General features: G+C 65.8%; 37 protein-coding genes and 1 tRNA gene (1 of these 38 only partly in view). 10 read left to right on the forward strand and 28 right to left on the reverse strand.

Annotated features, from left to right (window positions below; all coding sequences use genetic code 11):
* From KF688_19310 to KF688_19340, 7 genes are all read right to left on the reverse strand, one after another.
* Nucleotides 1-975, reverse strand: partial view of an arylsulfatase gene (locus KF688_19310; GenBank protein MBX3427837.1) — the 5' portion only. The gene continues 576 nt to the left of window position 1, outside the view; the window shows 975 of its 1,551 coding nt (coding positions 1-975); the start codon lies at nucleotides 973-975; the stop codon falls past the left edge of the window.
* Nucleotides 976-1,103: 128 nt separating this feature from the next.
* Nucleotides 1,104-3,953, reverse strand: coding sequence for a BNR-4 repeat-containing protein (locus KF688_19315; GenBank protein MBX3427838.1), 2,850 nt, complete (start codon nucleotides 3,951-3,953; stop codon nucleotides 1,104-1,106).
* Between the two features lie 637 nt (nucleotides 3,954-4,590).
* Nucleotides 4,591-5,565 (reverse strand): alpha/beta hydrolase, encoded by a 975-nt coding sequence (locus KF688_19320; protein ID MBX3427839.1) that lies wholly within the window; start codon nucleotides 5,563-5,565, stop codon nucleotides 4,591-4,593.
* Between the two features lie 341 nt (nucleotides 5,566-5,906).
* The gene (locus tag KF688_19325; GenBank protein ID MBX3427840.1) at nucleotides 5,907-6,605 is read right to left on the reverse strand and encodes a PEP-CTERM sorting domain-containing protein; all 699 of its coding nucleotides are present in this window, start codon (nucleotides 6,603-6,605) and stop codon (nucleotides 5,907-5,909) included.
* 383 nt (nucleotides 6,606-6,988) lie between these two features.
* The gene (locus KF688_19330) at nucleotides 6,989-11,383 is read right to left on the reverse strand and encodes a CotH kinase family protein (protein MBX3427841.1); all 4,395 of its coding nucleotides are present in this window, start codon (nucleotides 11,381-11,383) and stop codon (nucleotides 6,989-6,991) included.
* A gap of 198 nt (nucleotides 11,384-11,581) precedes the next feature.
* Nucleotides 11,582-13,066 carry a hypothetical protein gene (locus tag KF688_19335; protein MBX3427842.1) on the reverse strand — a complete coding sequence of 495 codons (1,485 nt, stop codon included), beginning with the start codon at nucleotides 13,064-13,066 and terminating at the stop codon, nucleotides 11,582-11,584.
* 84 nt (nucleotides 13,067-13,150) lie between these two features.
* On the reverse strand, nucleotides 13,151-13,795 hold the full coding sequence (locus KF688_19340; GenBank protein MBX3427843.1) for a sigma-70 family RNA polymerase sigma factor: 645 nt from the start codon (nucleotides 13,793-13,795) through the stop codon (nucleotides 13,151-13,153).
* A 514-nt stretch (nucleotides 13,796-14,309) separates the two neighbouring features.
* On the opposite strand from KF688_19340, the gene KF688_19345 reads away from it, so the two are divergent.
* The 8 genes from KF688_19345 to KF688_19380 all read left to right on the forward strand — a co-directional run bounded on the left by KF688_19345 (nucleotide 14,310) and on the right by KF688_19380 (nucleotide 26,497).
* Nucleotides 14,310-15,353: a DUF1559 domain-containing protein gene (locus KF688_19345; GenBank protein ID MBX3427844.1), complete on the forward strand. Its 1,044-nt coding sequence runs from the start codon at nucleotides 14,310-14,312 to the stop codon at nucleotides 15,351-15,353.
* A 100-nt stretch (nucleotides 15,354-15,453) separates the two neighbouring features.
* A complete protein-coding gene (locus tag KF688_19350) occupies nucleotides 15,454-16,917 on the forward strand; it encodes a LamG domain-containing protein (protein MBX3427845.1) in 1,464 nt (487 codons plus the stop codon).
* 95 nt (nucleotides 16,918-17,012) lie between these two features.
* On the forward strand, nucleotides 17,013-18,878 hold the full coding sequence (locus tag KF688_19355; protein MBX3427846.1) for a hypothetical protein: 1,866 nt from the start codon (nucleotides 17,013-17,015) through the stop codon (nucleotides 18,876-18,878).
* A 345-nt stretch (nucleotides 18,879-19,223) separates the two neighbouring features.
* Nucleotides 19,224-20,381, forward strand: coding sequence for an MFS transporter (locus KF688_19360; GenBank protein MBX3427847.1), 1,158 nt, complete (start codon nucleotides 19,224-19,226; stop codon nucleotides 20,379-20,381).
* Between the two features lie 46 nt (nucleotides 20,382-20,427).
* On the forward strand, nucleotides 20,428-21,537 hold the full coding sequence (locus KF688_19365; GenBank protein MBX3427848.1) for an ROK family protein: 1,110 nt from the start codon (nucleotides 20,428-20,430) through the stop codon (nucleotides 21,535-21,537).
* A 34-nt stretch (nucleotides 21,538-21,571) separates the two neighbouring features.
* The gene (locus KF688_19370) at nucleotides 21,572-23,020 is read left to right on the forward strand and encodes a glycoside hydrolase family 125 protein (GenBank protein ID MBX3427849.1); all 1,449 of its coding nucleotides are present in this window, start codon (nucleotides 21,572-21,574) and stop codon (nucleotides 23,018-23,020) included.
* Nucleotides 23,021-23,083: 63 nt separating this feature from the next.
* Nucleotides 23,084-25,369: a GH92 family glycosyl hydrolase gene (locus KF688_19375; GenBank protein ID MBX3427850.1), complete on the forward strand. Its 2,286-nt coding sequence runs from the start codon at nucleotides 23,084-23,086 to the stop codon at nucleotides 25,367-25,369.
* Between the two features lie 360 nt (nucleotides 25,370-25,729).
* A complete protein-coding gene (locus KF688_19380) occupies nucleotides 25,730-26,497 on the forward strand; it encodes an LssY C-terminal domain-containing protein (GenBank protein MBX3427851.1) in 768 nt (255 codons plus the stop codon).
* Between the two features lie 82 nt (nucleotides 26,498-26,579).
* Here the strand turns inward: KF688_19380 and KF688_19385 are convergent, their stop codons facing one another.
* The 7 genes from KF688_19385 to KF688_19415 all read right to left on the reverse strand — a co-directional run bounded on the left by KF688_19385 (nucleotide 26,580) and on the right by KF688_19415 (nucleotide 36,072).
* Nucleotides 26,580-28,427 (reverse strand): autotransporter-associated beta strand repeat-containing protein, encoded by a 1,848-nt coding sequence (locus tag KF688_19385; GenBank protein MBX3427852.1) that lies wholly within the window; start codon nucleotides 28,425-28,427, stop codon nucleotides 26,580-26,582.
* Between the two features lie 558 nt (nucleotides 28,428-28,985).
* Entirely contained in the window at nucleotides 28,986-32,480 is a 3,495-nt protein-coding gene (locus KF688_19390) for a CotH kinase family protein (GenBank protein MBX3427853.1), read from the reverse strand.
* Between the two features lie 715 nt (nucleotides 32,481-33,195).
* The gene (locus KF688_19395; GenBank protein ID MBX3427854.1) at nucleotides 33,196-33,339 is read right to left on the reverse strand and encodes a hypothetical protein; all 144 of its coding nucleotides are present in this window, start codon (nucleotides 33,337-33,339) and stop codon (nucleotides 33,196-33,198) included.
* Nucleotides 33,340-33,643: 304 nt separating this feature from the next.
* Nucleotides 33,644-33,717: transfer RNA gene (locus KF688_19400), tRNA-Arg, on the reverse strand.
* A gap of 287 nt (nucleotides 33,718-34,004) precedes the next feature.
* Complete coding sequence (locus KF688_19405) at nucleotides 34,005-34,220, reverse strand: hypothetical protein (GenBank protein MBX3427855.1); 216 nt, start codon at nucleotides 34,218-34,220, stop codon at nucleotides 34,005-34,007.
* 31 nt (nucleotides 34,221-34,251) lie between these two features.
* Nucleotides 34,252-34,866: a hypothetical protein gene (locus KF688_19410; GenBank protein MBX3427856.1), complete on the reverse strand. Its 615-nt coding sequence runs from the start codon at nucleotides 34,864-34,866 to the stop codon at nucleotides 34,252-34,254.
* Between the two features lie 180 nt (nucleotides 34,867-35,046).
* Nucleotides 35,047-36,072, reverse strand: coding sequence for a serine/threonine protein kinase (locus tag KF688_19415; protein ID MBX3427857.1), 1,026 nt, complete (start codon nucleotides 36,070-36,072; stop codon nucleotides 35,047-35,049).
* 554 nt (nucleotides 36,073-36,626) lie between these two features.
* Between KF688_19415 and KF688_19420 the strand changes: the two genes are divergently transcribed.
* Together KF688_19420 and KF688_19425 are read left to right on the forward strand one after the other, a co-directional pair.
* Complete coding sequence (locus tag KF688_19420) at nucleotides 36,627-37,910, forward strand: Gfo/Idh/MocA family oxidoreductase (GenBank protein MBX3427858.1); 1,284 nt, start codon at nucleotides 36,627-36,629, stop codon at nucleotides 37,908-37,910.
* A gap of 72 nt (nucleotides 37,911-37,982) precedes the next feature.
* Nucleotides 37,983-38,906 (forward strand): N-acetylglucosamine-6-phosphate deacetylase, encoded by a 924-nt coding sequence (locus tag KF688_19425; protein ID MBX3427859.1) that lies wholly within the window; start codon nucleotides 37,983-37,985, stop codon nucleotides 38,904-38,906.
* Between the two features lie 30 nt (nucleotides 38,907-38,936).
* Here the strand turns inward: KF688_19425 and KF688_19430 are convergent, their stop codons facing one another.
* The 14 genes from KF688_19430 to KF688_19495 all read right to left on the reverse strand — a co-directional run bounded on the left by KF688_19430 (nucleotide 38,937) and on the right by KF688_19495 (nucleotide 57,634).
* A complete protein-coding gene (locus tag KF688_19430; protein MBX3427860.1) occupies nucleotides 38,937-40,109 on the reverse strand; it encodes a DUF1624 domain-containing protein in 1,173 nt (390 codons plus the stop codon).
* Between the two features lie 98 nt (nucleotides 40,110-40,207).
* Nucleotides 40,208-43,042 carry a hypothetical protein gene (locus KF688_19435; GenBank protein ID MBX3427861.1) on the reverse strand — a complete coding sequence of 945 codons (2,835 nt, stop codon included), beginning with the start codon at nucleotides 43,040-43,042 and terminating at the stop codon, nucleotides 40,208-40,210.
* Nucleotides 43,043-43,090: 48 nt separating this feature from the next.
* Entirely contained in the window at nucleotides 43,091-43,891 is an 801-nt protein-coding gene (locus tag KF688_19440) for a glucosamine-6-phosphate deaminase (GenBank protein MBX3427862.1), read from the reverse strand.
* A 59-nt stretch (nucleotides 43,892-43,950) separates the two neighbouring features.
* Nucleotides 43,951-45,024 carry a dihydrodipicolinate synthase family protein gene (locus KF688_19445; GenBank protein MBX3427863.1) on the reverse strand — a complete coding sequence of 358 codons (1,074 nt, stop codon included), beginning with the start codon at nucleotides 45,022-45,024 and terminating at the stop codon, nucleotides 43,951-43,953.
* 34 nt (nucleotides 45,025-45,058) lie between these two features.
* The gene (locus KF688_19450) at nucleotides 45,059-46,084 is read right to left on the reverse strand and encodes an NAD-dependent epimerase/dehydratase family protein (protein ID MBX3427864.1); all 1,026 of its coding nucleotides are present in this window, start codon (nucleotides 46,082-46,084) and stop codon (nucleotides 45,059-45,061) included.
* A gap of 53 nt (nucleotides 46,085-46,137) precedes the next feature.
* Nucleotides 46,138-46,551: a hypothetical protein gene (locus KF688_19455; GenBank protein ID MBX3427865.1), complete on the reverse strand. Its 414-nt coding sequence runs from the start codon at nucleotides 46,549-46,551 to the stop codon at nucleotides 46,138-46,140.
* Between the two features lie 56 nt (nucleotides 46,552-46,607).
* Nucleotides 46,608-47,594, reverse strand: a complete 987-nt coding sequence (locus KF688_19460; GenBank protein ID MBX3427866.1) for a DUF1559 domain-containing protein — start codon at nucleotides 47,592-47,594, stop codon at nucleotides 46,608-46,610.
* 58 nt (nucleotides 47,595-47,652) lie between these two features.
* On the reverse strand, nucleotides 47,653-48,609 hold the full coding sequence (locus KF688_19465; GenBank protein ID MBX3427867.1) for a hypothetical protein: 957 nt from the start codon (nucleotides 48,607-48,609) through the stop codon (nucleotides 47,653-47,655).
* 70 nt (nucleotides 48,610-48,679) lie between these two features.
* Complete coding sequence (locus KF688_19470) at nucleotides 48,680-50,011, reverse strand: hypothetical protein (protein ID MBX3427868.1); 1,332 nt, start codon at nucleotides 50,009-50,011, stop codon at nucleotides 48,680-48,682.
* A gap of 464 nt (nucleotides 50,012-50,475) precedes the next feature.
* Complete coding sequence (locus KF688_19475) at nucleotides 50,476-52,248, reverse strand: hypothetical protein (GenBank protein MBX3427869.1); 1,773 nt, start codon at nucleotides 52,246-52,248, stop codon at nucleotides 50,476-50,478.
* Nucleotides 52,249-52,487: 239 nt separating this feature from the next.
* Nucleotides 52,488-53,840 (reverse strand): divalent metal cation transporter, encoded by a 1,353-nt coding sequence (locus tag KF688_19480; GenBank protein ID MBX3427870.1) that lies wholly within the window; start codon nucleotides 53,838-53,840, stop codon nucleotides 52,488-52,490.
* 63 nt (nucleotides 53,841-53,903) lie between these two features.
* The gene (locus KF688_19485; protein MBX3427871.1) at nucleotides 53,904-54,959 is read right to left on the reverse strand and encodes a Gfo/Idh/MocA family oxidoreductase; all 1,056 of its coding nucleotides are present in this window, start codon (nucleotides 54,957-54,959) and stop codon (nucleotides 53,904-53,906) included.
* Nucleotides 54,960-55,125: 166 nt separating this feature from the next.
* The gene (locus KF688_19490) at nucleotides 55,126-55,851 is read right to left on the reverse strand and encodes a GntR family transcriptional regulator (GenBank protein MBX3427872.1); all 726 of its coding nucleotides are present in this window, start codon (nucleotides 55,849-55,851) and stop codon (nucleotides 55,126-55,128) included.
* 391 nt (nucleotides 55,852-56,242) lie between these two features.
* Nucleotides 56,243-57,634 (reverse strand): sugar porter family MFS transporter, encoded by a 1,392-nt coding sequence (locus tag KF688_19495; GenBank protein ID MBX3427873.1) that lies wholly within the window; start codon nucleotides 57,632-57,634, stop codon nucleotides 56,243-56,245.
* Between the last annotated feature and the right edge of the window lie 37 nt (nucleotides 57,635-57,671).

Here is a 57,671-nt window from a genome sequence, read left to right on the forward strand (position 1 = left end):
CGAGCAGCCGCCGTTGTCGGACAACAGCATGACGACGGTCCGGTCGGCGAGTTGCAACGCGTCGAGCTCCTGCAGCAACCGGCCGACGTTCTGATCGAGACTGTCGACCATCGCCGCGTAGACCGCCATCCGCAGGTCCTCGAAGTCCTGGTCGGCGGTCTCCCAGGGATACGCCTGCGAGTCGGACTCGGAGAGGGTCCAATGCGGGCCGACGACCCCCAGCTCGCGCTGCCGTTGGAATCGACGGCGGCGCAGCGCCTCCCACCCGTCGCGGTACGTGCCGCGGTACTTGGCGACGTCGCTCGGCTTGGCGTGGAGCGGGTAGTGGGGCGCGGTGTAGCAGAGATGGAGGAAGAACGGCTTATCCTCGCCCGCCATCCGGCGCAAGGCGGCGATCGCCTCGTCGGTGAAGGCGTCGGTCGTGTAGTAGTCGGCGGGGAACTCGGTGATCCGCGTGAAGTTGCGCGCGAAGTAGCGGACCTCGCCCCCCTTGTAAGGCGGGTCGCGCCGTGCGGGATCGAAGTAGTTGCACGCTCCGTCGAGCAGGCCGTAGAACTCGTCGAACCCGCGATGCGCGGGATGCGTGTCGGGGCCGCGCCCCAGGTGCCACTTGCCCACGAGCGTCGTTTGGTAGCCGGCGCCCTGCAGCGCTTCGCCGACGGTCGCCATGCTGCGGTCGAGCCGGCCGTGCTCGCGGGACAACAGCCCGGTGACGAGCGAGGCCCGCGTCGTCGTGCACTTGGCGTTGTTGTAGAACTGCGTGAACCGCAGCCCTTGGGCGGCCAGCCGATCGATGTTCGGCGTCGCGATCTCGCCCCCGTAGCAACCGAGGTCGGACCACCCCATGTCGTCGCACATCACCAGGACGACGTTCGGGGGCTGCTCGGCCGCAGCGGCGGCGCCGATCAGGAGGACAAGACAAGTCGCGGCGGGGAGCGCCCCTTGGCGAAGCAGATGCGCAAAAAACGATGACATGAAATCGCCCGGGACGAGACGTTGGGAACAAGCGGCCCCGCGCGGTCGCAGGCGCCGCGCGAATCAGGACGCCAAAGCGAGCCAGTATAACGCAACTCGCCCGTAGCCGCCCGGCGGGCACTTGCCCCTCACTCGCCGCGGCGGCGACGGAGGCGGGTCGCCATCGTCGCCCCCCACGCGAGCAGCGCCGCGGCCGCCGGCTCCGGCACCGCGGTCGAGGACGCAGTCGAGGACCAAGTCGCCGGCGCTGACGCCCCGAAGTTGGTCTGCCATGTCGCCAGATCGCCGACCGCGGGGTTGCGCTGCCACGCCAAGAAGTCCGCCCCGTCGACGACGGAGTCGCCGTTGAAATCGCCGTCGATCCCGGTCGGCGTCACCAGCGCATAGCCGACGCCGTCGTACCACGTGCGGATCGCGGAGCCGGAGAGCGATTGCCAATCGTCGATGAACACGTCGACGTTCTCTCCCCCGGCGACGGTGCGCCGCCCCAGGTAGGCTCGATAGAGCAGCATCGAGTTGCCCTCCGCGGAGACCGTCTCGATGCTCGTGAACTGGTCGGCCGTGGCGTGCTGCGACCCGTACCGGCGGAAATCGACGAGGTTGTCGCTCTCCAACCCGGCCAACAGCCGCCAGTCGGCGCTCGCGTTGCTCCAGAAGTAGGCGAACATGTCGTACGTTCCGTCGGCCAGCCCGCTGAGGGTCGTCTTGAGCATCGGGGCGTTCTCGAAACCGGACTCGCTCGAGGCGAAGACGCTGCCCCCGTTGCCGACGCCGGTTCGCACGTGCCACAGGTTGTCGTTCGCGCCGGCGTTGCCGTTGGGACCGGTGGCCCCGACGGGCGTCCCGTTCAGTCGCGTCGTATTCGCCGTGGTCGCGTCGACATACGTGACCAGCCCGAGTTGTTCGTCGTCGCGGTCGACAATGCCGACGATTGCGGCGTTGATGGAATGCGCCGTCGTGTACGTGCCGCGGAACCACAGGACGGTGGGGGCTCCGCCGTGCGGATCCGGGACGATGGGCCGCAAGTTGTCGACGACGGAATTCTCGGTGACGGCCGTCCAGGACCAGTTCGCGCCGCCGTCGGCGGTCTTCCCTTTGTAAATTTCGTAAGAGCTGGTGAAGGTCGCGCCGGAAGAATCGCGCGGATCGTACGGCGTCGAGACGTAGATGGTGCTGGGGTCGCCCGGCACGAGCGCGGCGTTGCCCGTGTAGTCCTGCTCGCTGAGATCGGCGCCGCGATACAGGCGGTTGCCCATCCGTGCGACTTCGTGGGCCGCCCACTGCCCGGTCTGTTCGTTCCAGTGCGCGAAGTGCAGGCGATGGTCGATGGGGTTGGTCGTGCTGCCGGCGCTGGTCGAACCGTCGGGGTTCCACCGCGAAACGTACAGCGCCATCGGATCGCCCGCGGCGTCAAGGTTCATGTCGACCGTCCACAGCCGGTTGTACCCCGCGCCCAGGGGATCGGCCTGCTGCACGGTCGTAAAGGCGGTGACGTCGGGCACGAACCCCGAGCCCCCGGCCGCCGTGCCGTTGTCAAAGATGTCGGCGTCGATCAGGTTGCCCGCCATGTCGAATGTTTGCCCGTTCTCGATGTAGCCCGCGTAGATGCTGTTGTTGTAATTGCGAGGATGCGTCTCCGTCGTCGTGAAATAGATGCGGTTCACCCCGTTGGAGGCGTATTTCGGATACGCGGAATAGCCCTGCGCCGCGCTTTCGAGCAGTTGCCCGGCCCACTCGACGGTGTTCGTCGCCATGTCGTAACGCATGATGTTGGGCATGTTTTGCGACGCGCCGTTCGTCGACAATTGGCCGTAGGAACGCGAAATGTTGTAAACCTGATCCTCGTCCGACAGATAGAACAGGTTGTGGTAACTGACGTTGGCGGCGTTGGCGTTGCCGGTCTGATCGGCGCCCGGCACGCCGGTGAACCAGTTGAAGACCTGCTCGGTCGACCACGACGTGCTGTCGCCCGGGTTCGTGCTCACCCGCCACCGGCTCCAGCGGTCTCCCAGCCCGCCGTTGTTGCCGTGATTGGCGTACATCGCCAGATAGCGGCCGTCCGGCAAGACCAGCAGCGCCCCGTTGTTGTGGTCGTCGACCTGGATGTTCTGGCTGGAGATCCCCGACAGGTTCGACAACTGCGTCCGTACTCGGCGACCTGTTTGCGGATTGAAGTCGACGACATCGACGATCCCTACTCCAGCCTGATACGAGGGCGAAAACCCGACCGAGTTGACCAGCACGCGGCCGTTGTTAGGATCGACGACGGCCCGCTCGTCGGAATACCACGTCCAGGCCCCGCTGCCGTCGAACTGAATGAGGTTGCCGTGCACGATCCCCGCCGGTTGCAGCGGAGCGGCGGGGGGCAAGATGCTTGCGCTGACGCTGTCGAAGCTGACGTTGCGGACCGTGCCGAAATTGTTCCACGCCGTCTGCAGCGTCAGCCGCATCGAGTTCGTCCCGACCGGGATGTCGCCGACGAGCGAAGTCGTCGCCCACGCCCCGGTTCCCGAATTGTCCGAGCTGAACGTGTACGTGTTGCCGAGCGTCGCCCCCATGCCGTCGAGAAAACTGTAGGCGACGACGGCCGTGTCGTTGGGGTCGTTGTCGTTGTACGCGAACGACACTTGCATCCGCTGGCCCCCTTGATTGACGAGCCCGGCATAGGGACTCAGATCGACGATCTGAAACACGCCCATGTTCTGGCTCGTCGGGTAGTCGGGCTCGGGGACCTGTCGATTCGCCGTGAGGTAGTTGCTCCCCGAGTGCGCGAATGCGACGTCCCCGCCGGACGATGCGTTGGCGATGAACATCGGCCCCAGTCCGGCGACCTGCGTCCACCCCGTCGTCACGGCGGTTCCCGGCGTGCCGATCTCGAAGCTCGGATTCACGATCGTCGTCACGGGGGTTTGCCCGCGCGCCGCGGTCGTCACGCAGACGAGAGCCGCCGCACCGGTCGCCAACAGAAAGTGCCGCATGGATAGCCTCGGAAGTCGCTGAGCTCTGTACTGCCGCGGCGGCGCCGACGATCGGCGCGGCAGGTTCGCTCCGCCGCGCATCGCCCGCGTGCCCGCCGGGGACGATGCGGGCAGGCGCCCGAACAAAACCGCCGTCGCCGCTCGCGACCGGCCCTTCTCGCTCGGCGCGATCGCGATGCCGACGAGCTGCCGCTCGCCGCATTCGGGACCCGAAGCGACGCCCGAGAGAAGGGGATCGCTTCACTGTAACCTTCCGCCGCAAGCCGCAGTTTCCGTACTGCGCACTTCTGTTTCGATATTGCGTCCCGCCGTGCTCGCGGATCACAACATGGCGTATCAACCGCAGCGGCCCGGCGATGCCTCAGGCGGTTGCTCTGCTGCGCGGAGGCAGTCAGCGTACCCTCTGTTCTGTAAAAGTCCCTGCAGGGGCCGCGTTGGTGCGGGGCGTAGCGACGGCGAGCGTAGCGAGCCGGGCGAAGTCAGGTTGTCGACGTTCGACGGTCGGGGCCAAGGCGTGTTCATGACCTGTGGCGAACCGGCCTGAGCGGGGCTTGCCGGCGTGCTGGCGACTGGCTCCCGACGTGCGCGGGGGCTCCTGGAAGGCGCCCTTCGGCGCGGCGCGCGGAGCCGGCCGGCGTCACTTTGCTGCGGGGAGCGTCTCGTCCTTCCACTCCGACCGAAGGCCGCGCAAGTGATGGTCGAAAAAGCGCCTTGTCATTTGCCGGACCTCGGCGGGGAATCCCTGGCCGTGGCCGGCGCCTTCGATCGTGATCAGCGTCGACGTCGCTTGAACTTGCCGCAGCGCTTGGTGCAGAAGCTCCGATTGATTGAACGGGACCAACGGATCGCGCGTGCCGTGCACGATCAGAAACGGCGCGTCGTCGGGCGTGACGTACGTCATGGGATTGGCGGCGGCGACCTTCTCCTTGTTGTCCTGAATGGGACCGCCGATCAGCAGCGCCCCCGGCGCGTCGGGGCTGTCGTGGTCGAAGCGAGCGCCGGCGAGGGCCGTCCGGTTCATCTGCAGAAAGTCGGTCGGCCCGAAGAGGTCGACCACGCAGGCGACGCGCGAGGCCGCGTCGACGTGCGGGCCGATCGTTCCTGCCATCGCCTCGACGTCGCCGCTCGTGCCGAGCACCGCGGCGAGGTGTCCTCCGGCCGAGGCGCCGACCACGCCGATCCGCTGGGGGTCGAGGCGATACTGGGGGGCGTTGGCCCGAAGCCAACGAATTGCGGCCTTGCAGTCGTGAATCTGGGCGGGCCACTTCGCCTCGCCGCTCAGTCGGTAGCCGATGCTCGCGGCGGCGTACTGCCCCGACTCGGCGTACGGCAGCGCCTGGCGCAGGTCGGTGCGCTTGTCGCCGGCAAGCCAGGCGCCGCCGTGGATGAACACGACGACGGGCAAGGGGTCGTTCGACTCGCTGCGCGGCAGGAGAAGGTCGAGCTTCTGCCGCGGATTGTCGGTCCCGGCGTAGGGGACGTCGCCCAGGAACTCGACCGAATCGGGAATCCAACGCGGCTGCGCGACCGGCTCGGCGACCGACTGGGCGACGCCGCGTCCGCCGACGAGCAACAGCATGCAGACCGCTAGGATCGGAGAACGGCAGAGCACGGCATGGATTCCCGAACAAAGCGACAAGCCGGACGGGGTCGGCCGCGCGCACTTGGCCGAAACGGTTCGCCCCCGCCCGTTCTTGATACTTCGAGAGGCCGGCTGTGCCTAGTCCTGCGGTTCGGCGACGGAACCTCGCGCCGTTCGAGCCTGGGCGCCAATGGCGCGTGCGGGGGATCGTCGTCGAAGCGCCATGGCCCGTTTGCGGAGACGCCGATCCGGCGATGGACGAGCTTTCTTTGAAACGCGCGCCGCTTTGGGCCAAACGACAAGGGCGGGTCGCCCGTAACGAGCCACCCGCCCTTGCACCGTGTCAAACTGCAACTTGTCCGGGACGGCGGTTACGACCGTCGGCGGAGGCCGGCGACGGCGCCCAGGAGGCCGAGGCCCGCCAGGACCAAACTGGCCGGTTCGGGGATCGTCACCTGATTGAAGCTCAGGTTGTCGATGCCGTGACGGCCGTTGGAACCGTAAGTTTCAGCGGTGCGGTTGAAGGTGAGCGTGTAGCTCTGGCCCCCTGCGCCGGTGAAGTTCGGAGCGACCGTGACGGTAGAGCCGTTGACGAACTCGACGGAATGGCTCCAGACGACGGCGGCGCTGGAGTCGGTCAATTCCAGGTCCCAGTTGGTGGTCCCCGCCGTTTCCCCGGTGTGGCCGAAGTCGAATGAGTTGAGGACCACGGCGTAGCCGGCGTCGGCGGCGAAGACGATGGTATGCGTGCCGAAATCAAGCTGGCCGATCCGCGGGATGTTGCCCTGATTGTCCCAATCCCCGCCGCCGACCGTCTGCCCTTCCAACGGAGCAAAGAAGTTCGAAGTGTGGATATCCCAGTCGGAATCCCAGGTGAGCGCCACGTTCGGCGTCGTGCCGTTGCTGACGACGTAGCCGTTTCCGTCGGCGACGGCGTTGGATCCCAACGCAGCCGGGACCGTGGTGTTGTTGCCTCCCAATTGGCCGAAGCCGACGATCGTGGCCTGGCAGACTCCGGCCAGCGAAAGCACGGCTCCCCAGACTCCCAACGTTGTCATGCACCGATTCATGAGTCGACGTCCCTCCCAAGATGTGAAACAGAATTGCAAATGCTTGCCCATGTCGTTCCTCGCAACTCCGGCGCAGCGACGACTCGCTACAAGCGAAAACCCCATAGCCCAGGCCGAGCAACCAACGAGGCGACTCCGCCGTTCAGCAGGCGCACCAACAGCGTCCCGACGACCAAGACGCCCGCAAGGCGGACGAAACGATCCCGTCGAGGAGCCGCAGACAAGTCGATTCTTCGAGATGAAAAGAAGCCAAACGCCCGCACGCCGAGACCACCCGCGCCACGCGCGATTCGAAGCCCGCTCGCTGCGCGAAGAAACTCCGACGGACCGACGGTCCTTGCGCCGTCGCGTTGACGGCGGTTTCCTCTCCCCAGACATACCGGCTAGGCGAGCGGAGTTGCGCCGCGACGGAGAATTCGCGACATTTTTTTCGACGTGAGGAGCGATCCGACCGCGTCGGCAAGGAAGCGATCTTCGCCGTGCGGCGACTCCTCCTCGCCAAGCGCTTGCGCGAGTTTCTCGGCCCACGCCGAGCTGCGCCGCGCGAAGGGTTCCCGCGCCAGCACGTCGTCGTGCAGGCGCGCGACGGCGGCCTCGCCGGCATCCGTGGAGCGCGGCGACCTCGCGGGCTCGCCCGGTCCGGCGACTCGGTCCGGCGAGCTTGCCGTCAGCCCGGCGTCTGCGAGCCAGGCCCAGACTGCGGCGGGTCGGCGTTCGGCGGTCGTCGTCGGCAGCCTGGCCGCGGCCGCCAGCGCCGATTCGTCGATCGCCGCCGGCGCCGCGATCGCCGCAACGGCCGACTGGCTGGCGGTTTCCGTGCCGTAGGTCGCCTTCCACTCGTACAGATCAGCCGGAACGTAAACGGTCCCGAACCCGCGTTGCCATGCCAGGAAGTCGACGCCGTCGACGGCCCCGTCGTCGGTCATGTCGCCGGGCCGCCACGGTTGCGCCCCGGGGCTGCCGTGCAGGACGGCGCTGGCCCGCCAGTTGGCGCCCTGGCCGTAATTGCCCCACACGCTCACGACCTCCAGGCTCGGACCGTCGCCGTCGGGCGCGGTCGGCCACGGCGGCGCGTCGTCGTACACGAAATCGTGAATGACTTGGTCGTTCGCATCGACGAGCTTGAGCCGTTCGCCCGAGTTGTCGAGCCGGCCCGTGAACTGCCCCGCGATCGACAGATCCGTGCCGTATCGCGCGGCGAACGCCGCCGGATTGCCGACGATCAGCACGGACTGGCCTGGCTGCAGCACGGCGACGCCGCCGAGCGTGAAGTCAAACCCGATCCCCTCGGTGAACCGCACGCCGCTGAGGCTGATCGCCTCGGCGCTGATGTTGCGAAGCTCCACGAACTCGAAATCGTTGTCGACGATCCCCGGCGCCAGGGCCAACTCGGCGGGCGTGGGATCGGCCGGGTGGTAGTGGATCTCGGTGATCCGCAGGTTTGCGGCGCTCGCAGGAACCTCGATCGCAAACTGGCCGGCAGTCCGTTCGCTCCACGCGCTGACCCCGAAGTTCACGTCGGGGCTGGCCACGTTGATCGCCCGCACCTGATCGCTCGCGCCGAGCACGCCCAGTCCCGTGCCGTTCAGAGTCTGGTGCATCTGCACGTCGGCGAATTGCAGGCTGTTGGCCGACGCGCTGTTCTTGACCGTCGGAAAGACGATCTTGTACGAGGAGTACGAGGTCGAGTTGGCGAAGGAGACGACCGGCCCGTTCGTGCGCCGGGCTTCCGGCAGGTTGAGCGTCCCGGAACTGACGAGCGTCCAGTTCTCGGCGAGCCCCGTGCTGTTGTCCTTGCTGGCGATCGGGTCGTTCGTGCCGTAGATTTGGTACGAGGCGGGGTCGCGAGCGCTGACGTCGTTGGCCGTCGTCAGGATGAAGCTCCGCACAATCGCCGGCCCCGAGGCGGGCGTGACGATCAACCCCGAGCCTTCCTTGCCGTAGTTCAGGTACTTCGTCGCCGAGTTGCCGTCGACGGCGCGGCTCGGCGACTCGGCCGCAGGATAGCGGCTCGCGCTCTGCGGGGGAGGCGTTCCCAGCGAGCGCGCCGTGACGGTCGTCGTCTGTGCGACTGAGAACGGTCCTGTGTACAGAATGGCCGCCGAGGAAACGGCCCCTCCGTCGGCGCGAGGGTCGCTGCCGTCGAGCGTGTAATAGACGGCGGCGCCGGGAGTCGCGGTCAACGTGACGACCGTCCCAGGCGACACGACGCCGGCGGCGGGGCTCATCCCCGGGCGGGCGATGAGCTGCTCGTCGATCCATTGGGCCCGCGCCACGAGCCAGTTGCCGAAATGGCTGATCTCGGCGAGCCATCCCGAGAGCCCCGAATCCGCGTACGCCCCTCCGTTGGGGGCGCTCGTCGGCCAGCGCGCGAAGTTGCGCGCTTGGGCCTCGACGAGCGGGGCGGCCTCGGCGGCGACCGTCGCCAGGATGTTGGCGTCGCTCAGCACGCCGCGGCGGAGTTCCTGCCAGCGGTCGACCCATCGCTGAGTGAAGTCGGGGTCGTCGAACAGTTGGCCCCACCAATCGGACTCAAACCAGCTTACGTCGGGCATCGGCCAGCCAGTCGGGTCGGCGGCCCGGGCGTCGTCGTCGGCCCCGGCGGCCCGATCGAAGTCCCACACCGGCCCGAACGACAGCTTCCCCCCCCGGTCCTTCACCAGAAACGTGCTCAGCCGGAGCCCGTCGGGGTCCTTCGAGAAGACCCGCATGATGTGATGGTCGATCGTCGGGTCGACGTCGAGGAAGGCTTCGTAACCCAGCAACGGATCGGTCGAATTCGGTCCGTACAACGCGTCTTCGAACGCTTGCACGTAGCCGCGGATGTAGTCGCGTTGCGCCAGCGACATCTCGGCCCGTTCCGGTTCGACGTGCACGAGCAACGAACCGCTCAACGTCGGGATCCCGCGCGACGTCTTCCAACTCGCGTCCGGCTCGCCGTCAGACCGGTCGAGCTTGAGAATGTACCCGCCGGTGAGGTCGACCTCCGCCGTCTGCAGGGGATAGAGCTTGTCGACGTCGACGCGATTCGGATCGCGTTTGACGTTCTCCATCAACACGTACACGCCCATATAGTCCGCGCCGTCGAGCGTGCCGCCGTTGAAGTTGGCGTAAACCTCGACATACCTCGTCCGGGCTGCGTAGCGTCCCATCTGGCGGAACAGTTCGTAGAACGTCGTGTTGCGGATCATCGCCCGATCGAAGTTGTACGGGGCGTACAACACCCAATCGGCTTCCTCCGGCATGCCCAACAGGGACGCCGCCAGATCGTTGCGCAGGCCGTCGCGCAGTTCGATCCGCAAGTTCGTCTTCGGCTGGCCGGCCGTGCTCGACCCTCGCACATGTTGGCCGATGAACGAGGAGAAGCTGGCGAGATCGGCGAGACTGCTTCGCCCGGTCGTCGAAGACACGTCGTACAGCGACATCCAGGCGTCCTGGAAGTCGTTTCCCGGCGTTCCGGCGGCGAAGTTCTCCAACACGATGATGGGCAAATCGGACGTGAAGGAGCTCACCGACGCGCTGGCGAACGTGTACGCCTCGCTTTTGACGGGGCCGACTTGTCCCAGCGGCCCGAACGCGCGAGCGTGAACCCTGGTCGTGGCGCTGATCGTCAAGGGGCCTGCGTACAGCGGCGAGGTCGCGGTCGGCGTCGAGCCGTCGAGCGTATAGCGGATCGTCTCCGTCGGATCGGGCGTCGAGAGGGTCAGTTGAAAGGGACCGCTGAACGCGCCGCCGGGACGCGAGAACGCAACGAGGTTCGCCTGCACCTGAGTGTTCGGAGCGCCCGGCGTCGGCGAGATCATCCGCCCGACCAGTTCGGGTTCGATCGGCGTCCCGGATTGAACCGTCAATCGCGGGACCAGCAGCAAGTCCGAACTCGAACTGCCCGCGTTCAAGAGGTGAATCGCCAGCGTATTGGTCCCGGTCTGCAGCAGGTGCGAGTAGCCGCTCACGTCGAAATCGACGTAGGCGACGGCCGCAGAGTCGGGATGAGTCGTCGTTGCGACCGAGTTCCAGGCAGGCGCCGCCGGGGCGTTCGCGCTTGCGATCGGGGCGCCGTTGAGATACGCGACGAAGCCGTCGTCGTACTTCATTTGCAGCGTCGAGATCGTCGAACCCGCCGTCGCGACGTGGAACGGGATCCGCACGTAGACCGACGTCGTCCCCGCCGGGACGGTCGTCTGGATCAGCGCCGCGAAGTCCGTGCCCGAGGTTTCGTAACCGATGCTCGCAGTTCCCGCGGACCACGTCGCGTCGTCAAACCCGGACGCGGTCCAGGTCGCGTCGACTGAGGAGTTCGTCGGAATGCGATAGCGGACGGCGGAGGAGGGTCCGACCGCTTCGGTCGTCGTCGTCGAGAACGCCAGTCCGTAGGAGACGTCCGAGCTCTGCGGCGGGTAGTTTGCACCCCCCGAACCGTACTCCGACAGCACGACCCCCTGGGGATCGCTCAGTGCGAGGTACTCCCCGCCGGCCGCCAGCGCAAAGTTGGCGTGGAGATTGCCCTGGTTGTCGGCGACGCCGTTGCCCGAAGCGAACACGACCAAATACTGTCCGGGGGCGAGCGTGGCGCTGGGGAACGTCCACTTCTGCAAGTCTTGGGCGTTGTCCGTCAGCGCGTAGCCCGCGAGGTCGACCGGCTGATCGCCGGCGTTGAACAGCTCGATCCAGTCGGACGGAATGCCGTAGCCGTCGTACAAGGTCGAGTCGTTCGAGGCCATGAATTCCGTGATGATCGGCTGAGCGGCCAAGACCATCCGGGGTTCAAGCTTTTCCAAACACAGACGCCGCGTGTCCGCCACTGTCGACCGTCCCTTCGACGCCGCGACCTAAGCCGTCGCCGTGCCGTCGCTGCTTGCCATGATGTGAAAATACTGAGATGAGATTGCAGCGCGTTCCCGGCCCTTGCGAGGTTCGACGACGAGGAAAGCGCCAAGACCGCCGCCAACCGCCGCGGGGAGATCGCGACGAGGCGGCTACGGCCGCTCCTGGGGCGCGGCGAATCGACCGCGCAGCACGCTGACGCGGATGTCGTTGTAATCGTCGTCGATCTTGGAATCCTCGAACCCCAGGATGTCAAAGCCCGTTTGCTCGTACAGGATACGGCGACTCGATTCCTTCCAGACGGCCTCGCAATCCTCTCCCTCGCCGCACGGCTCTCGATGGGCGCCGACGATCAGCACGTCGCGCGGGGTCGTCGAGTCGTTGAAGACGGCCGCTGCGCCAAGATTGAGCGAGTCGATCGAGGCGGACTTGTTCGAGGTCGCCCATTCGACCTCTCCGGTCGTCGCATCGACCAGGAACAGACCGTTTTCCAGGCGGGCCTCCGAGGCGACCTTCACCAGGATCGCGTCGCCGGGCCCCAAGGCGATCCGATGAGGCTTGCCGTCGATCGAGGGCGTCCCCTCGACGAGTCCGACGTCCGAACCGACGACCCGCAACCCGGTTCGCGGCGTCTTTGGGTTCGTCGCATAGGACACGAACAACGTCGCTGCGAGATCGTCGTAATCCTCGTGGCTCACCTTCGCCGACTTCGCGGGAGCGTCCTCCCAGCCGATGTGGATGACGTCCTCCCGCTGCAGCAGCACGGCCATTTCGCTCACCTGCCACTCGTGGGACGCATCCTCTGAGGAGTTCTTATGCGACCCGGTCAGCAAAAAGTAGCGCGGCGACGGGGTCGTGTTGATCTCCGACCATCTGCCCAAAACTCCGTAGCGACGATTCGACGCCCGCGGATTTGCGTGGAGCGGCCGCGGACCGACCCCGGAGTTCGTGAAGGTCGCCTTCCGCACGGCGTGGTCGCCGCGCGAGGTGATCTCGGCGACCGACAGACAGTTTTCGCTCGTAGCGTCGAAGGTCGCGACCAGTTCGACGGTCGCCCCGGGAGGGAGACAGAACAGATAGCCGTCCGCCTCGCGATCTTGCTTGACGGGAAGCGAAATCGATCCGCCGTCGATCGCCGAGATCGGCTGCCACAACCCCGCGTCGTCCGAGAACGTCGGCCCGTCCCATGAGACGTGGGTGATCGTCGGGACGCGGTCGACCGTCCAGTGTTGAGACGTCGTGGCCTCCGCGACCGGGGCCGCACCATGCTCGGGACCGGCGAGGCGACTCCACAGCGTCATGCCCACGGCGACCAGCGCAATCGCCGCAGCGATGCGAAGCGGCTGTGCGGCCCGATGTTCCAACCGATCGGCGGCCTTTCGCCCGCCAGTCCACAGGCGGGGCTTCAACCAATGCAGCATCGAGCCGGCCCGCGTCGGCGGCGCGGCGGCTTGCCGGTCTCCGCCGATCGCCACGCCGAGCGCCACATGGGTGCTGACAAGCTGCCAATACCTCGACTGCAGTTCCGCGTCGTCGATCAGCAGTTCCTCCAGCCGATGCAATTCCTGCTCCGACGGGCCGTCGTCCAACAGCGCGGAGACCAAGCGGTCCAATTCGTGCTCGTCTTTCAGATCCATCGTCGTGCCATTTGGGAGTGAGAGCGTGGCGGCGGTCGGTCGGGCCGAGCGTCGCGCCCGGCGGTCGACACGGATCGAAGCTCGCTACGCCTCGTGCAGGAGTCGTCCCTCGATGCAAGCCCGCAACAAGCGCCGCGCGCGAAGCAACGCGCCTTTGACGGCGGACGGGGATTTGCCAAGGTGGCCGGAGAGCTTCTGAATCGAATAATCGCCGTCGTAGCGCAGTCGCAGCAAGTCGTAGTCGCTTTCTCGCAGCTTCTTCAAACACTCCCGCATCGCAACAATCGTCGAATCCATGTCCGCGGTCGACTCGTGTCGCTCGGCAAGCTGCTCGACGATTTCGCCGCTGAACACCAGCTTTTCGCGGCTCCGATCGCGGAGATAGGCCCGGACCTTCCAGTAGGCGATCTTCGTGGCCCAGGCCTCGAAGTTCGTGCCGAACGTGAACTCGTCGAACTTCTCCCAGAGGATCAGGTTCGTTTCCTGGAGGATGTTGCTCGCCTCTTCGGGATTGCCCGTCAGCGCCGTGACGTATCGCAGCAGTCCCAACTGGGCCTTGGTCAACAACTGGACGAACTCGCTGCGAGCGTGCTCGTTGCGAACGGGGTCGACGCGGTCGAGATCGGCGCGGTCCGAAGGGGAACTGTCCATCGTTTCAATCGCCGGCAAATCGGAGTCGAGGTCGACGCCGGCCGTCCTAAAGCCCGGATAGACGAGGGGTCGTTTCATTGGTTGATATCTGCCCGCGCAAGTTCCCCGCAGTATTAAGATACCGTGAGCGCGGGTTCAGGTTGCGCAAGGCCTCCCGAAAAGTCCCGCCGAAACGGGATTTTAGCGCCCGGCCCGACCGTCGGCCGGGCGAACGGACGGCGACTCGCCGGCGCGCTTCTGCGCCAATTCTTCACAGAACATGCGAGAATACGCGGGCTTTTCCAGGAATCGTCGCGCGGACTGCGCAACCGCCTAGCCGTCGTTGGTATGACAAGTACGAGGAGGCGGTCTGTTCTCGCCAAGCATGTCTGACGGGCGACCTGCCGGATCGCAGGGAGGGCGTCGTCGGGCGGTTTCGCGGGGAGGGGCAGCAGGCCGCCTCCCTTGCGGACCATCGCTGGCGTTCGCCTGCCGAACGCAGGCCCTCTATTCAAGGTTATTTCTTCCGTAACGTCCCTTCGCGACATCCGGCAAGGGAGCGAGGCGAGGAATGGAACGCTCGGAGGATCTCGTGGTCTCAGGTGCTCGATCGATGGACCGTCAATCTGCTGTTCGAGTCGCGAAGCGTGGCTTTACGCTCGTAGAACTGTTGGTGGTGATCGCCATCATCGGCGTGCTCATCGCATTGCTCCTTCCCGCCATCCAGGCGGCACGAGAATCGGCCCGGCGATCCCAATGCACCACGAACCTCAAGAATCTGACCCTCGGGATGCTCAATCATGAAAGCGCGTCGGGGTCCTGGCCCGCTTCGGGTTGGTCGGGGCGGTGGACCGGCGATCCTGATCGCGGCAGCGGAGCCAAGCAACCGGGGTCCTGGCTGTTCGCAACGTTGCCGTACATCGAGGCGCAGGCTCTGCATGACATGGGCAAGGGCCTCACGGGCGCCGCCCGCACGACGGCCCTGCAACAGCGGGACTCGACCCCGCTGAATCTCGCCAATTGTCCCTCCCGCCGTAGCGGAGGCCCCTACCCGTACCCGCACGGACAAGCGGCTCTCACCGGCAACGGCACGGGCGGGGTGATCGAGTACACGTTCACGCTGGCGGCCCGCGGCGACTACGCCGTCAATGTCGGCGACGAAACCGGGTTCGATTCCCGGTGCATCACCATCGCGCCGACGCAGTACAACGCAGTGGTCGCCGGATTTCCGCCGACGATCGACGAGTTCACCGGCGTGTCGTTTTGCGGCAACGCGGTCCCCAGCCGCGCCATCTCCGACGGGCTGAGCTACACCATGGCCCTCGGCGAAAAGTGGGTTCCGCGCGATCAGGTCGACACGGGGCTGTACAAAGGGGACGACTGGGCCATGTTCGTCGGGTTCCAGGACGACCTGGTCCGTTCCGTCTACTACAACAATCGCGACGCCGACCATGTCCCGCAGCCGGACGGGGCCGATTTGAGCGCCCTGACCGATCTGAATCGTCGCGAGCTCTTCGGGAGTTCGCATCCCGGGGGATGTCTCGTCTCGATGTGCGACGGGTCCGTGACCCTCGTCTCGTTCGACGTCGATCCTGAACAGTTCCGCCAAATGGGGCACCGCGACGACGGCGGCCAACCCAAGGCCAGCCGCCGCTAGGCGCTCGGCCCCGGCGCCGTTCCCGATGAACGCTTCGCTCGCTCGGCGAGCTCCAATTGAGAAGTCGCAGCCAGATCTGATTACGCGAGGGAGATCACAGATGAGGATTCAAGCGGTCGCGAAGCTTGGTTTCGCGTGGGCGCTGCTCGCCCTGACGCCGTCGGCCGAGGGCCAGACCTTGGTGCACTTGTGGGCGTTCGACCAGCCGTTCGGATTGACCCAAACGTTTCCCGACAGTTCCGGCAACGGCCACACCGGCGTCGGGGCGGGCGAAATCGTGCCCGGCCGGTTCGGCAACGCCGTCATGCTCCTCCCCGGCAGCAATCCTCTGACCGGCGGCATCGGAGACGGCGTCGACTGGGTTGATCCGACCCCTGAAAACACCGCTCTGCCCGTCGGGCGGACCGACTCCTGGACGATCAACGTTTGGACGAGCTTCGTCTCTCCCCCGGGATCGCTCGAGTACATCGCCGGCTTCGGGATCGACGACCAGGAGACCAGCGGCAACAGCTTCAAGGCCCGATCGATCATGGCCTTTCCCAACTTCCACTTCTGGGGGGCGACGGTCGACCTTGACGCCGGGTTCCCGTATCCCTCCGACGGCTCGTGGCATATGTCGACCGCGACCTACAACGGCGCGACGACCGAATTGACCATGTACTATGACGGCATCCGCGTTGCGTCGAGGGTGTTCGGCGGAACGGGGCCGTTCCTCGACGCCCCGGCCGAGGTTCATGCCGGCAACCCCTCCAATTGGAACGAGGAGTTCGACGGCACGATCGACGAATTCGGGATCTGGAACGGCGCTCTCTCGCCGGCCCAGATCGGCGGGTTGTTTCTCCACAACAATATCGCTCAACCGCAGAACCTTCAGCCGACCGCGGCGGTCAATCGTGCGACGGGGCACATCACGCTCAGTAATCTTACCCTCGCCAGCATCAACGATTTCGTCGGCTATCAGATCACCTCCGCGGCCGGGGCGCTCGACGCCGGGCCATGGGTGAAGATCACCGGCAATCTCGACCAAGGCATGGGGGCGACGCCAATCGACTCCGGTCCCTGGTCCGTGACCTCCTCGACCGATTTCCAACTCTCCGAAGGCGATCAAGGAGCCCCGGCCGGGACGTTTCACCTCGGACAAACGATCGACTTCGGCGCCATCTGGAAGAAGTCCTCGATCGAGGACGTCGTGGTCAAGCTGTTCACCAACGACGGAGTCACGGCCAAGACGCTCGACGTGCTCGTCTCTTACACCGGCACGCCGTACTCGCGGAGCGATCTCGACACGAACGGCGTCCTCGACCTGAACGATTGGCAGATCTTCTCCGCCAACGGATTCACGAGTCTGACCGGCTTGTCCCGCGTCAACGCCGCACTCCGCGGCGATCTCGACGGCGACGGCGACAACGATCGGCTTGACTTTCGGCAGTTCCGCGCCGACTACATCGCCGCGCACGGCGAAGCGGCGTTCGCCGCGTTGCTCGCGGCCGTTCCCGAGCCGTCGACTGCCGTCGGCATGGCGATCCTGGGCGTCGTCGCTCTTGGATTCTACAGGAAACGCTAAGCGAATAGTTCGATTGGTCGGCGCGCGGCGGCCAGCCGATGCGTTCGGCGCCGGTCGTCGCTGAGACATCACAAGCTACCCATGAGGTAATCATCGTGACAACGCGATTGCAGCAATACGTTCGGCGGCTGTTGACCGTCGCCCTGGCGGTCGTCGCCGCACCCCAGGCAGACTCATGCGCCGCGACGTGGGGGGGAGGGATCGGTTCCTACACCACGGGCTCGAACTGGATCGGAGGCGTCGTTCCCTCGGGCGCCGAGACCGTGACGATCTCCTCCGGTCAGGCGACCTACTCCGGCAACCTCAGCCGCGCGGCCGCCACGACAATCGACGGCAGCGGCGAGTTGGTCGTCAACGGCCGCTTGGTCAACGCCCAAAACGGCGCCGCCGTTTTGACGGTCGCGGGCAACGGCGTATTGACTCAGGTTGGCGAGTACTTCCTCGTCAGCACCAGCAACGTCGACGGGGCGATCAATCAGACGGGCGGCACGGTCAACGCGACGATCAGTCGCGGCTTCTTCCTGACCGACGGCGCCGCGGGCAACCCGGGGACGGGCACGTACAATGCCCTCGGCGGGGTGCTCAACGCCGCGCTGGTTTCGACCTCGGGCGACAATCTGCACAACTTCCAGGCCGGTCGCCGCGGGGCCAACGACGCCTTCAACGTCAACGGCGGCGACGTGAATTTCACGACCGGCTCCGCCAATCGCCGGATTTACTTCAGTCAGAACTCGAAACTGCAAGTCGACAGCGGCGTCTACAGCGCGACCGGCTTCCAGCACTTTGTGATCGGCTATGGCACCAGCGTCGCCGGCGGAAATCTCAGCGGCACGGCGCGGATGCTCGTCAACGGCGGCACGACGAACATCGTTTTGTCTCCCACGGGGATCTTCACCGTTTCCGACGGCCAGAGCGGCGTCGTTCAAGTCTCCGGCGGCGCGCTCAACGTCACCGGACGCATGGTGATCGGCGGCGACGTGACCGCCAACAACAACGTCGGCCGCGGCGACGTCGTTCAAACCGGCGGCACGGTCGGCGTCTCCGGCGAGATCGCCATGGGGGTCAACGCCCCGGGGACCTACCGCATTTCCGGGGGCACGCTCAACGCCGGCAGCCTCGCCCAAGGGGGGCAGATCGATTCGTTTTTCGGCTTCGAGGGAGGGACCGTCGTTCTCGACGGCAACGTGACCACGGTTCTCAACGAATCCTGGTTCGCCGCTCCCTATGGCGCCACAGCCGCCTACAACGGGGGGACGGACAAGACGACGATCACTCGCAACCCGGCCATCCAGGGCATTCGCCTGGAAGTGAACACGCAAACCGGCGAAGCGAAGATTCGCAATCCGAACGGCGCGTTTGCGTTCACGACCGACTACTACGAAATCCGCAGCGCCCAGGGCGCCTTGATCAAGGCGAACTGGAACAGCCTCGACGACCAAATCCCCGATGGCGGTCTCGTCGCCGGCGACTATAACGGTGACGGCGTCGCCAACGGCAGCGACTTCCTGCGGTGGCAGCGCCAGTTCGGCACGGCGGCGGTTCCCCCCGGCAGCGGCGCCGACGGCAACGGCAACGGCGTCGTCGACGCGGCCGACCTCGGCGTTTGGAAAACGAATTACGGCTCCTCCGGCGGCGGCATCGGCAGCGGGTGGACCGAGGCCGGGGGCTCGAACTCCAATCTCCTCGCCGAGTACTTTCTCGACGCCAGCAGTTACACGCTCGCCGCCAACGCGTCGCTCAGCTTGGGCAACATCTTCAACACCGCGACGTTCGGCGTCGGCAACCCCGGCGACCTCACGTTCGGCATCGAGACGCCTAGCGGCTACTTGGTCAACGCCGAAGTCGTTTACGTGAACCCCGGCCCGGCCGTCGGCGCCTCGGCGGCCGTCCCCGAGCCCGCTGCGATCGTTCTCGGCGCGACCCTCGGAGCCGCCTTGCTTGCCCTGCGCCGGCGCGGCTGACTGATGGTCGTGCACTCTGCTCGTCACGGCTGGGACGCAGCGACGCGGGGCCGTTGGACCGGACGTGCCGACGCTGGTTTTGGCGGCTCGGAGGGGCTGACAATCCTCCGAACTCGCCTTCGCCGTTCCGCTGGCGACGTCTGTCTCGGTTGGCACGGGTCGCCTGCATCAGAGCGGCAAGGCGACGCAGCGAGCGCGAAATCGCACGCCGTGTTCTGAGTCGTCGCCGACGATTCGCGCTCGCGATGCAAACGGCGGAACGTTTTCACGCCACAGGACGACAAATCGCGTCAAATTGCGGCCGACGCTCGTCACTCTTTCCGGCACGATCGGAACCTCTCCCTCATGACAAAGACGATCGCAATCCTTTTGGCGTTTCTGGTGATGGGGGTCGCGGACGCGATGGGTCCCTTGTCGGACGCGGTGAAGGGGAACTATCAAGTCAGCAGCACGACGGCGACGATGTTGTCGTTCTTCGTGTTCATCGCGTTCGCCGTGTTCAGCGTCCCGGGGGGCTTGCTGGCGGCGCGGATCGGGAAGAAAAAGCTGCTGCTCTTGGGGCTGGGGCTGAACGTCCTGGCGATGCTCGTCCCGACGGTCGTGAACCCGGGGTTCGCCGTGTTGCTGGGCTGCATCTTTCTGCTGGGGATCGGCACGACGTTTTTGCAGGTGGCCGGCAACCCGATCATGCGCGACGTGAGCAGCGAGGGCGCCTACAGCCGCAACCTCGCCCTGGCGCAAGGGATCAAGGGGCTGGGGAGCGCCACCTCGGCGAAGCTCGTGTTCGCGGCGAGCTCGATTGGCGCGGTCAGCAGCATGGGCTGGCGGGCGCCGTTCCCGCTGTTTCTGTTGTTGATGTCGGTCGCGTTCGTGCTCGTGGCGCTCACCAAGGTCAGCGAGACGCAGGTCGACGAGCCGCCCGGAGTCGGCGACAGCCTTGCGCTGCTCAAGGAGCCTGTCTTTGCGCTGGCCGTGTTGGGCATCTTTCTGTACGTCGGCGCCGAGGCCAGCCTGGGGCGGTTCCTGAAACCGACGTTGGCGAATCTGGGGTTCTCCGACGCGGACGCCGCCAGCTACGGCCCGACGATGTTTTTCCTGCTGCTGACGGCCGGTCGGTTGCTGGGGGGCGCCATCCTGACGGTCGTCAGCCCGGTCGCCTGCTTCCGCGGGTCGGCGCTATTGGGACTGGTCGGGGCCGGGCTCCTGATGACAGGGACCAAGTCGTTGGCCGTGCCGGCGATCGTTTGCGCCGGACTGGGGTTCGCCAACATCTGGCCGATGCTGTTTTCGATCACGGTGGAGCATCGCCCCGAGCGGGCCAACGAACTGAGCGGCCTGATGTGCATGGCAATCTCCGGCGGCGCGATCGTCCCGCTCGTCATGGGGCGGCTCGACGACCAGCAATGGGGCCCCCGGGCGTTCCTCGTGCCGGCCGTGTGCTTCGTCTACCTGCTGGTCATTTCGCTCAAGAGCGCCCGCGACCCGGCGTCGCAAACCTCCTGACTTCGCCCGCGCCGCGACTGGTGCGCCATCCCACGGAGACATCTGGATGAACTGGGAGACGGACGAACGGATCGTACTGACCCTCGATGCGGGGGGGACGAACTTCGCGTTCTCGGCCGTGCAAAGGGGCCGACAGATCGTCGGTCCGATCGTCCTGCCGGCCGAGGGGCGCGATCGGGACAAGAGTCTCGCGAACATCGTCGCCGGGTTTCAGCAACTCGTCGACGCGGTCGATCCGTCGCCTGCGGCGATCAGCTTCGCGTTTCCCGGGCCAGCCGACTATCCGCGGGGGATCATTGACAACGTCGGCAATCTGCCGGCCTACGGCGGCGGGGTGGCCCTCGGCCCGATGCTGGCCGACCGCTTCGGCGTGCCGGCGTACATCAACAACGACGGCGACCTGTTCGCCTACGGCGAAGCAATCGCGGGGCTGTTGCCCCGAGTGAACCGGCTGCTGGCCGAGGCCGGCAGCCCGAAACGCTACCGGAACTTGTTCGCCGTGACGCTGGGGACCGGGTTCGGCGGGGGGATCGTCCGCAACGGCGAACTTTTCCTCGGCGACAACTCGAACGCCGGCGAGATCTGGATCATGCGGAACAAGCTCGGCCGCGATGCGTTCGCCGAGGAAGGGGCGAGCATCCGCGCCGTGCAGCGGGCTTACGCTGAAGCCGCTGGGATCGATCCCGCTCAAGCCCCCGCCCCCAAGGCGATCTACGAGATCGGCATGGGTACGGCGCCGGGCGATCAAGCCGCGGCGCGCATCGCCTATGCGACGCTCGGCGAGTGCGTCGGCGACGCGCTCGCCAACGCGCTGACGCTCGTCGACGGACTGGCGGCGATCGGCGGCGGCCTCGCAGGGGCGGCGCCCCTGTTCCTGCCGCGGCTCGTCGAGGAACTCAACGGGACGATTGCCAAGTACGACGGCGAGCGGATCCCGCGGCTGGCCCAGCGGGCGTTCAACCTCGACGATCCTGAGCAGCTCGCGGCGTTCCTCGAGGGCCAGACCAAGGAGATCACGATCCCCGGGTCGACCCGCACGGTCGCGTACGACCCGCTTAAGCGGATCGGCGTGGGGATCTCGGAACTGGGAGCCAACCAAGCGGTTGCAATCGGGGCCTACGCTTACGCCCTGCAGCAGCTTGATCAACGCACGTAGCTCTGCCTATTCGGCCCTTGAGAGCGGAACCGCCATGAACATCTCCATCTCGCGTCGCGAGGCGCTCGGCGCCATGGCGGCGGCCGGCGCCTCGCTGGTCGGAACGACGACGTCGCGGCGGGCGTCGGCCGCGACCGACGGCGGATTCGCCGCCCGGCGGCCCCCGCTTGAGAAGCGATGCTTCACGAGCCGCGCGGTCGAGGGCGCCATCGCCGCCGTGAAGGCGAAGATCGCCGACCCGGAACTCGCTTGGATGTTCGAGAACTGCTATCCCAACACCCTCGACACGACCGTCGACTTCGGGGAGACGGACGGCAAACCGGACGCCTTCGTCATCACGGGGGACATCGATGCGATGTGGCTCCGCGACTCGACCGCCCAGGTGTGGCCCTATTTGCCGTACCTCCGCCAAGACGAGCGACTCCGCCGGCTCGTCGAGGGGCTGGTGCGACGGCAGGCGGCCTGCATCCGGCTCGACCCGTGGGCCAACGCGTTCTACAAGGACGGCAGTCGCCAGTCCCACTGGGCCAGCGATCGCCCTGAGCCGATCGACGGCGTCCACGAGCGGAAGTGGGAGATAGATTCGCTCTGTTACGCGGTTCGGTTGGCGAACGCCTATCTCGATCAGACCGGCGACGCCTCGGTCTTCGACCCGCTGTGGCAGGAAGCGATGCGGCTGGTCGTGCAGACTTTCCGCATCGAGCAGCGCAAAGACGGGACGACCCCCTACCGGTTTGTGCGGCGTACGACGGCCATGCTCGACGCACCCCCGTTCGAGGGGACTGGAAACCCCGTCAAGCCGGTCGGACTCGTCTGCTCGGCCTTCCGCCCGAGCGACGACAGCACGCTGTATCCGTTCTTGGTTCCTTCGAACTTGTTCGCAGTGCAGTCGCTTCGGCAACTGGCGGCGATTTTCGCCGACCATGTCGGCGACGCGGCCTTCGCGGCGGAGTGCATGGCCTTGGCCGACGAGGTCGACGCCGCGATCCGGCAGTACGCGATCCTCGATCATCTCGATTTCGGCGAGATCTACGCCTACGAGGTCGACGGCTTTGGCAACGCGCTGTTCACCGACGACGCGAACGTGCCGAGCCTGATGTCGCTGGCCTATCTGGGGGTCTGCCAGACCGACGACCCGCTCTACCAGCGAACGCGGCGGTTCCTGACGAGCGACAGCAATCCCTACTTCGTGCGCGGCACGGCCGCCTCGGGGCAGGCCAGCCCCCACACGGGCAAAGAGCGGATCTGGCCGATGGGAATCATCCTGCGAGCCATGACGAGCACGTCCGACGCCGAGATCGTCGAGTGTCTCGCCTCGCTCAAGCGAACCCACGCGGGAACTGGGTTCATGCATGAGGCGTTCCACAAAGACGACCCGACCGACTACACCCGCGACTGGTTTGCGTGGGCCAACACCTTGTTCGGCGAGCTCGTCGTGAAGATTCACGCCGAACGGCCGGAACTGCTGGCCCGCACGTACTGACCCCCTCCCCGGCCGTCGCGGATCGTCGCAACGGCCCGTTCAAGACGAGCCCCCGACGTTGCCATGTCTCGCCCTGCGGTCCTTTGTTCGTCCGTCGTCGCCCTGGCTGCAACGCTGTGGTCGACTTTCGTCGCGCCGCTCGCTGCGCGCGAGCCGAACCTCGTGGCCCTGGTCAATCCCTTGCAAGGGACCGACTCGATTCGGGAGTTCTCGCACGGCAATCTCTACCCCGCGATTGCGACCCCGTTTCCGATGAACGCGTGGGCGCCCTGCACGCAGCCCCTTCCCGACTCGTTCTATTACCAGTACCGCCAGAAGACGTTTCGGGGCGTTCGGCAGACTCATCAGCCGAGCCCGTGGATCAACGACTACGCGGCGTTCTCGTTCATGCCGGTCGCCGGCGAGTTGAGGGTGACCGACGTCGAGCGCGTCTCGGAGTTTTCGCACGCCGACGAAGTCGCCCGGCCCAGTTACTATCGGGTGCAACTGCCGACTCACGATGCGACGATCGAAGTGACGCCGACCGAGCGCTGCGCATCGTTTCGCGTGACCTACGGCTCCAAAGCCCCGGCGTATCTGGTGCTCGACGCCTTTCCGGGCGGCTCGGAAGTCGAGATCCTGCCTGATCGGCGGTCGATTGTCGGCGTGTCGCGTTTCAACCACGGCGGGGTCCCGACCGGGTTCGGTAACTATTTTGTCGTCAAGTTCGATCAGCCCTTCAAGTCGTTCGGCGTCTGGACGCCCGGCGACGTGCAGCGCGGCGAAACGAAGCTCGCCGGAAAACATGTCGGCGCCTACGTCGAATTCGACGTCGATCACGACGCCGTCGTCACGTACCGCGTCGCCTCGTCGTTCATTAGCCGCGAGCAAGCAGAGACGTCGCTTGACCGAGAAATCGGCGCCAAGTCGTTTGACGAAGTCCGCGCCGCAGCCGAGGCTGCGTGGAACGCGATGTTGGGACGGATCGTCGTCGAGGGAGGAACGGAGGAACAGCGCCGGACGTTTTACTCGTGCCTCTATCGCAGCCTGCTGTTCCCCCACAAGTTCTACGAACTCGACGCCGCCGGGGAGAAGGTTTACTACAGCCCCTACGACGGCCAAATCCACAACGGGGTGATGTACGCCGACAGCGGACTGTGGGACACGTTTCGGGCGCTCCATCCGCTGTTGAATCTCATCGCCCCCGAGGTGAACGCCGAGATACTTCAAGGGCTGTTGAACGCCTACGACGAAAGCGGCTGGCTTCCGGCGTGGGCCAGCCCGGGGCACCGCGACTGCATGATCGGCAATCACGCGTTCTCGCTCTTCGCCGACGCCTGGGTGAAAGAGGTCCGCGAGTTCGACGCCCGGCGGGCGCTCGCCGCGATGGTCCACGATTCGGCCCAGTCCGGCCCGATCTCCAGCATCGGCCGCGACGGCGCGAAGTTCTGGCAGGAACTCGGCTATATCCCGGCGCCCGACGTCCGCGAGGCGACGGCCAAGACGCTCGAGTTCGCTTACGACGACTTTTGCGCGAGCGTCCTCGCTCGGGAACTTGGCGAGGACGAAATCGCCGATCGGTTTCTGGCCGGCTCTCGCAACTGGCGCAACGTGTTCGACCAGCGGCTCGGCTTCGTCCGCGGGCGCAAGGCGGACGGCTCCTGGGTCGAGCCGTTCCACCCCGACGAATGGGGCGGTCCGTTCACTGAAGGGAATTCCTGGCATTGGACCTGGAGCGTCTTCCACGACGTCGAGGGGCTGATCGAGGCCCTTGGCGGTCGCGAGGCGTTCGTCGCCAAGCTCGACGAGGTGTTCGACGTCCCGCCGACGGTTCGCACCGGCTCCTATGGCGGGTTGATCCACGAAATGACCGAGATGATCGCCCTGAACAAGGGGCAATACGCGCACGGCAATCAGCCGATCCAGCACATGATCTACCTGTACGCCCTGGCCGGGGCGCCGGAGAAGACGCAGGCCCGCGTTCGCGAGATCCTGAACGACGCCTACGATTCCTCGCCCAAAGGCTTCTGCGGCGACGAAGACAACGGGCAAACGTCTGCGTGGTACGTATTCAGCGCCATGGGCTTCTACCCCGTGACGCCAGGCACGCCGGAGTACGTCTTGGGGAGTCCGCTGTTCGACCGGATCACGATTCGGCTTCCTCAAGGGGGGACGTTCGTCGTCGAGGCGACGAACAACGCGCGCGACAACGTCTACGTTCGCGAGAGTTCGCTCAACGGCGATCCCGTGCGCGACTCCAGGCTGTCGCACGAGGCCGTCGCGGCAGGAGGCGTCTTGACGCTGCACATGCACGACGTGAGCGGCACGACGACGCCGACCAAGCTGAGTGCCGAAGCGAGCGCCGAGTGAGCGCCTCGGCGCACCCTCGCTTGTCACGGCCGACAGCCCTCCGCTTGGCGTTCTGCTGCGCGTTGGTGGCGGTCAATCTGTCGGCCAATCGCTTGGCCGTTGCGAGCGAATCGGATCTTCCCGAATCGGCAGCCGCGGACGTGACGTTCCGGGCGAGTCGGGAAGGGCGGGAGAGCGACTCGCCGTCGCAAGTCGATCGCTGCTAGAATGCGGCTCGCCGTCGCGGTTGAACAGAGTCGCCCGAGAGCAGCATCGACGGACCGATGGCGACTGAGCGAGCGTTGGCTCCTCAAAGACGCATGGCGACCTGCGTTGCCGCACGATGTCCTGGCCGCCCTCTCGCTTTACCGGGGACGAACGATGATGACGCATGATCCGAGTTGCCCCGGTCGTTTGCCCGGCGCCGCGCGGTCTCGACGGGCGCTTCGTCGGACGGCGCTCGTCGTCGGTTGCTACGTCCTGTTGGCCTACTTGCTCGTCCCGCTCGTGTGGGAAGCGTACGCGCGACGCCGGCCGTCGTTTGACGACAATCCTCGTCTGACGACCACCGGCGACCGCCACCCCGGCGATCCGCTCAACGTCGCCCTCGTCGGCGAGGGGCAGCGGTTAAAGACCGCCATGGAAGCCGCCGGGTGGTATCCGGCGAAAGCGCTGGGGCTGAGAAGCGATCTGAAGATTGCCGAGGACACGATCCTCTCGCGCCCCGACGACGAGGCGCCGGTAAGCAGTCTCTATCTGTTTGGCCGCAAGGAGGACCTGGCTTTCGAGCAACCGGCCGGCGACAGCCCGCGACAGCGGCATCACGTACGGTTTTGGAAAACCGCAGACGTCGACGACGACGGGCGCCCGGTGTGGATCGGCGCCGCCTCATTCGACGAGCGGGTCGGCCTGAGCCATACGACGGGGCAGATCACCCACCATATCGCCGCCGACGTCGACGCCGAGCGCGATCATCTGTTCGCGACCTTGCGAGCGGCGCAGCTCCTGGCCGACGAGGACACGGTGCCGGGGTTCCACACTCAACGGGAAGGGCGCAACGGCGGGGGCGACCTGTGGCGGACCGACGGCCGCCTGCGCGTCGGCGTCCTTCGCGAGAAATCGACGGCTTCGGCTTCTGCAACGCACTGAGTCGTCAGCCGACTTGCGAGCCGCCGACTTCGTACGGGAACTGCCGCGCGGCGACTCGGTGTCGTCTACTGCGGGGTGCGGCTCAAGCCCCCTGTCGCCGCCGGCGGAGGTACCCCGCGCCTCCGAAGGCGGCCGCGACGGCCCCGAACAGCAGCGAGGAGGCCTCGGGGATGGCCGCCAGCTCGAGGCTGGTGGCCGACGCCTGGACGACGTAGCCGCTGGGGACGTTCAGTGCGACGAAGCTGCCCAGCGTGCTCGGGGCGAAGGTGGCGAACGTGTAGAGCGGCTGGGTCAGCGCCCCGGCTGCAACCGCGGAGAAATTCAGGGTCGTGCTGGACAGCGTGAGCGAGCCGCCGATGGCCGCCAGATCGATCGAACCGAGCCCGCCGTTGCCGGTCGGGTCGTAATCGACGATGTAGGTTCCCCCCGTGAGATCGACCGAACCGGTGAAGGTGAGGGTCCCGACCGAGTTGCCGGGGGCGAGGGCGCCGGCGATGGCGGTCGCCCCCGCGATCGAGCCCGTGCCGCCGAGCGTTCCTGCGGAGCCGACCGCCACGCTGCCGCCGCCCGTCTTGCTGCCGTTGATCACCAGGATGCCGCCGCTAACGGCAGTCGGTCCGGAATAGGTATGGGGGTTGGCGCCGGACAGGGTCAGCGTGCCGTCGCCCGACTTGTAGATTTCCATCCCCGAGGAATTGCCGTTGGTGATCGCTCCGCTGACTTCAATGTCGCCGTCGCCGGTGAACAGCACGCCGCGCACCCCTGTCGCCGCACTCGTGAGCGCAGTCGCCGCGCCCAGCGTCAACACGCCCGAATCCGATCGAATGGTGGTGTACGTGCCGCCCGTATTGACCGTTATGGTCCCGTTGAGCGCGTTGGCGCCGGAAACGTTCAGAATGCCGGCGGGTTGATCCGGCGTGTTGCCCTTGCCGTTCACAGCGAGCGCGTTGCCCAAGGTGATGTTGTTGGCGAGTTCCAGTCTATTGGAACCGCCGTTTCCAGGAATGAAGATCGATCCCGATCCGAGTGCGCCGGAAGCAGTTGCGCGGAGCACGGTCGCCCCGCCGTTGCTGCCGATGGTCGTCTGGCCGCTGTAATTGTTGGGGCGCGTGACGGTGGTGGTGGTGACGCTCGACGTTTGCACGTTCAGAGCGCCGGAGGCGCCGCTAATCGCGTTGTCCACAGTTTGCGTCAGCGTGCTGGTGCCGTTAAGCGTCAACGTACGATTGACGGCGCCCGCGTTTTCCAGGCTCACCGCGGCGCCGGTGTTCACCGTGACGGCCGAGCTGGTGAGCGAGCCCGTGACTTTGAGAGTGCCGCCGTTCACAGTGGTCGCTCCCCCGTGGCCAAGCGAGCTCGCGATCGTCAGAGTTCCGCCGTTGTTCTTGGTGATGGCGGCCGTGCCAAGGTTTCCAAATCCGGCCGCGAAGCTGGCGTTCAGGTCCCAGTCGCCGCTGCCCGCAAAAGTCATGCTGCGACCGTTGACCGCGTTGCCGTTGCCGATCAGGACGTCGCTGGCGAAAGTCGCCGTGTTGGCCGAGTTGTTGGTGAACGTGCTATTGCTGACAGTGCGCAGCGTGATATTCGTCGTATCGGACCCGTTGCCGAGAGAGAATGCGCCTGCGCCGCTGGCAATCGTGATGTTGCCGAGTCCCAAGTTGGCGCTTGACGACGACGCGTCGAGAGACACCGATCCGCTTTGCGTCCCCGTGAGGCTCAGATTCAAACCGCCGCTGTTTCCCGGAGATGGTCCGAAATTGGCGCTCCAGACGAGGGACAGGTTGCCAGCCTGAGTGCCGTCCCAGGTCGCGGTGTCGCCATTATTGTTGGGAACCGCATCGGGATTCCAATTCGTCCCCGTCGTGAGCTCGTTGGTGCTAGCGCCCCCGTCCCAGGTCGCCGAAGCCGCCTGGGCTGTGGGCGAGGCCATGGGCAGGAACTCCCGATTGGAAATTCCCATGGTCAAAGCGAGAAGCGTGACGAATAAGAGACGCGACATCGGAAGGGAGCACGGATTGCGACTCATGAGAAGCCCTTTGCTGTTGCGGCCATTCCGCTCAAAAAAATGAGGTTTTGCGAAAAGCTGAGGAGTAGCGGCGGACCCGCCGGTGCGCTGTCGACCAGTGGACCAGGAGCGGTTCTCGCCTTGGTAATCTCCGCTGTTAACCAATCCTTAGCGGAAAAAATCCGATTTTCCTGAAATTCAGCCCACGGTCGCCAAGTCCGGGGCAGAGCGATTTGGCGCATAACTCGCTTCGATGGCACGACTTCGAGCAACCGGCTGCTCAGTCCAGGCGGCAAATCGGTCGATTCTCACGCCGCAAGCGATGTCGCACCGCCGTTGAGGGGCGCCGCGGATGACGCAGTTGTCGATGGAGCCTGTGACGACCTCGCCGGACTGCCGCCGCAAGACAATGGCAGCGAAAAGACCTCGCCTGAGTGCGGTTTGCCGTGAATTGGAACGAGGGTTTCTGTGATCACAAAATGTTCAGACGGCGGAGCTCAGCGTCGGCCAACTGGTCATGAAGTCGTCTTGTTCGGCGGCGTCGGCCCCCGCGGTCGGCGTCGGTCGACGCAGCGGCCGGACGAACTCGGACCTTGGCGCGGGACTCCACGAATCGGCGGCCCAACGGCGCGTCCAGGCGTCCGTCTCCGCCAGGACGAGATCGACGGCCGCCTGCGCGTCGTCGTCGCCGTCCGAGCCCAGGTCCTGCGGCGCCGCGAGGATGACCGAGGCCGGCAGCTCGAACGGATCCGCAATTGCCGCGGCGACCGCAACGGCCGGGGCGGCTGAACCGTACTTGCTTCGCCACAACGCTAGATCGCTCGCGTCGACGCCGCCGCTGCGATCGCCGTCGGCGCCGCTGCCGGCCGGGCTTGCCGAACCGCCGAACTGGCGCTGCCAAGCGAGGAAGTCGCCGCCGTCAACGATCGTGTCGCCGTTGTAATCGCCAGGCTGGTACGTCACGTAACTGATCTCCGCCAGGGGCGACCAGACGCCGTTAGAGAGTCGGTAGCGGGCCTTGACGGTCGTATCCTGGGAAATCGCGATCGGGATGCCGTAGATCCGGGTTTGCCCGTTGTTGTTGACGCCGCCGGAGGGAGACATCGGATCGCTCACTCCGTCCAGCGTGTAGTAGAGGACGCCGGCGAGATTGCCGGGCGCCGACATGGCCAGCATCGTGCCGATCGGCGTCTCGCCCGCCGGCACGCTGAACTGCGGCGCCGTCGCGTAGAGTCCGTCGGCCCGCAGTTGCGAGATCACGGTATTGGTTCGGCCGGGAAAGTACGTGTTGTACAGCCAGTCGACCTCGGTCTGCCAATGCGACTTGTTGAGGGGGACGGCGACCTTCGAATCGCCCCAGCGGGCGCTTTCGGCGATCACGGCCGGCTCGACCTGCACGCGCCGCTCTTCCATGCGCGCGATGCTCGCCGCGGGGGTCATCAGCCCGGCGCCGGAGAGCAGTTCTTGGGCGCGATCGGCGAATCGCTGCCGGTACGCGGCGACCGACAGCAGGTCCTGATGCAAGTACACCGGATTGAAGTAGGCGTAGTTGGATTGGTTTCCCGCGTTGAACGGCCCGGTGCGGTCGATGAACTGCGTGCCGTGGACCGTGCCCCCTTCCTCCGGGCCGAGCGAGTGTTCGTTGTCGTGAATGAAGTACTGAAAGCCCTGATCGGCGGCAACGCGGTTGTAGACGCCGTACCAGTTGTTCGCCTCGTTCTCGCCGAAGAATCGCGAGATGCCCGTGTCGAAGCCGCCGGTGTAGATGATGATCATCATGAAATCGACAAGATTCTCGACGTCGAGCAGCACGGGCAAGGCGGGGTCGCGGACCCCCGCCGAGTTCAGGCCTTGCAGCGTCAGATAGTTGCCGGCGTTCGCCGCGGGGCTGTCGGCGATCGCCTGAGCGAGCGTGAAGAGCTGCTGCCACGCGGCGTCGTTCCCCTCGGCAAGCTGCGTTCCGCCGCCGTCGTTGCGTCCCGCCTTGAGGACGTCGTAATCCTCGGGTTCGCCGCCGAAGTAGGTCGCGGCGTAATCCTCCTGGACGCGCTCCTGGGTCATGTAGAGGCCGAAGTATTGGCCGCCGACGTACAGGTGGTAGTACCGGCTCCGGGTGTACGGCTGGCCCATGTCGCGCTGCAGGTCGCGAGAGAACACCTCGCGGAGAAACGTCGTCTCGACGCTGCCGTACGCCGCCCACGAGTAGTTCTGATCCGTGCGCAGGTCGACGACGTCGAACTTGTCGGGCCCTTCGTCTCCGAACAGCGGATAGTCGAGTTTCCCGTCGCCGTACTCGCCGCGGAAGTACAGTCGGAAGGCGTGCTTCGGGTACCAATCGTTGCGACTCCACCCGCCGCGGATCCGCAAGCCGGCGTTCGTGCTGAAACCCTCCGCGCCGTCGGGGTAAATCAATTCGACCGACGCGGGGCGTTCCCAGTCGCGGCCGTCGTTCCAGGCGTTCACATAGATGCCCGTCTGAGGATCGAAGAGATTCGCCAGATCGGTCGTGATCGAGATCGCCGGCAGCGACGCGAGCGAGTCCTTGACCGCTTGTGCGCCGTAAAGGGCGATGATATCGGGGTCAATCCCGTAGTTCATCTCCTGGCCGTTGACGGCGCCGCTCGCCGGCCAACCGGCCGGGGGCGTCCCCGTGGGCGATTGATTGACGATGTCGTCGAGGAACAAGTACGAACTGGCGGCGACGAACGAGGGCTTGAAGTCCGGCTTGAACGCCGTCGCTCGCAACGTCGTCGTCGATGAAACGGCGATCGGACCGACGTACAGCGTACCGTTCGTCGGAATCTGATTCGCATTCACGGCGGGCGACGAGCCGTCGGTCGTGTAGACGATAATTGCGCCGGGGGTGGTCGTTGCGAGCGCCACCGTTTGCGTCGACCCGTAGAACCCGTGGGGAACGCCGAACGTGGGCGACTCGGCGAAACCGACGAAGTTCGCGGCTGGGTTGCCGTAACCGGGCGTCGTCGCGTCGAAGTAACCCAGCCGCTCCGTCGCCGGCAGGACCGCGCTCCGCACGACCAGTTCGGGCGAGATGAGCATGTCGGACCCCGGAGCGTTCAGCCCGTGGATCGCCAGCACGTTCTGCCCCGCGACAAGATGCGGAATCGCGAAGGTGACGTCAAAGTCGACGAACTGTTCCGCTTGGCTGTCGGGCCTGCTGCCGTTGAGTGCGGCGGAGTTCCACTGCAGCGTCGCCGGCGCGTTCGCCTCGGCGACGCGGACGCCGTTGACGTACGCCACGAAACCGTCGTCGTATCGCATGCGCAGCGTCAGCCGATCGACCCCCGCCAGCGTGGCGAGCGTGAACGGGATCCGCATGTAGAGCGACCGGGTCGTGTTGGGCACGGTCGTACCGATCTCGGCCGTGAAGTTGACCGCGTCGCCCGGGTTGTTCTCGTACCCGAAGCCCGTGGCGCCGACGAGCGGAAACACGCTGTCGTTGAAGCCGAGGTTTCGCCACGTCGCATCGTAAACGCTGCTCGTGGGAACCCACGCCCGCGCCTGGGCGCCGTTGGCGATGACGGTCGTGCCGCCAGGCGCCTGCTCCATGGCCCGCCCGTAGGAGACGTCCTCGAACTGCTTCGGAAATCTTGGTGCATAGGCGTCGATCACGGTCGAACCGTCAGCGGCGATCAGCCCGAGGTACTCGCCGTCGGCGGAGAGTTTGAAGTTCGTGTGCAGTTCGCCGCCGCCGCGGATGCCGTTCTTGTCCGAGGCGAAGACGACGCGATACCCGCCGGCGGGGATCGACCCTGCGCCCGCCGGAAACGCCCACTTTGTCTTGTTGTTGGCGTTGTCCGTCAGATACAGGCCGGCCAGATCGACCGCGGTCGGTCCGCTGTTGTAGATTTCGAGCCAGTCCGACGAATCGCCGTCAACGTCCGTGACGCCGTCGTCGTTCGATGCCAGGAACTCGGTTATCCGAAGATCGGTCGCCGCCAACAAAGTGCGCGGTTCCAAGCGTTCAAGCGACAACCGCCGGCCACTCGGCGGTTGCAGAGAGCGTGTGCGTAACAACATGGTCGTGCGATGTTTTCCAAAACGCCATAGCGAAGGCGGCGAGACGAGAATCCAAGAAGGGCGGGCGAACTCCGACGTCGCCCCATGGCGCCGCGCGAAGTCCGGCCGAAAACGTTCCGCCTCTCTTCCGCAATGCTTCAGTATTGCCAACCACCGAATGCTTAGCCAGCGGAAGGCAGGAATCAGCGGGAGGACTTCATGAGGGCTCGCTGCTGGTCAAGGGTGGCATCGGCGTTTCCCTTCTTCTATCCGAGCGTCTCCGCGAGGGCAGAGGCGGAGGGGCGGCCCCTCTATCGAGCCTGAGCCGAGGTTGCTCTTTAGCCGGCGCGGCCGGCCGCCCGCCTTCGTGGTGCGCCCAGCAAGTCGGCGAACTCGCGATCAGCGACGAAGGAAAGCAGTGAGGAGAAGTCGTCCGGGGAAACATAGACGTCGCGGGATCGGCAGCCGGGGACTTCCAGCCATCGAGGGGGTTGGCGCTGATCTAGCCTTGAACGACCGCTCACTTGAGACTGCATTTGACCGATCGCAACTTATTGCGACGCGTCGTGAGAGAAAGGGACGAATCACCGGCCCAGCGTTCGACGCGGCGCGGCTTGAGCGGAACAAGCGTCAACGTCGGGTACGCGTCCAGGAGCGAGTGCAGTCGGCAGCGATATCACTCGTAGGCGGCAGGCGAACGGCTGCGCTCCACCCAGTCGAGAAACGCGTCGACGATCGCGGGGAGGTCGTCCATGACGACCTGCTCTCGGCGGGGTTGCCGCATCAATTCGTAGAACCGCTCGAACGCATCTTTGCGCATGGACCCCAAAACGTGACGGACCCGGTAGAGGGTGACGCACCAGACCTTGCGGTCCTGGCGATATCACGGCTTCGGCTCGCGAGCCATCGGCAAACCCTCGGGCAATGACGAGAATCACTGCACGCCATGCCGAAAGGTCTGCTATCGTGACTGGGCCTCGACGAGGTGCGACTCGTCGGGGCTCAATTTTTTTGCCTCATCTCGATCAAGGAATCTGGACCGAATCCTGTACCCAAGTCTCGAAAAGGCGCCGGCGGCTTCCGGAATTCTGTGCCTGCCCCTGTTTTCTCGATGAATTTGGCAGCACGCCCGGCAGGACTCGAACCTGCAACCCCTGGTTCCGAAGACCAGTGCTCTATCCAATTGAGCTACGGACGCGTGGGGAGCTTGCGTTGCCTCATCCTCTCCCTGCCCGAACAGACGCGGCGGAAGGACCTCGTGTCGCTGCTGGACGACGAAATGATCGGCGGGGATGGGGACGAGAAGGCGGGCTCGCTCTTCTGCAAAGCATACGCCGGGCGAGTCCTTCCAGCAAGTTGCCGGCGACGAATCGCGGCGCCGCTCGGTGCGGGCGGAAACGGGATCGGGCGAATGGGAGCGATTGAAGGACGCAACTGCTTGCGAACAACTCGATTGGGCGCTGCGTCGCGTTGCGGCTGGCCGCTTTACGCCAGCCAGTCCAACAGCGCCATCAGCCCCATGAACAGGCCCATGAACACGACGATCCACAGGCCGAAGCGGGCCGCGTGCGAGAGAATCGGCGGCATCAGTTCGTGTCGGGTCGCGGCGCAGACGAGGCTCACGACGACCAGAATCGGGGCCGAGTACCACAACAGAGCGGCGCCCAACAGCGGCGTCAGCGGCAAGGTCACGTCAAGCATCGGAGGGGTTCTCGCCAGTCGCGGCGGAGGGTCAAGTCGGTTGCGGAGCGGCGGAGCGTTTGTCGTGCGGTTGGGCGCGGATCAGCAGCGGGCCTGCGTACGCGTCGCAAATCACCAGCAGGTTCAGCAGTCCGGCGATCATCGTATAGACCGTCCCTACGTCGAACGCCGGAGCGAGGTCGACCACCCACTTCGACAGTTCGTTGGGTTGCGTGGAGACGTTGTGCGAGTCGTCTTCGGTTCGTTGCTGCTCCTTGCGCGGCGGGGCGTACCAGGGGCGCTGGTCGTCGTCTCCCTTGCCGAGCCGGAGCGGTTCTTGGCGATCCATGACGCGGCTGCGCTGGACAAGCGCGGGGAGCGCGACTCCTCCGGCGCCGAGTTGGCAGTAATACTGCCAACGCAACTCCTGCCCCGGGGTCGAGGCGTAGACGACATGCCCGTCCCCCAGGTACATGCCGTATCCGAACGCTCCCAGAATGCAGACCATGAACAGCAGTCCCTTGCCGGTTCGTCCCTGATATAAATGACCCAGTCCAGGAACAAGCCACGCCAACAGCGCCGCCAGCCACGGCTGCTTCAGCTCGATGACCAGCGGTTCGTCCGTGCCGGGGACGTTGTATTCGGGAGGAAGCGTCGCGGTGGCCATGGGCGCGTAGCAGCGAGGGAATCGGGCGAGTCGGCGCCTGGGCGCCGAAGCCCCGCATTGTAGAGTCCGCAGGCGAATTCACCCAGACGAAGTCGAATCAAAAAGGCCGCGTTTGCCGCAGAGCCGCAGTGAACTGCCGCCCTGAAGTTGTTCGTCGCTGGCGGCGTGGTCTTGGGGGGCTCAGCCGGCAAAGCTCCAAATCGCCCAGCCGGCGGCTGCCGCCGCCGCGATTCCCGCAGCTACGATCAGGGCGCGCGGGTTGACGGACCGGGCCTCGGTCCCCCCCGCCTGCAATCGTTGGGTCAAGTTGAGGGGCTCGGCCGGCGGGTCGGGGGTCGCGGCGGCGGTCGGCGTTGCTGCCGACAGCGCGCCGGCAGTCGACTGCGGATCGGCCAGCAGCGACTCCAGCCGAGCGACGACCTCGGTCGCGTCGGCGGGGCGATCCGCCGGCGCCTTGGCGAGCAGACGTTCGACCAAGTCGGCCAGCCCCGTCGGCGTTCCCGGCATAAGGGCGTCGAGCCGCGGCGCCGTCGCCTCCAAGTGCTGATCGAAGATGCTCACCGCGGTCGGCCCGTCGAACGGCACGCGGCCGGCGACCATTTCGAACAGGATGCAACCCAGCGCGTACAGGTCGAGGCGGCCGTCGATCGCATCTTCGCCGCGAATTTGTTCGGGAGGCATGTACCGCCACGAGCCGACGGTTTGCCCTTGCACGGTGAGGCGGGAGTCGGTGAGGTCGCGTGCGAGACCCAAGTCGCCGATCTTCACGTGGCCGGCTGCGGACAGATACAAGTTGGCGGGTTTCAGATCGCGATGCACGCAGCCAAGTTCGTGCGCGTGAGCCAGCCCGCGGGCCGTCTGCAGGGCGACCTCGGCTGCGTCTCGCCAGGGCAAGGCGCCGCGGCGCGCGAGCACGTCTTTGAGCGTGCCGCACTCGACGAGCTCCATCGCACAGAAGATCGAGTCGTTGTGCAACCCGCAGTCGAAGTGTCGCACGACGTTGTCGTGGTCGAGGCGCTGGAGAATGGCGATCTCGCGGACGAAGCGGTTCTGCACCTCGGGCTCCATCTGCTTGGAGCCGTGCAGCAGCTTGACCGCGACGCGGCGGCCAGTTTCCTCGTGCGTGGCGTCGTAGACCGCGCCGAAAGTTCCCTCGCCCAACGACCGACCGACGAGATACGGACCGACGAGTTGGCCAGCAGACATAGACGCCCTTTCCTGCGTGAACGCAACGAGGCTACGAGGATGAGTCGCGCGATCGTCCGCCGGCGTCGACGCGAGAGTTTCAACGGCGAGATTCTAGCATCGCTCGCTGCGTAACGCATCATGCACGGGGCGACGTACGGGCAGGTCCGGCCGCCGCCGCCACTCCCACGGCTTCACTTCGCCGAACGTGACTTTGGCTGCCAGCAAGCGCGGAGCCGCGCGCCCGCGTCTGCCGTCCCCCGCTCGGCCATCGATTCGCTGACCAGCGGCAGCGTAGTCGACGAAGCGATCGAGGAGAACATCTGCGGCTAAGCGGGCACGAGACCCAGTAACGGCGACGAGAAGTTTCGCGGTGCTCTCTCGTGAGCGAAGGACGTCCGTCGGTAGCTCATGAAGTCCCCGAACCTACCGGCTTTCAGCCGGGGGTAGTTCTGCGGCGCATCACGGCAAGAAAGTGGTTGAATAGTGCATGCGTGTCTGTTAGTGTATGCATTTTAGAGGGGCTCGTCTGTCCGCGATCGCCCTGATGGCCGTTCCGCCGGGAGTCCTCTTCCATGTCGCCGATCGATCGTCGTCAGTTCGTCGCCGGGGCTTTGGCAGCCGGCGTGATGGCCGGGACCCGATCGCGAGCCCGAGCCGTCGGGGCCGGGGAAACGGCAACGCTCGCCCTGATGGGCGCCAACAACCGCGGCGCCCAACTGGCCGACGCTTTCGCGAAACGGCCCGACGTGCGAATCGCTTACGTCTGCGACGTCGACGACGACGCGATCGCCAAGGGAATCAAGGCGGTCACGGATCGAGGCGGCGCGGCGCCGCAGGGGATCAAGGATTTTCGTCGGGCGCTCGACGATCCGGCGATCGACGGACTGATTTGCGCGGCGCCCAATCATTGGCATGCGACCGCGACTGTCTTGGCCTGTGCGGCCGGCAAGCACGTGTACGTCGAGAAGCCGTGCAGTCAGACCCCCGAAGAAGGGGAGTTGATGATCGCCGCCGGGCGAAAGGCGAGCAAGGCAATCCAAGTCGGCATGCAGCGCCGCAGCGGCGAGTTGTACGCAGCGGTCAAGCAGTTGGTGGCCGATGGTGCGATCGGCGAGGCGTTGTACGCCAAATCGTGGTACTACCGGGCACGCCCCTCGATCGGTCGCGGGCGGGAGATCGCGGTCCCCGTGGGCCTCGACTACGATCTGTGGCAAGGGCCCGCCCCCGAGAGACCCTATCGCGACAACGTCATCCACTACAACTGGCACTTTTTCTGGCATTGGGGCAACGGCGAACTGGGGAACAACGGGGTCCACACGCTCGACATCTGCCGGTGGGTGCTGGGGGTCGATTACCCGCAGCGCGTCACCGTCGCCGCCTCGAAGCTGAGGTACGACGACGATCAGCAGACCCCCGACACGACCCTCGCGACATTTGATTGCGGCGACAAGATGATCGCCTGGGAATCGACCAGTTGGTCCGATCCCTACCAGACCGGCCAGGGGGTCGGCATGGAGTTTCGCGGCAGCGAGGGGACGATCGTCGTCACCGACGCGGGCTACACGGTGTACGACCTCGAGCGCAAACCCGTGAAGACCGGCGCCGGCAGCCGCGGCGACGACGAGCATATCGCCAACTTTCTGGACGGCATGCGAACCGGCGCCAAGCTTAACGCCGACGTCGTCGACGGGCACAAGAGCGCGCTGTTCTGTCACCTGGGCAACATCGCCGTCCGCGTCGGACGATCGATCGAAGTCGACCCCGCGACCGGGCGGATCACAGGCGACGAGGAAGCGGTCCGCTACTGGGCTCGCGAGGAGTATCGCGCTGGCTGGAATCCTCGCGAGCCGGGATAACGCCCCGCATGGTCGCTCTGCCGCAGGGCTGACTCGCTCCGCTGAGGTTCGCCGTGGAAACTGAGGTTCGCCGTGAAAACGCCCGCCGGCTTCTTCGATCTTCAAGTGAACGGCTACGCGGGAGTCGACTTCAACGCCGACGACCTTTCGGCCGAGGACTTTGACGCGGCTTGCCGGCGGCTGGCGGCCGACGGAGTCGGCTCATGCCTGGCGACGGTGATCACCGATTCGCTGGACGCGATGACGCGCCGGATCGGCGCTCTCGCGCGGCTGCGCGAGGGGTCGTCGATGGGGCGGCAGGTTGTGGCGGGGATTCACGTCGAGGGGCCGTTCATCAGCCCGCTGACCGGCTACGTCGGCGCCCATCCGGCCGCCGCGGTGCGTCCCGCCGACCCGGCAACCGCCGAGCGACTGATTGAAGCGGGACAAGGACAAGTGCGGCTGGTCACCCTGGCGCCCGAACACGACGCCGGCGCCGCCACGACGCGATATTTGTGCGACCACGGCGTGACCGTCTCCGCCGGGCACTGCAATCCGACTCTCGACGAACTGCGCCGCGCGATCGACGCGGGTCTGTCGATGTTCACCCATCTGGGCAACGGCTGTCCGCGGCTGCTCGATCGGCACGACAACGTCGTCCAGCGCGCCCTGGCCTGCGTCGACGACCTGTGGTTGTGCTTTATCGCCGACGGCGTTCACGTCCCGTACGTCGCGCTGCGAAACTACCTGCGCATCGCGGGGCGTGAGCGGGCGATCGTCGTCACCGACGCGATTTCCGCCGCCGGGATGGGGCCGGGACGATATCGCCTAGGGGGGCAGGAGGTCGTCGTTGACGAGCGGCTGGCCACTTGGTCGGCCGACGGGAGCCACCTCATGGGCTCGGCGATGACGATGCCCGCCGCGATCGCCAACCTGCGTCGCGAGCTTGGGCTGTCTGAAGCGGACGCCCGCCGCTTGACCTGCGAGAACCCGCGGCAGGCCGTGCCGTCGGCGTGACGGACCCGCGACGACTTCGGGTGGGGCCGTTCACGCCCGGATCGTCCATCCTCGTCGCGCCATGACCCAGGCGACGAGCCACCAAACGGCGACGATTCCCAGGGCGAACGCCAGCGATGCGTTGCGTTCGTCGGCAAAATTGTCGACAAATCCGTGGCGGTAGATCCACGATTTCAGACTCGTATCGTCGACGCGCACGGTGTTCAGCACGACCGAGGTCAACTCGGACCCCACGTAGGCGACGATCGCGTTGACGCCGACGACCTGCAAGGCTGCGCCGCTTCGGCGCCAGCCGCGTACGTCGATGAGCCAGTAGAACCCGGCGAGGGCGACGCTCGCGAGACCGGCGCACAAGAGGACGTAGCTGCTGGTCCAGAGCTTCTTGTTGATCGGCAGCATGCCGTCGAGCGCGAGTCCGGCAAGGGCCGCTGCGGCGCCTGCTCCCGCGAGCCAGGCGACGGTCTGCAGCGGCTTCAGGCGGCGCCGCAGGACGAGCCCCGCCCAGTACCCGGCAAGCGCCGACGCGATCGACGGAATCGTGCCGAACAGGCCCGTGGGATCGCTCGGCTCTCGAAGTCCCTGGTCGCGCATGTGATTTTGACCGATGAGCGTTACGTCGACCACGCGGCCGAAGTTGCCTTCCGGCGAGAGATTGGCCGTGCGGTCGTTGGGATCGGGAAGCCACTGGTACGCGGCAGCGACCGCCGCGAGCGTCGCGCCGGCCACGACGGCTTGCCCGCGAACGCCCAGGTTCAGCACGATCACCGACAATGCCAGATACGTCAGTCCGATGCGCTGCAAGACGCCGGTCAGCCGCAACCGGTCGAAGTCGAAGTCGACGACGTCGGCGTATCTCAGCATCCACGTCAATCCGTCCTTGGCCAGATTCAGTCCCAGCCCCAGCAGAATCAGCACCAGCGAGCGCTGCACGATCCGGCGGTAAACATGGCGGTCGACCGGCGCCCCGTCTCGGTAGCGGGACGTCGAGTACGCCAGCGCCGTTCCCATGATGAACAGGAAGAATGGAAACACCAGATCGGTCAGCGTCCACCCGTGCCACTCGGCGTGAGCCAGCGGTGCATAGCGGACGCTCCAATTGCCGGGGTTGTTGACCAGGATCATCCCCAGGATCGTCATCCCGCGAAAAGCGTCGAGCGAAGCGAGCCGCGTCGCAGCGGGAGTCGAATCGGCTTGATGCATCACGGCCTGTCTCCTGCCAGTCGACGAAGGGCGCACGGCATCGCCCCGGCTAAGGCGAATTGTGCGGAAAGAAAGACAAGGGGAGGGAAGCAGCGCCGCGGTCACCCCCCGAGGAGGCGGCGAGCGCACAGGCAGACGATTTGCATCAGCGCGGCGGCGCATGTCGAGGGTTCGGGGATCGACGCGGCGGTCGATGCAACGGCAGTCAACCCGCGCTGCCGCTGCCAGATCAGGAAGTCGCCGCCATCGACCGCGCCGTCGCCGTTGGCGTCGCCCGCGGCGGCCGTCGTGCCGAAGTTCGCCTGCCACAGCGACAGATCGTCGCCGTCGACGACTCCGTCCTGGTTGAAATCGGCGGCGTAGCCGACGCGGAGCGCAACCCCCGTCGGCTGATAGTCGATCTGCCAAGCGAGACCCGGCTCCAGCGCCGGAAGCGTCACGTCGGCGAACGTGCCGGTGACGGAGCTTGCGGCGAGCAGCGCGAGCGAATCGCCGATCGCCGGCACGTAGTCGTCGGCAAGGACGAGTTCCAAATTACCGGCAAGGGTCGCTGGTCCGGCGGTCGCGATGGCGCCGAACTCGGAGACGATCGCTCCGGCGGCCTCGAAGATCAAGGTCGACGACCAAGCGAGGTCCACGCGCCCCTGCACGTTCAGCTTCGCCCCGCCGACAAGCCCCAATGCAGCCGGGACGCCAGGAACGAACTCCAACCCTCCCAACGGGGCCGGCGTCGAGGTCACGAGCGCCATCCCTCCCGCGTCGAACACGGCGACGGGCCCCAGGGGACTTGCGATTGGCGTGGCGACGGTCGCCACATACAGCCCCCAGTCGACCCCGGCGCCTTCGTCGACCAGGACGTTCATCACGCCCCCTTGCATCTGCGGAACGAACGGTCCCAAATCGACGACGCCGACGAACGTCGAACTCGAGTTGAGCTGACCGTTCCATCCCAAATCGGCGAATTCGAGCCGATTGGCCGGCGCGTCGTTGAACAGTTGCAGGAATTCAGGCGCGGCAGAGCCGGCCTTGGCTCGCATCGCCAGGGCCATGTATCCGTGCACGATCCGCTCGCCCGCATCGAGCGGGTGTTGCATGGTGAACGCCGTGGCCCGTCCCGCGGTCAGATCGTCGAACCCCGTCGCGACCGCCCCCGTGGCCGCGTGGGCGTAAGCCTTCCACGCCGAGTCGGCGAAGTGGTTGTCGACGCTCGCAGACCCGTCGTAGACGAACTCATCGACGTCCCCCAGCAGGTAGTCGCGGTGGGAGATGCGATAGACGGCGTCCGGGGCGAGATTCTCGCTCCACGATTGAGCGTCGTTCCATGTGCCGACTTCCCCGCCCCAGTGGAACGTTCGCACGTCGCGCGAGTCGTTCATCTGGGCCTCGTACAGGCTCGTCCGCCCGCCGACCGTGACGGGCGTTCCGTGCGAATCGTAGTAGCCCGAGGGTTGCGGGCCGAAGGTCGTGTCTTCGACGATCGGGCCGATCGAACCGACGAGCCAGTTCTGCGAGGTCGGCGGATTCTGCACGCGGAAGGTCCGAGCCCGCGAATTCCACACGACCATGTTGGCGCCGGCCCAGCCGTGGGTCGTGCCGAAGCTGCCTCGATTGCGAATATTGATGTCATGCCCTTGAACAGTGACGTTGTCGAACAACGAACCGGTCGCCCACCGCTGATGGGGACCGGTGTCGCTGTTGGCGTTCGTGGCGCTGGAGTTGTAGAAGACGTTCGGCCCCGGGGTTCGCGAGGTGTTGTTGACGAAATCGTGGCGTCCCTTGTCGGCGGTCGAATTGGCCACGAGGCCGAGCTCGCCGCTCAGGTCGTACGAATAGCGCCGCCCCCCGGTGATGACGCTGATCGGGTCGAGGACCTGCCCGTTGTCCACGGTCACCCACTTCGACCCCTGCTTGGCGGTGACGAGCGAGTAGCCGAAATGAACGGCCGTCACGTCCTTGATCCACACGTTCTGCGCCCGACCCGTATTGGCCGAGGACCCTACGGTGATGAACTCCCAGGCGTGGTTCTCGTCGGTGGCCGAGACGTAGTCCGAGTCGCCGCGCAGGTTCTCGATCCCCACGTGCTCGACGACGCCGTTCCAGTTGTACCTGCGGATTTGCCCGCCGCCGTACTGCTGCTCGAACGATTGCGGCAGCGGGGCGTCGAGGAACACTCGATTCCCCTCGATCCGCGCGACGACCCGATCAAACGTGAGCGTCGCTTGGCTGGTCGTCCAGGGGGGATCGCCGTCCGGGGGGTTGTTCATGCCGATGGCGTTGATCCAAGCCTGCGTCCCGGGGCGGGTGATTCGCACTTTGTCGCCGGGTTGGAATTCGCCTGGAACGTCGACGCGAAAACTGTTCGAGCCGGCGGGGACGACCTTGTCAATCATGTTCCGCGACGAGCCGACGTTCGACACGCTCGTCGAGCCGACGATGTTCACCAGCGCGCGTTGCGTCGTTCCGCGTCCGTGCAACACCGTACCGTCGGCGCCGCGCCCTTCGCCCCGCAGCACGATGCCGCTGGCGGTGATGTTCAACTGCGTGTCCACGTCGTACACCCCGGCCTGCAGCAGGATGGCGCCTCGATACCCGTCGGAGCCCAAGGGCATCGCTGCGACTTGGTTGATCGCCGCCTGGATCTGCGCCGTGTCGTCTCCGGCGATTGGCGCCAACGTCACCACGGTCGGCGCCTGGGTCGGGATCGCTTCGATGCCGCGCCCCATGTAGCCGACTCCCGAGAAATCAAGGATTCGATCCCCCTGCGCGTCCGGCACGTACACGAGCCGACCGGTGGCGCCGGTCTTGACCCAGGCGCTCTCGGCGGCCGCGACCGGGGTCGCAAAGAGGGCGGCGACAATCGTCCCGGCGACCCCGACCCCGTACAAGCGGCGCCGAGGCGGAGCATTGATCGTCGTTTGGCAAGAATCGCAGGACATGATGCACTTCTCGTTGGATGCGTACGAAACGAGCGCCGTCGCGGACGATCACGCGCTCTGTTGAGCCGAGATCGCGCGGGCGGCGTCGGGCGGCAGCTCGCGGAGCCCGCGATCGCTCAAGAGCGACGCGGCGTAGCGATCGAGGTACAACGTCGTCGCCGCATGGGTCTGCAGGATCGACGCCGGGACGCGCGGGTCGACCGGCCCCTCGACCGCGTCGCGCACCGCCTCGGCCTTCCGAGCGTCGGGAACCGTGCAGACGATCAGCCGGCTTCGCAGAATTTCGCGCACCGACATCGAGATCGCCTCGGTCGGCACCTCTTCGATCGTGTCGAACCAGCCCTCGTTGAATTGCTGTAACCGACAGCGATCGTCAAGTTGCACGACGTGGTACGGCCGGGTCGTCGCGAAGTCGGCCGGCGGGTCGTTGAACGCCAAGTGGCCGTTCTCGCCGATTCCGACGAACGCTACGTCGACCGTAGTTTGGCTGAGAATCGCCCCGACGCGCTCGCACTCTGCCCGGCAGTCGTGCTCCCCGTTCAAGTAGTGGAAGTCTCGCAACGGGCGGCCCAGACGCTGGACGAACCGTTCCCGCAAGTAGCGGCGGAACGAACCGGGATGCGTGTCGGCGAGCCCGGCGTATTCGTCGAGATGGAACCCCGTGACGCGGCTCCAGTCGACGTCCGGCGTCGCGGCCAATTGCGACAGCATCTCGAACTGCGAAGCCCCGGTCGCGACGACGATGGTTGCCGCGCCGCGCTGGTCGAGTGCGGCGCGGATCGCCGCGGCGCCGTCCGCCGCTGCGGCTGCGCCCATCGAAAATTTGTCTTCGTACACCTTCAGATTCATCAATCGCACCCTTCTCGATTCTCGATCAGGAAAAGCCGCCGCCAGCGACGCTTTGCACGTCACGCTCCGCCGAGCCACTCGCCGAGTCGCTCCGCCACAAACTCATCGTCCTGAAGCTCCGGATACAACCGTTGCACGCGCGCAATCGCTTCACTTTGCCCGGCGCTGAGCTGTTCTCGTTCTTCCAGACACCACGTCCCGGCGAGCAATCCTTGCCGCCGCAGCACCTCGTGGATGCCGGCGAGACAGCCTCGGAAGTCGTTGGCCGCGTCGAAGACGGCGGCGTTCGCGTCGGTCAGCGCCGCCCCCAAGGTCAGCAGCTCCGCGACGGCGTACCCGGACCCTGCTCGTGCGCCTCGGCAGGCCTCCAGCAATGTCACTGCTTTCGAGGTCCACACGGCCCACTGCCCCAACAGGCCGCCGACGAACCCCAGTTCGACCGTTTCGGCCCCGCGCTGAAAGCGAAAGGGGGTCAGCAGGTCGGCCACGATGTTATCGTCGTTGCCCGTGTAAAGCGCAATCTCGCGACGACCGCTCTCGGCGACGGCTCGCACGACGTCGAGCGTCTTGTACCGATCAAACGCCGCGACCTTGATCGCCGCGACATTGTCGATGGAGCAGAACTCGCGCCAAAATTCCGCCGGCAGATCGATTCCGCCGACCCTCGGTTGGAGATAGAAGCCGAACAACGTAATGATCTCGCTCACCGCCCGGCAGTGGTTGATCGCCTCGGCGAGGGGCCGACCTGCGAACGCCGCCAAACTCAGCAATCCGAACTCATATCCCAGCGAGACCGCCAGCCCGGCCTCGGCGACGGCTTGCTTGGTCGGGCCGCAGATGCCCGCGACTCGAACCGCAGGCGCGGCTCCGGCGCGCTCGGCGCGATTCAACTCCTCGGCGGCCAGTTCCCAAACGGGCCGCAGCAGCCCGACCTTCGGCTCGTGAACGGCGAACTGCGTCGTGTGAACGCCGACGGCCAGTCCGCCCGCACCGCTGGCCAGATAGTAACGCGACAGCGCCCGCTGACGACGCTCGTCGAGCCGCCGGTCCGCGGTCAATGCCAGCGGATGGGCGGGGATCACGACCCCGGCGCGCAGCCGATTGCGCACCGCGTCGAATCGAGTCGTCGGCACGACGTCGCACGCAATCGTCAACTTCGCCGACGATTCAGAAGCGACCATTGACGACCTCGAAGTGCGTGGGTTTCGACCAGGTCGCACCACCGGCGCGCAGCCACTGGGCCGTCCAATCGATCATGTCGTCGACCGTCGTGTGCAGCCGACCGAGCAGTCGCTCGGCCCGGCTGGAGTCGCTCAGCAAAGCGCGCGACCCCTCGACGCCGACGAACTCGACGGGGCGGTCCAGCGCCGCGGCGAGCCGTTCAGCGACCGCGCGGATTGACAGCGACTCGCGCCCCGTCACGTTGAAGATCGCCAGCGGCGAGCTGGCGTAAAGCAAACTGCAAAGGATCTGGTTGCACGCATCCCCTTGCCAGACGACGTTAAACCGCCCCATGTCAAGTTCCACCGGTTCGCCGGCGAGGATCCGCTTGCCGAGGTCCACGAGGACCCCGTACCGCAACTCGGCCGCGTAGTTCAGGCGAATGACGGCGATAGTCGTTCCGTGCCGGCGACTGAAGTAGTCGAAGATCCGCTCGCGGCCCAAGGCGCTCTGGGCGTATTCCCCGACCGGGTACGGCGGATCCTCCTCTCGCGAACCGGGCCCCGCAGCGTCGACCAAACCGTAGACGTTTCCGGTCGAGAGCGCCGCGATGCGACTGCCGGCGAATCGCTGGCATACAAGGCCCGGCAGAAAGACGTTGGTCGCCCAGGTCTCCCCGCTATTGTCGTCGGTGCCGAACTTGCGCCCGGCGAGGAAGACGAGATTCGGGCAGTCGGGCAGGCCGTCGACGAACCGGCGATCAAGCAGATCGCCGGCGAGCGTCTCGACCCCGGCCGCTTCGAGCGATTGCTGCGCTTGCGGGTCGCTGAATCGACTCGCCGCAAAGACGCGCCGGGAACTTCCGGCGGCTTCCGACGCACGGCAGGTCATGCGAGCGAGCGCCGGCCCCATCTTTCCCCCGGCTCCCAACACCAGTACGTCGCCGTCGAGGTCCGCAAGTGCGCGGACCGTCTCCGCCGTCGGGGCGCTGAGCCGCTCTTCCAGTTCGTCGATGGTCGACAGACTACGCATGGCGATCTGATCTGCTCTTTCGCTGCGACCGGATGGTCGCGGTCGGCCCGCATTCAGCGCGGCTCCGGTCCGTTCCTGCTCAGGTTGATGACGAGGTCGGCGGTCGGACCGAGGATTTCTTGGGTCAGTCCGGAGGACGAATAGTTCGCGTACTTCTGAGGGGCGTGCCACTTCACTCCGGGGGGATTGCTGGTCGGTTCATGGCTTTGCACGGCCACTCGATGCGTGCCGACGATCGCCCCGTCCCCGTCACTGCGCGTCGTCAACGTAAACCGACCCTCGCCGTCGAGTCGCCCCAGGGCCGGCCGCTGATTCGGCGGCGCGAACCGCACGATGCCGTGGGTCAGCGGCTTGCCGTCCAGCAGCACTCGGCCCGAGACGGGCACAATCGGCGGGCCCTGCGGAGCGCAGCCGATCGCCAGCGAGATCGCGGCAAGGACGCCGAACAGAGCGAACCGCACGTTCAAGGGGAGAGGCTCCGGTAAACTGGCAAACGCGCCGCCCGGGCGCGCAACGACGCTGGTTACAAACAATCTCCGACCGTGCCGAATCCGTCGGCGCAGGCGATCGTCGCCCCGGCCTGGTAAACTTCGTCATCGACGCCGTCGCTGACGAACTCGACGCTGGCGTCGCCGCGGACGAAGTTGGCCCCGCCCGGATGCTCGCTGCCGAACGCGGCGTTGAGGGCGTACTTGCCGTCCTGAACCGCGTAGGTCGCCGACTGCGATCCGGTGGGTGTGTTGAGCGGGTTCTCGGTCATTCGCAGCGAGTCGCGGACTCGCATGCCGATCGACCACACGTTTTGTCCCGCGAAGGTGTGCGAATCGCGCACCTCGCCGACGAAGTAGGTGTTGCTCGGGCCGTCGGCGACCTGCCGCAACGACACCCGCGTAAGGTAGTTGAACGCCCCGGTGTTCTTCAGCTTCAATGTTGCGTTACTTCCCGTGCGCGAGAGCCACGAGGGCCCGCGTTTGCCGTGCACGAACGCGTACTGTCCCGTCGCTGCGGGGGTCTCGCTGGCGGCATAGGCCTCGGCGATCGGCTCCGAAGTGCTCGACGGGCAGACGAACACGGGGGGGCGAGTCGCCACCGCTTGGACGCGCTGCGGAAGCGCCCTCCAGAGGTTGTTGTACTTCCAGACCATATCCTGCTTGTCCTCGCCCCCGGCCGCGTCGAACAAGGCCGGCAGTTCCAGGTAAGGAAGCAGCAGCACGAACCCGCTGGCGACGCCGCGGTCGGCGATGCGGTCGGGCAGGTCGAACTTGCACTCGTCGAGGACCGACTCGTCGCAGTGCATCCGCCCGGGGGGAAGCGACTTTCGGGACGACTCGTAGTTGAGAATCGCCAACCCGACCTGCCGGAGATTGTTCGTGCATTGCGAGCGCCGAGCCGCCTCGCGCGCAGCCTGGATCGCCGGCAACAGCAGCGCCACCAACACGCCAATGATGGCGATCACCACCAGCAGTTCGACAAGGGTGAAGCCCCTGCTATGGCGGTTCTTGAAAGTCATCATGTCATCCTTCGTTGACAGGTCGCAGACCGAAATGCGAACGAGCCGTGACGCGTATTCACCGATCCTTGCGGCGCCGCAGCACGCTTCCGAAAAGCGCTGCAGCCGTCAGCAGCGCCAGCGACGACGCTTCCGGGACGGCGGCGGAGTTCACCTCGATTTGAAAGTTGTCCAACACCCAATCGACCGTTCCGGTCGCCGTCGCGACGAAGTAGTCGAATTCCGTCACGGCGGGACCGGCCGAAGGCGATCCCGTCAACACCGACGTGCCGCCCGCGTTGATCAGCGAGAGAGTGAACCGAAAATCCTCCGGATTGTTGGTCGCGGCGAGGCGCTCGATCGCGAACACCACGGAATTCTTGCCTCCCGCGGCGTTCAGAGTGTGAAAGGCGCCTGACGCCGGCTGTGCGACCAGAAAGTTGTCGCCGGCCCCGGCAGAGGTGCTCAGCACTTGGCTGTCGGCCGTCCCGTCGTTGAGATTCGCCTCGGTGCGAATTCGAGTGCTGTTGCCGGCGGCAAAGTCCAACTGTCCGAACGCGCCCTGGTCGAGAGCGACTCCCGGTTCGGTTCGATCGAAGACGCCGTCCGAGGTTCCGAAGCCTCCCGTCCCGATCGGTTGGCTCGATTTGTAGAGCCCGAACCGAAACTGCCCTGTCGGGTTCGCCGAATTCGAGCGAACGTCGAAACTGAGCGTCAGCGAGGATCCGACCGTCGATCCCAACGCAATCGGCGCATTGAACGTTCCCATGATTTCGCGCGAGCCGGAGCCCGGATTCACGAACAGGGCGTTCCCCGAGCCGATTCCGCCCGCATCGGACGCCACGCTGAGCGCCGGCGTGGTCGCCGATTGGATCGAATACCAGTTGATTCCGTCAGGCGTATTGACGCGATTGCCGTCGTCGAAGCCGTCGAGGGCGACGATCGCCGCGGCGACGGGCGCCGCGACGTGCAGGATCGCCAGCGCCGCCAGCGCGGGGGCAAAAGACCGAGTCGGATTGAGCGTGAGGCGTCGCATGAGATCGTGACTCCAGTTGATGAGGTAATGGGAGTGGTCAGGCTCGACGACCGACGAGCGCCGGCAAGAGTCAGGCTCGTCGGCGAGCTGCGGCTCTCCAGCGCCGCAGCGTCAGTCCGCACGCCGCCAACAGCGCGGCCGCGCTTGGTTCGGGCACGGCGCCAATCGCCGCCGCAGCGCCGCCGGGCGTGCCGAACTGGCTCTGCCAGACGGCTAAGTCGGCGGCGTCGACGGCCCCGTTGCCGGTGGCGTCGCCGTTGGCCAGGGACGCTCCCGCCCCCGTACCGTTGTTTCGCTGCCATATGAGAAAATCCGACCCGTCGACGAGCGAATCGCCGTTGAAGTCGGCGTTGTCGCTCGGCACGATCGGCCCGTCGATCTGCTCGATGAGGAAATTGTCGAACGCGTAGGAGTTGATTCCGACCGTCATATTGAACACGACGTAGTCGAAACTGTCGCGTGAGTCGAAGTTCGGTGATCCCGTGCCGTTGGAATCCTGTTCGCCGAACGAAACGCCGTCGATGTCCAGAGTGTGACGAATGTCGTTGCCGGTGGCGTTGACGGTTGCGCGCTCGATGGTCAGGGTGATTCGCCGTGTGTCGCCTAGCAACACGGGCATGTCGGCGAACGCGGCCCTCCCGTCCAGTCCGTCCGGCTTGGCGACAAAGTCGTTGTCGCCCGTCCCGCCCAGAATCGAGCCCGCCGTATTGACTTCCTCGAGTAGCCGATAGTCGCTGTCGGTTGCCAAGTTCGTGCCGGCGTGAACCCGGGCCAGGACGCCGTAGTCGTCGCGCGTACCGACTAGCACGCTCGGATTGTCGGCGACGTCGAACCACCCGTCGGTTTCACCCCACACGGTCGGCGTGCCGTCGCTGTTTGTCGCAGCCATGCCGAATTGATTGTCCGAATCCTGATAGACGCCAAATCGCAGTTGGTTCGCCGTCGGCAACAGCAGGTCGAGGATGCGAATGTCGAAGCTGAACTGCAGTTTGTCGCCGACGTTGCTTCCCAACGTCAATCGCGTCGGAAAGCGGCCGATCCACTCGCTGTTGGCGCCGACGGTGGTGATCTTCAGCGCATTGCCCGATCCCGTGAATCCGCTCTCGACTTCGTCGATGATCGAGAGGATCGGGCGCTGCGTGCCGGCAGTCGATTTGCCGTTGATAGCGAACCAGCTAATCCCCGTCGGGGAGGCGACCGGGTTGTTCAAGCCGTCGTCGGTGAAACCGTCGTTATCGCGGTCTGCATCGTCGAAGCCGTCTTCGATCAGGACGACGGCGCGCGCCGGGGGCGCCGAACACCACGACCCGATCGTCGCAGCCCAGGCGACGAACCCGATCAGCGGGACGAACTTGGCGCGTCGCCCCGGCGCCGGAGTGCGGAGCAAGAATCGTCCAGGCATTGTTTGTTCCCCCCTGTGATCGAACGCCGACGCCGGCAAGCGCGGCGCCGAGCAAGAAATGGAAAAGGAGTCGAGTCGTCGCGGCGACGACTCGGTGAACTCGCGGACTCAGGGCTTCAGCTTCGCCGACACGCAGCCGCCTGCATCTGCCCCGCGATTCCCGTCAAGCGATCTGCACCCGACGTCGCGGGCAGAGGGTTCGGCGGAGACGGAATCGGTGACGCAGGCGGCTGGAACGGGACGAGCCAAGCCATCCCCCCGAGTCGCGGGCTCCTTCAAAGGCATTCGCGGCGAACCAGGAACAACCGCAATAGTGGATTCACGAGTAAAACTGTATGCACTTTTAGTAATGTACGGACAATCTCGGCCTGTGTCAACGAAATCTTGGCCGATTCTGAAAATAAGCAGCCCCCAAATCCCTCAGGCTCCTTTCCGAAAACGAAGCCTCCCTCCCTGCCGCGGAATCAGTTGGCCCCGAGGGCCAGCACCCCTTGCGTCAGTACCAGCAAGACCACGCACAGGCCAACCGTCGCGACAATTCCCGCGACGTCGACCCTTGTTGGACGATTGAACTCCCAGGCGGAATCGGGCCAGAGTTTGCGGGATTCCGTCGTCGCCGGGTCGGCGTATGCAGCCGCCAATTGGCGCGCGTCGGCGGCGGAGTCAGGGAGCACCGGCAATCGCATCTTCACGAAATGCCTGATGAGCGCGTCGTCCTCGCGCGAACGAGTCGCCAGACTTGTCAGCACCATGACCACGAACGGCAAGGCGATTTGCGGCGCCAAGGGCGCCAGATCGCGCCATCCCGCGGGCAACAAAGCGACGTCGATCCCCGCCAGCCGATAGACGCTGAAACCGGGACGGACCCACGGCAGCAAGAAGAAGACGACCAAACTGAAGGCCACGGTCGCCCAAGCGGCAGCCGTCGTCGCGCGTCGCCAATACTTGCCGACCCAGAATGGCGCCGCGAACAGCACGGGCGCCAGCCATGTCAGTTCGAGCAGTCGGAAGACGTCCCGTACCCCGATGGCCGTGGCAACGGCCCCGCAGACAATCACGCCGCTTGTCCAGCGAGCGATGCGGAGGCTCGCCGCGTCGTCGACCTGGGGATTCATGAACGGGGCATAGAGATTTCGCACCGCCAGCGCCGATCCGACGATCATGTAAGCGTCGACCGAGCTCATCAAAGCCGCCAGCAGGCAGGCGAGCATCAGCCCCACCAGCCCTGGCGCCAACAGCCGAGTCGAAGCGACGCCCCAGGCCCGATCGGGATTTGCCGCCAGCACGGCGTCGCCGGCGTACAACGCCGCGGCGATCAACGCCGAGACAAGCCAGCCGATCGTGCAAAACCGCTTGAGCAGATTTCCCGCCACGAGCCCGACGCGGGCGTCGAACTCGCTGCGGGCCGCTCCGCCCCCGGTGGCGATGAAGTGAGGCTGCACTGCGACGCCCGCCAGGTTCAGCACAATCAACCCCAAGACGAACCCTGGGGTGAACGCCGTCGCCCCGGCGCCGGTCATCTGAAAGCTCTCAGCGGGCAACTGCTCGTGCAACAGTTCGAATCCGTACAGCCATCCCTTCCGACCCGGCTCACCGAACTCTTCGACAAGCTGTTCCAGGCCCGCGGGAACCAGCGCCAGCGACAGCGCGATGATGCACGCCCCTTGCAACAGGTCGGTCCAGTACGCGGCGTGCAGTCCCCCGGCGACCCCGTACAGCAACACAACGGCGCCGATCGCGGGAATCACGACCAATTCGATCGGCACAGTCCAATCTCCCCACGAGACGACGTCGGTTCCGACGAGCTGCGCGGCGACAGCTCCGCTCGCGGCGAATCCCATGGCCCCGTAGATGATGAAGTACGCGATGCCGAACGCCGCGTACGCGCCTCCCAAGCCGGGCGATTGGTATCGTTCGACGAACCAATCGCCAAGGGTCGAGACTCGCATTCGGCGATACCAGGTCGCCGAGATCCAGTAGAAGGGGGTCATGAACAACCAGTACATGACGGCCCACATGCCGCTGGCCCCGGCGACGTACACGCTGCGGGCCAGATTCACCGGGTCGCTGGGGCCCGTCCCTGAGCCGAACGCGGCGAACGTTTGCAGCAGCTTGCCGAAGCTGCGGCTGCCGAGAAAGTAATCCTCCTGCCCCCGCACGCGGCGGATCATCGCCAACCCAATCGCCGCGGTAAGCGTCAGGTATCCTCCCAGCACCCACCAGTCGGCTAATTGCATCGCGAATCGTCGCCTGAATTGCAAGTGCGGTCGCAAGTTGAATGCGGGGCAAACCAGTTCGTGACGTCTTGCTTGTCGGGGGGATTCGCAGGCATTGGTTTGCGAGCCAGGCCCTGCTTCAACTACCTGTTTGGCGCCAGACCTGGGCCGTGGGCGCTAGCGCCGGGACCCTTGAAGCGTCGTCGAGCGTTGTGGTCGTTCTCGGCTCGCGCCGGAGGGTTCAAGAGTTGAGACAACCTTCAGCCTGCCCCTAACGACAGCCCGAGCCGCCAGAGGGTCCGCACCGCCATGATCGTGATGACTCCCGCCCCGATGATCGTGAGCCCGAACGCCAACTGCGACGCGGCATGAGTGCGCGTCTTGCGGCAATTCCAGCCGAGGTAGACCAACGCGAAGGCCAACGCCGGTCCCCCCAATGCGGTGAGAGCCTGGGCAAAAACAATCAGCCCGACGCGGTCGGCGGGTTGCACCTTGATCGCCACGAACATCCCCAAACTCAGCACGGCGATTGTGAACGCCTTTGTCCAAGGAGAATCGAGTCGCGGGTCGAGCCCGAGGCCGTCGGCGAGCATCGTCCCGCCGATGACCGAGTTGACCAGAAACGAACTGGCCGCTCCGGCGAACACGCCGAGGCAGAAGAGCCACGTGGCGGCCGACCCAAACAGCGGCTCCAATTGCCGAGCCACGTCCGCGGCGCTGCGCAATTCGTGGGGAGCCACTCGCCCGGCCAGCACTGCTGCCGAGGTCGCCATAATTGTCGCGGAGATTCCGACGAGGATCGCCGATCCCACGGCCGAATCGACGAGCCCCTGGCGAAGTTGCGCAGCGCCCCACCCTTTCTCGCGCACGAGGTAGGCTTGATAGAACGCCCCCGCAATCGAGAAGGTCGTCGCAACAAGTCCCTGCACGACCAACCACCGGTCGACGACTGCCGGGGAGGACGCCGCTTCGCCGCTCGGAGTGGAGTTCCCGGCGGGCGTCGCTTCGAGGTAAGGCAGAAATCGTCCTCCCATTTCAACCGGGATCGAGGGAATGCACCCCGCGGCCAGTTTGCTCGGCGAAGGTCTCGCAAGCGCAAGATTCGCGACGAACCCCAGCAGCATCAGCGCGACCAGCACCATCATGATTCGCTCGAGCGGCGGATAGAACGCTTTGAACAGAAACAAGCACCCGGCCAAAGCGCCGTTCAGCCCCACGAGCAGCGCCGCCTGACCCGTCGGCCCCAAGGGCGCCAGCGGTTCGATTGCGGCGAGCACGCCCTGGTTGTTGCTGAACTGAAAACAGGCCGTGATCCCGAACACCGACGCCCCGCACAGCGCCGCAAACGGTCGGCCCAATCGGCGCGCAATCTCGGTACAGGGCGTGGCGGAGAGTTCGACGCCGACGCGGGCCGCGGTGGCCACTGCGGCGGCCATCAACATGCCCGCCCCGAGCACGACCCAGGTCAATTGATAGCCGAATTCGCACCCGACGCGCGAACTGGCCAGGATGCTCCCCGGGCCGATAACGACGCAGGCGACGATGATCCCCGGCCCGATTCCCCGCACGACACGGCGGAAAAGCGACGGCGGCAACGGCGAACTTCGAGTCATGGGGGGATCGCTCGCAGTTGGTCGTCGGCGACAGCGACGGAATTCTGGGAGGCGCGCTCGCCGTTACCAAGTGCGTTGGGCGTCCGCCTCGGCGCGGGCGGCGGCCATCACTTCCGAAAGCGAAACGGCCGCGCCCCCGCGGGTACGGCTGAGTTCGGCCGCCTCCATAAACGCAAAGATCTCCAGCGTTTCGGCCGGATCGATCGGCGATACGCCTGTCCGGAAAAACTTGACGATCTCCGCAAGCAGCGGCTCGTAACCCGGCTTCTGTCCGATCGGCTTGATCGCCTTGGCGCCGAAAACCGTCCCGCCGTAGTCGCGGGCGCCCGACCGCAATCCGCGAAACGTGCCGATACGGCCCCCCTCCCATGTCCCCAGGACGACGTCGACGTCGGGGGCATGAACGCGCGTCACCGATTGGCACCCTCGTCCCATGACCGTAAACAGCGTCTCGACGCCGTGAACGCCGTACCAGAACAAGTCGGGGTGCGTCGGTTCCAAATCGCACGGGCTGAACGCATCGCAGCCAAGCACCTCGCCCGCCGAGCCTGCGCGGGCGGCGAGCGTTTCGACGCCGAACCGCAATGACGATGCCGAAAACAGCGGCGTTTGGTAGTGAGCCGCCGCGTCGACAATCGCCACCGCGTCGGCAAGCGACGCGGCGAGCGGCTTGTCGATAAACGTCGGCTTGCCCGCTTTCAGGCAGGGGAGAGCCTGTTCGAGATGACGCCGGCCGTCGTTGGTCTCCAACAAGATCGCGTCGCTGACGGCGATCACCTCCTCGACGCTGCCGACGATCTCGACCCCCGCCTCCTTGACCTGCGCTGTGTAGGCCGGTATTCGGCTCACGCTCGACTCGATGTCACGACTGCCATGCGGAGTTGCGACCGTCACGCGGCAATCGCGAACCGCCTCTGGCGGGCGCTCGCCGTTGAGGACTTGCGTGAAGGCGATGACATGCGAGGTGTCCAGCCCGATGATCCCGACCCTCAGCGGCCGCTGGAGGGGCTCGCCCCCCTCCGCGCCGTGGATCGGCGAGCACGCCAACCCGGCGGTCAGGATCACGCCGAGCAGGACCGCCGGACGGAGACAGTTCGAGACGGATTGGCTCGAGGCCATGGGGAATCTCGCTCGGGACAAGCGGCTAACGCAAGCAGGAGTGCGTACACTGATGTAAGTGTATGCACAAATAGCCTAGCAGGCCATCGGCCCGTGTAAAGCTGCGCGCAGGCGATTTTTCGGAGAAGCTCGGCACACGCCCGGGGGGCCTTGCCCATGCCCGCGGTCAGACGACGCGCTGCGAGAACCGGCCCGACGAGGCCCGCTGGAGATGCTTGGCCATCTCGTCCTTGGCGCGGTTGGCGTCCCCCTCGGCCAACGCCGCGAGGATGGCCACATGCTCGTCGTACTCCGACATCAGCGTCGATCGACAGCCGTCGGACAACTGATAGGAGAGCCGCTTGTACCGCCAACACCGGCGGATCGACACCGCGATCGGCAGGTTGCCGCAATGCTCGGCAATCGACAAGTGGAGGGCGAAGTCGAAAAACTGAGCTGGTTCCACCCAGTCGTGAGCCTTGGTCGGTTTCGAATCCCGACTGAGGAGCCATAGGTCCTCGAGGACCTCTTGCGGCACGCGACCCGCCGCTCGCAGCGCCGCTTCGGGTTCGAGCAACTGCCGCAATTCGTGCACCTGGACCAACCACTCGGCCGCCCCGGCGGCGACGATCGCCTGATGGTTGTTTTGCTGCAGCAGGATCCCCTCGGACGCCAGCTTGGCGAGCGCTTTGGCCACGGGGGTGCGGCTCATCCCCAGTTCCGCCCCGATTTCCGTCGTTTTCAGTCGGGCGCCGGCCGGCAGCTCGCCGCTGACGATCTTCGCCAGCAGCGTGTCCCCGGCCGTGTCGGCCAACGACCGTTCCGCCCCGTCGTCTCCCTCGACGATGGGGCGTAACAGGGGGTATCGCTCCGGGCGAAAGAAACTGCTGCGGTTCTCGACAATCGCGCTCATGGGCCCAGCCAGCGGCTGCGGGGGAGATTTGTAATCCTGCATACAATCATAGCAGCCGTGCGCCGCACGTCGCAACGCGAGCGGCCGATTTTGCCCGCCCGGTCAGGCGAGCCATGCTATGCATAACTCCGACCCGACCTCTCGCGGCACGCCCGCCCCGAGGCAATCCGCCAGCAGCGCGTCGAAGCTCGCCGCCGCAAAGCCGATCGCAAGCAGTTCCTAACCTCAAGCGAGCGACTCTGCGCGCCTCGTCACCGACTATTCGAGTTGGCTCTGGGCGGGCGCTTGCGCGAGAACGGTCCCCAGTCAGCGAAACGGCTTGCCGTGGGGCGTCGGCTGCATCGCTGATGCCGCTGGAGAACGTCTTTGCGAGAAGCGGCGGGGCCCGGGGCTACTCAATGTGGAGCCGCTGTTGGATCTCTTCGAGGGGGACTCCCTTGGTCTCGGGCATTCTCAGAACGACCCAGACGAGTTGCCCGACCATACACAGGGCGTAGAACAGGAAGACGTGCGCCCCCGATTGTTCAGCGATCAGGGGAAACGACTGGCTAATCGCGGCGGCGAAGATCCAGTGGGTAAAACTGCCGAACGCTTGGCCGCGGGCTCGGACTCGGTTCGGGAAGATCTCGCCGATGAAGACCCAGATGACCGCCCCCTGTCCCACCGCATGGGACGCCAGGAACGCCAGCAAGCCGACGAGCACTGTTCGACTGCCGACGGACGTGAAGCCGTCCGGGGTCTGCTGCGTGTAAAACGCCCAGGCGACGGCTCCCAGGCTGAGGATGTAGCCGATCGAGCCGGCCAGCATCAGTTTGCGTCGGCCGTAGTGATCGATCAGTGCGAGGCCGAGGATCGTGAAGATCAGATTGACGATTCCCAGGCCGATCGAATTCATGAGCGCCGCGTTCGCGTCGGCATACCCGGCCGCCTTGAAGATGCGGGGAGCGTAGTAGAGGATCGCGTTGATGCCGCTGAGTTGATTGAACGCCGCGATGGCGAACGCCAGTCGGATCGGCTGGGAATACTTGGCCTGAAAGAACGGTTCGTCCAGTTCGTGATGCTCCAGATCGATCGAGCGGCGAATCGCCTGCACCTCCTGCTCGACCGATTCGTCAGCCGAGTCGACGCCCACCAGTCTCAAGACCTGCTCGGCTTCGGCGTCGCGCCGCTGGGCGACAAGCCAGCGCGGGCTGCGCGGAGTGATGAACAACAGGGCGAAGTACAACGCGGCGGGAATCGCCTCGACCCCGAACATCCAACGCCATTCGTGCTCTCCCAGATCCAGCTTGTGGATGGCGAAGTTGGAGACGTAGGCCATGAGAATGCCGAACACGATGTTGAACTGGGCGAGCGCCACGAGTCGTCCGCGCATTTTGGCGGGGGAAATCTCGGCGATGTACATCGGGCTCACCACCGACGCGCCGCCGACCCCCAGTCCGCCGATGAAGCGAAAGACGAACAGCGAGTACCAATCCCAGGCCAGCGCGCTGCCGATCGCCGAGATGAAGTACAAGATCGCCAGCCAAAACATCACGCCGCGGCGCCCGATGGAGTCGGCGGGCTTGCCGACGCAGATCGAGCCGACGACGGTCCCGATCAATGCACTGGCCATGAGAAAGCCGTGCCAGAACTGCGACCACCACGGCGAAAGCCCGGTCGCGGGGGCGAAGACGCTCGCGAGATGCTGCTCGGCGCCGGAGATGACGACGGTGTCGAAGCCAAAGAGGAACCCGCCCAGCGCGGAGACTGCGGCGCTCACGATGAGCGGTCTGCGGAGGGTCATCTGCTCACTCGTTTGTCGGAAAGTAAGGAGGAGGTGT

The organism is Pirellulales bacterium (assembly GCA_019636345.1).
In the GTDB taxonomy this organism is placed as follows: Bacteria; Planctomycetota; Planctomycetia; order Pirellulales; family Lacipirellulaceae.

What these genes read in the sequence shown, in the direction of transcription:
- KF688_19480 (MBX3427870.1), bottom strand. Translation starts at nt 53,840, where the DNA reads ATGACTCGAAGTTCGCCGTTGCCGCCGTCGCTTTTCCGCCGTGTCGTG.
- KF688_19495 (MBX3427873.1), bottom strand. Translation starts at nt 57,634, where the DNA reads ATGACCCTCCGCAGACCGCTCATCGTGAGCGCCGCAGTCTCCGCGCTG.
- KF688_19360 (MBX3427847.1), top strand. Translation starts at nt 19,224, where the DNA reads ATGACAAAGACGATCGCAATCCTTTTGGCGTTTCTGGTGATGGGGGTC.
- KF688_19415 (MBX3427857.1), bottom strand. Translation starts at nt 36,072, where the DNA reads ATGTCTGCTGGCCAACTCGTCGGTCCGTATCTCGTCGGTCGGTCGTTG.
- KF688_19380 (MBX3427851.1), top strand. Translation starts at nt 25,730, where the DNA reads ATGATGACGCATGATCCGAGTTGCCCCGGTCGTTTGCCCGGCGCCGCG.
- KF688_19315 (MBX3427838.1), bottom strand. Translation starts at nt 3,953, where the DNA reads ATGCGGCACTTTCTGTTGGCGACCGGTGCGGCGGCTCTCGTCTGCGTG.
- KF688_19375 (MBX3427850.1), top strand. Translation starts at nt 23,084, where the DNA reads ATGTCTCGCCCTGCGGTCCTTTGTTCGTCCGTCGTCGCCCTGGCTGCA.
- KF688_19335 (MBX3427842.1), bottom strand. Translation starts at nt 13,066, where the DNA reads ATGGATCTGAAAGACGAGCACGAATTGGACCGCTTGGTCTCCGCGCTG.
- KF688_19440 (MBX3427862.1), bottom strand. Translation starts at nt 43,891, where the DNA reads ATGAATCTGAAGGTGTACGAAGACAAATTTTCGATGGGCGCAGCCGCA.
- KF688_19475 (MBX3427869.1), bottom strand. Translation starts at nt 52,248, where the DNA reads ATGCAATTAGCCGACTGGTGGGTGCTGGGAGGATACCTGACGCTTACC.
- KF688_19485 (MBX3427871.1), bottom strand. Translation starts at nt 54,959, where the DNA reads ATGGCCTCGAGCCAATCCGTCTCGAACTGTCTCCGTCCGGCGGTCCTG.
- KF688_19385 (MBX3427852.1), bottom strand. Translation starts at nt 28,427, where the DNA reads ATGGCCTCGCCCACAGCCCAGGCGGCTTCGGCGACCTGGGACGGGGGC.
- KF688_19325 (MBX3427840.1), bottom strand. Translation starts at nt 6,605, where the DNA reads ATGAATCGGTGCATGACAACGTTGGGAGTCTGGGGAGCCGTGCTTTCG.
- KF688_19350 (MBX3427845.1), top strand. Translation starts at nt 15,454, where the DNA reads ATGAGGATTCAAGCGGTCGCGAAGCTTGGTTTCGCGTGGGCGCTGCTC.
- KF688_19450 (MBX3427864.1), bottom strand. Translation starts at nt 46,084, where the DNA reads ATGCGTAGTCTGTCGACCATCGACGAACTGGAAGAGCGGCTCAGCGCC.
- KF688_19465 (MBX3427867.1), bottom strand. Translation starts at nt 48,609, where the DNA reads ATGCGACGCCTCACGCTCAATCCGACTCGGTCTTTTGCCCCCGCGCTG.
- KF688_19395 (MBX3427854.1), bottom strand. Translation starts at nt 33,339, where the DNA reads ATGCGCAAAGATGCGTTCGAGCGGTTCTACGAATTGATGCGGCAACCC.
- KF688_19460 (MBX3427866.1), bottom strand. Translation starts at nt 47,594, where the DNA reads ATGACTTTCAAGAACCGCCATAGCAGGGGCTTCACCCTTGTCGAACTG.
- KF688_19435 (MBX3427861.1), bottom strand. Translation starts at nt 43,042, where the DNA reads ATGTCCTGCGATTCTTGCCAAACGACGATCAATGCTCCGCCTCGGCGC.
- KF688_19410 (MBX3427856.1), bottom strand. Translation starts at nt 34,866, where the DNA reads ATGGCCACCGCGACGCTTCCTCCCGAATACAACGTCCCCGGCACGGAC.
- KF688_19405 (MBX3427855.1), bottom strand. Translation starts at nt 34,220, where the DNA reads ATGCTTGACGTGACCTTGCCGCTGACGCCGCTGTTGGGCGCCGCTCTG.
- KF688_19420 (MBX3427858.1), top strand. Translation starts at nt 36,627, where the DNA reads ATGTCGCCGATCGATCGTCGTCAGTTCGTCGCCGGGGCTTTGGCAGCC.
- KF688_19370 (MBX3427849.1), top strand. Translation starts at nt 21,572, where the DNA reads ATGAACATCTCCATCTCGCGTCGCGAGGCGCTCGGCGCCATGGCGGCG.
- KF688_19340 (MBX3427843.1), bottom strand. Translation starts at nt 13,795, where the DNA reads ATGAAACGACCCCTCGTCTATCCGGGCTTTAGGACGGCCGGCGTCGAC.
- KF688_19345 (MBX3427844.1), top strand. Translation starts at nt 14,310, where the DNA reads ATGGACCGTCAATCTGCTGTTCGAGTCGCGAAGCGTGGCTTTACGCTC.
- KF688_19490 (MBX3427872.1), bottom strand. Translation starts at nt 55,851, where the DNA reads ATGAGCGCGATTGTCGAGAACCGCAGCAGTTTCTTTCGCCCGGAGCGA.
- KF688_19365 (MBX3427848.1), top strand. Translation starts at nt 20,428, where the DNA reads ATGAACTGGGAGACGGACGAACGGATCGTACTGACCCTCGATGCGGGG.
- KF688_19470 (MBX3427868.1), bottom strand. Translation starts at nt 50,011, where the DNA reads ATGCCTGGACGATTCTTGCTCCGCACTCCGGCGCCGGGGCGACGCGCC.